The following is a 55,734-nucleotide window of genomic DNA, read 5'->3' as shown; positions in this document are numbered from 1 at the left end:
TCGGCGGCGTCGCCACCGGGCTGGCCTGCGCGGCCAGTACGCAGCGCCGGGCCTGAGCTCGCTCATTCCATGAAATACCTGGCGGGCTACCCGGCACCCTTGCTGGAGCAGGTCCGCCAGCTCATCGCCGAAGACAGGCTCGGCGCCCTCCTCGGCCAGCGCTACCCGGACGGCGTGCACGACATCCAGACCGACCGGGCGCTCTACGGCTACGTGAGCGAACTCAAGGGCGAATTCATGCGCAAGGCCGAGCCGCTGTCGAAGGTGATGTTCGACAACAAGCTGCACGTGATCCGCAACGCGCTGGGCACCCACACCACCGTGTCGCGTGTGCAGGGCGGCAAGCTCAAGGCCAAGCGGGAAATCCGGGTCGCGAGCCTGTTCAAGGAAGTGCCGCTGGCGTGGCTGAGGATGATTGTTGTGCACGAGTTGGCACATATGAAGGAACGTGAGCATGACAAGGCGTTCTATGCGCTGTGCAGGCACATGGAGCCGGACTATCATCGCCTCGAGTTCGATCTCCGGCTGTACCTGGAGCACTTGGGCATGGGAGGAAAGCGCTTGTGGGCGAATGCGGCAGCAGCCTCTTCACCCGGCCAGGGTTGACTTCGCGCAGCGAGTGTTCCAGTCCCCCGAGCTTCAGCCGCAAAGCCAACCCAACGCAGCCAGGCTCATGTCACATCCTCAACAACGATTCTTCGTCGCCGGCGTGAAGCAGTTCCTGCCTTCCTACTTCACCGGTCGGTCGGTGATCGAGATCGGCAGCCTCAATCTCAACGGTTCGGTTCGCGAGTTCTTCCAGGACTGCAGCTATCTCGGCCTCGATGTAGGGGAAGGCCCGGACGTCGACCTCGTCTGCCACGGTGAAAACCATGGCGGCGCCGCGAATGGCACGGACGTCGTCATCTCGTGCGAGGCCATGGAGCACAACCCACAGTGGAAGAAAACCTGGCTCAACATGCTGCGACTGGTGAAGGACGACGGCCTCGTCGTCATGACCTGCGCCACACCGGGACGGCGCCAGCATGGCACCGTGGAGTTCAACCCCTCCGACTCGCCGCTGACCATCGGCAAGAGCCAGAACTACTACCGGAATCTCGCGGCCTCCGATTTCACGGAACTGCTCCAGCACGACGCCTGGTTCTCGGTATGGGGCTTCTTCGAAGACCGCAGCAGCCACGACCTGTACTTCTTCGGCGTGGGCAAGGAGGCCGGTGACGAAACCCGCGCGCAGGCACTGCAGCTGCATGCCGCGCTGAAGGACCACTACCACAAGGTCAACGTGCTAGGCCACTACTGACGGCCCTTGCCCGTGCACTGCGCCCCATGACGACACTGCCCCGGCTCAACTTCACCTCGCTGTCCTCGCACGAAACCTGCGGCGACATCGTCGAAGCCTTCAGGCTGGCGGCGGAACGCCTCGGCTACCCGACCCGGTTCACCCACTGCTACATCGAGCCGGGTGAAATCAACATCCTGTTCTTCTTCTGGGATGTGCCATGGGAGCACATCGAGCAGCACCACCCCGACTGCATCGTCGTCAACTTCGAGCCGATGGTGCATGGCACCCATGCATGGAACGATCGCTATCTCGAAGTGCTCAAGCGCTGCTATCTCTGGGAATACAGCAAGACGAACTTCCAGCGGCATCGCCAGCTCGGCTACCGCAACGCGGACTATGTCGCGCTCGGCTGGGAGCCCGACGCCGCGGAAATCATGCCGCTGGAAGACATCCTCCCCGACGAGCAGCAGGACATCGACGTCGTTTTCTTCGGCTCGCTGACACGCCGGCGCATCGACATCCTCGAAGGACTGATGGCGCGCGGCCTGCGCGTCGAAGTCAACCGGGGGCGAGCCTGGACGCTGGAAGAGCGCAACGGCTTCATGCGGCGCGCGAAGATCGTGCTCAACCTCCACAACTGGGAAGAGTCGCGCATCGTCGAGGTGCCACGGCTGTCCATCCTGCTGCGGCATCGCAAGGCCGTGGTCTGCGAGTTGTACCCCGACAGCGAGATCGAGGCGTCGATCCGCAAGGCGGTGGTTGGAGCCCCCTACGAGAAGCTCATCGAGACGATCGAGCAGCTTCTTGCCGATGCACCCCGCCGGGCGAGACTCGAACGCGAAGGCCTGGCGATCTTCACCAGCGCGTTCGCAGCCCCTCTGGTGGGGCCGGCCATCGAGCGCTTCCTGAGCTGGCGCGCCCAGCAACCCGACCGCTTCGCCCTGCCGGCGACACCACCGCGTGTCACCCTCTGCCTGGCAGCCGGCGATTCGCTCGAAAGCCTGGAGCGCAGCCTTCGGACCTGGGCGGCCCAGACCGCGGTGGAGCTCCACCTGGTACTGGTCGCGCGCGCGGGCATCGCCGGCCTCGAGGCCGTGCTGGCGGGATCGGGCATCGCCAGTTCGCAGATGGTCGCCCTGCCCTTCGCGTTCGACCGAGCCACGGCCCGCAACCTTGCATTCGCGCATGCGCAAGGCGACTACGTCGTCTTCGCCGACGTCGACGACGTTCCAGCGCCGCAACGCCTGCAGCGCCAGGCCGCGCTGCTTCAGGCTTGCCCCGGCATCGACATCGTCGGCTCCTGGTGCGAGACGCAGGAGGGCCCTTTCGAGTTCTCCGAGCGGCATCAGGACATCCTCGTGGAGTTCTTCGGCCCGCGCCCCTTGCTACTGTCGGCCTGCATGTTGCGCCGCAGCTTCATGGAGCGCAGCGGCGTGCGCCACGATCCCGAGTTCACGGCGCACGACGACTTCCACATGCTTTGCAAGAGCGCAGCCGCCGGCGCGCGCTTTGCGGTGATCCCAGAGCTTCTTCACAAGCCGGCCACTCCGACCGGTTCCGCCGATGCGGCCCGCGCGGCCACGCTGGCATCGCGGGCGCGGGCGCTGGTTCTGGCCCATCTGCTGCCCCAATCGAGCGTCGAGCATGTGCAGGAGATCGCCAAGCTCTACGACCTCTACTGGCCGCCGGTGCTCGACTTCGCGGAGAAGCTGCTGCTGGTCCTCGCGCGCGCGAGCTTCAGGCCAGCCGCGGCACCGGAGCTGCAGCTGGTCGAGCATGAAACGCTGACGCGCGCATTGCGGCACGAGGCCTTGCGGCTGCTTCAGATCTTTTTCAACGCGGGGCTGGCGGACAAGGAATGGCTGGAGCGGCAGTTCGCGGTGCCCGAGATCGCCCAGTTCCTCGCGCCGGCGTCCAGCCAGTTGCCGGTACGGATCTTCAGGCTGGAACCAGCACCGGCGGCCGCCGAGCCGCAGGCCGCGAACGGCTGACCGGCCCGCTCAGCGCAGGCGCTGCGAGAGCGCATCCATCGAGGCCATGTAGGCCGACCGATAGGGCTCGTCCAGATTGATGAAGTGCACCAGCAGGGTCTCGTCGGAAGCCAGGTGCGGTGGCGTGTTGATGCTGAGGTTGTCGACGATGCCGTGCTCGTTCACCAGCCCCGCTCCGGACAGCACTTCGTTGGTGTAGTACTGATCGCCCTGGCTGCTGTAGACCGCCGACTTGTCGTCGACCTCGCCGATGCGCTGCCAGATACGCGCCAGCAGCTCGGCGTTGCCCCGGGTATTCAGGAAGCCCATCACGCCCGAGTTGAACGACCAGCCGCCTACGTCCTTGGCGAGCAGCAGCTCACGCCCATCGAGCAAGGCGTCGATCCGGCGACTCTGGTTGAGGAAGAGCACGTCGGCGTCAATCCAGATCACCCACTTGTGATGCGCGATGTGCTGCTGCAGCAGCCAGCTGCGCACCCACGATCCGCCGATGCCGGTGTCGACGGCTTCTGGAATCGCACGGTACACGTGGTACGCGTAGCCGTGCCGGTCGCAATAGCGCTTCACGTTGTGCTCGGACACCCGCGCGTAGCTGCCGACGTGGTGCGTGTAGAGCGTGACGAAAGCGATGTCAGCACCGGCGTTGTAGCTCGACACCCGCTCTTCCGACAGAGCAGGATAAGCCGCAGGCTGCAGCACGGGCTGGCCGTGGATCAGTGCATTGTTGACCTGCGCCACGAGCATGTCCTGCAGGTTCTGGTCGTGAAGCAATGCCTCGCGCCATCCACCCTCGGGCGCCAGGATGGGCAGCGGCCCGAGGTTGACGACGAAGATGCGCGCCAGGAACCACTGCGGAATGCGCCACGACACGTTGGCGTAGATGTCGCCGACCATGGCATTGCAGCCGAGCAGGCCAGCCGGACGCAGCCGTGCGGCTTCGTCGACGGCGCGATTCACCAGAGCGATGACATAGCCTGCGTCGTCCATCAGTCCGAGCAGCATGGCGCGGTTGGCTGCCGTATTGCGCAGCACCATCATGTTGGTCATCGCCGGACCGGGTCGGTCACCGCTGGGAGGCCCTTCGACGACCAGCGAATCCCGTCCCTGCAGCAGCACTTCGACGGCCACCGGGTGGAACACCACGGAGTCGCCGTCGAGGAACAGCAGCCAGTCGTTCTCCGGCAGCGCGCGCAGGTGGCGCAGGATCTGGCTGTATTTCGCGCTGTCGCGCAACGCGGGGTGACGGATGCGATCGGCCTCGATCCACTGGTGCGGGTATCCGAACAGCCGGCAATAGTGCGCGTGATTGCGCAGCACGGCCTCGTCCTTGCGCTGGAAGAAACTGAGGCACAGCGGCATCAGCGACTACTCCGTCAGGCGATCGCGCGAGAGGGTGCGCCTGGCGCTGCAATACGGCGCCGAGCCCGCAAGCGCAGCCCATGGCAGCGCCGCCGTATCGGGAAGCAAGGCCCTGCGGCGCGCTTCGCTGTCCAGGTTGCCCATCCAGCGCCCTGCATCCCGGGCCGCAGCGAAGCCCTGCAGCAATCCGTCGAGCGGCGCGCCGTCGCCGATGCTCTGGTTGCACAACAGCGCCATGTCGCATCCGGCCGCCAGCGCCGCCAGCGCCGCATCGGCAAAGCTGAGCAATTCGCCATCGATGTAGCGCCCAGCCTCCATGCTCAGGTCATCGCTGAAAACCGCTCCCTCGAAGCCGATCCGCTGCCGGAGGGTCTCCTTCAGCCATTTGGCGGAAAACCCCGCCGGCCGCTTGTCCACCTTCGGATAGATCACATGCGCCGGCATCACGGCCGCGAGCGAGCCCGACAGCCAGTCGTAGGGCTTCGCGTCGTCGGCCAGGATGGCCTTGAGGCCGCGCTTGTCCACCGGGATCTCGACGTGCGAGTCGGCGTGCACGAAACCGTGTCCCGGAAAGTGCTTGCCGCAGTTGCGCATGCCCATCTGCAGCATGCCGTGCATCACGCTCTTGGCCAGCAGCGCGACCACGCGCGGGTCGCGGTGGAAGCTGCGGGTGCCGATGACGCTGCTGCCGCCGTAGTCCAGGTCGAGCACCGGTGCGAAGCTGAAGTCGACGCCGCAGGCACGCAGCTCGCCGGCCAGCACCTGCCCGACGGCCGTGGCGGCCTGGGTGGCGCGCATGGCGTCGCGCATCCAGAGTTCGCCGAGCGCGCGCATCGTCGGCAGGTGGGTGAAGCCGTCGGTGCGGAAGCGCTGCACGCGGCCGCCCTCGTGATCGACGCAGATCAGCAGGTCGGGCCGGATCGACTTGATCTCGGCATTGAGCGCGGTCATCTGCGCGCGGTCCTGCCAGTTGCGGGCGAAGTGGATCACGCCGCCGACGAGCGGGTCGGCGAGGCGACGGCGGTCGGCGTCTGTCAGCGCCGTGCCGGCAACGTCGATGATCAGCGGCGCATGGGGGCGGTCTTCTGCAAGCCCGGCGGTCATATCTATATCTTCTCCACCACCACGAAGCTCGCGGCGTATTCGGTTTCGTCGGTCACGGTCACGTGGGCCGTGAGGCCCTGGTCCTCGAACCACTCCTTCAGGGCGCCGTGCAGCACGATGACCGGCTTGCCGCTGCGCAGGTTGGCGATCTCGCACAGGCGCCAGCTCATGGGCATGCGCATGCCCAGCCCGATCGCCTTGCTGAAGGCCTCTTTGGCGGAAAAACGGGTAGCGAGGTAGCTCAGGCCGCGCTTCGGCCAACGCGCGCTGCGGGCCTGCCAGACCTTGAACTCGGCATCGCTCAGCACCTTGCGGGCAAAGCGTTCGCCCTGGCGCTCGAAGGTCGCGGCGATGCGACGCAGGTCGCAGATGTCGGTGCCAATGCCGTAGATCATGCGGCGACGGCGCTCATTGTTGTTGCTGTTGCTGCTGCTGGCTCGCCTCACGGATGCAGCGCAGGTAGTCGCGCGTGGCGGCCGTGTAGCCGAGCTCGAGCGCGTCGGCGACGAAGGCGTGGCCGATGGAAACCTCCTGCACGCCCGGCACGGCGCGCAGGAAGGCCGTGAGGTTGTCGCGGCTCAGGTCGTGCCCGGCGTTGACGCCTAGGCCTGCCGCCATGGCCGCGCGCGCCGTTTCGGCATAGCGCGCGAGCACGGTCTGCTCGTTCGGGGTGCCGCGGGAGGCGGCGTAGCCTTCGGTGTAGAGCTCGACCCGGTCAGCGCCCACGGTCTTGACGGCGGCCATCATCTCGGGAATCGGGTCCATGAACAGGCTGACGCGCACGCCCAGCGCCTTGGCTTCGGCGATCAGCGGGCGCAGACGCTCGGCGTCGTCGGGGAAGGTCCAGCCATGGTCGCTGGTCGACTGGGTCTCGCTGTCGGGCACAAAGGTGGCCTGGTGCGGCTTGAGCGCGCGCACGAAGTCCATCAGGTTCTGGAAGGGGTTGCCCTCGATGTTGAATTCGATGCCCGGCCAGTCCTTGGCGAGCAGCGCGGAAAGATCGCTCACGTCGTGCGCGCGGATGTGGCGTGCGTCCGGCCGCGGATGCACCGTGATGCCGTGGGCACCGGCGGCCAGGCAGGCCTGGGCGGCCTTCACCACGCTCGGAATGCCCAGGTGGCGTGTATTGCGCACCAGCGCGACCTTGTTGAGGTTGACGGACAGCGAGGTGGCGGCGCTGGCGCCGGCTTGGCCCGGAGTGCTCATAGTGCTTGCAGGTCTCTCATCATTTGCCGCGTTCGCAGCGTGGACACGCCGCAATGGTAGTTGAGCAAGGCGCGCAGCTGGTTTCGCAGGGCACTGTTGCTGCCGGCGTTCATGGTGGCAATTTCACGCAAGGTGGCGGTAAATGGCGCGCGGTCGTCCAGCACGGCCTGCAGGGCCTGCCAGTCGGCGCCGGTCAGCGCGGCCTCGTCGTCGCCGGCCTCGCGCAGGCCGGCCTCGGGCACGAGGCTGTAGCGCAGCCCGCCGGCGAGCGGCTCCAGCGTCAGGGTCTGGACGTCGAGCGACGGCAGCAGGCCGACTTCGCGCAGCAGCAGCAGCTCGAAGGCGCGCAGCGCGGCCGCCTGGGCCGTGGCCTGCGCGCCGCCGTGCTCGCTCGCCAGCACCTGCACGACGCCGGCGTAGGCATCGAACAGCGCCTCGTGGGCGTCGTCGCGCGCCAGCAGGCGCAGCAGCAGCTCGTTGACGTAGTAGCCCGACAGCAGCGCCTCGCCGGTCGGCATCACGTGGCCGCCCATCCATTCGGCGCCCTTGAGCGTGCGGATTTCGGCGTCGCCGCCGTAGTTGAGTTGCAATGGCTGCAGCGGCAGCAGCACCGGGCGGAAGTTGGAACTGGGCCGCTTCGCCCCCTTGGCCACGAGCGCGATGCGCCCGTGGTGGCGGGTGAAGACTTCGAGGATCAGGCTCGACTCGCTCCAGTCGTAGCGATGGAGGACGTAAGCCGGCTCGTGCGAAACGCGGTGGGTGGCCATGTCAGTGAGCAGTCGAGCATCGAGGCTTCAGGCCGGCAAACGTCGCGGCACCGGCTTTGCCGGGCCGCTGGCGTTGCCCCCTGCAAGGGGGTTTGCGGCTACGCGAAGCGAGCAAGCCTGGGGGTTTGCCTGTTTATTCGTAGCCGAAGGAACGCACGCGCGCTTCGTCGTCGGCCCAGCCGGAGCGCACCTTCACCCACAGCTCGAGGAACACCTTGGCATCGGCCAGCTTCTCGAGCTCGACGCGGGTTTCCATGCCAATGCGCTTGATGCGCTCGCCCTTGTCTCCGATCACCATGGCCTTGTGGCCGTCGCGCTCGACCACGATGGTGGCGGCGATGCGCAGCAGGCGCTTCTGGCCCTTCTTCTGGGGCGGCTCCTCGTCGAACTTGTCGATGACGACGGTGGAGGTGTAGGGCAGTTCGTCGCCGGTCAGGCGGAACAGCTTCTCGCGCACCAGCTCGCCGGCGAGGAACTTCTCGCTGCGGTCGGTCAGCTCGTCCTCGTCGTAGAACCAGGGCTGCTCGGGCAGGTACTTTTCGCAGATGCCGAACAGGCGCTCGACGTCCTTCGGGTTCTTGGCCGACATCGGCACGTATTCGGCGAACTCGTGCTTCTCCTGCATGCTCTTCAGCCAGGGCGCGATGTCGCCCCGGCGGTGCACGTTGTCGAGCTTGTTGGCCAGCAGTACCGTCGGAATGCCCTTGCCGAGCAGCTTGAGCACGCGCTCGTCGGCCTGGGTGAAGCTGCCGGCCTCGACCACGAACAGGATCAGGTCCACGTCGCCGACCGCGCCCTGCACGGTCTTGTTGAGCGACTTGTTCAGCGCGTTGGCGTGCAGGGTCTGGAAGCCCGGCGTGTCGACGAACACGAACTGCGTGGCGCCCAGCGTGCGCATGCCGGTGATGCGGTGGCGCGTGGTCTGCGCCTTGCGCGAGGTGATGCTGATCTTCTGGCCGACCAGGGCGTTGAGCAGCGTCGACTTGCCCACGTTGGGCTTGCCGACGATGGCGATGAGGCCGCAGTGCTGGGGGCCTTGGTGGCCTTGGGAACCAGCGGCCCCCTCGCCGCCTTCGGCGTCTTCGGGTTCCGCTACGGGATTGATAGCATCGTTCATTCTGGATTTCACGCGCCGCCGCGTGCCTTGAGCCGGATCAACATGGCCGCCGCGGCAGCCTGCTCGCCGGCGCGGCGCGAGCCGCCGATGCCGCGTTCGCGAAAGCCCAGCTCGGGCACCTCGCACTCGACATCGAAAGTCTGCTTGTGCGCCGCGCCCAGTGTGGCGGCCACGCGGTACACCGGCAGCTTCATTTTGTGACCCTGCAGCCATTCCTGCAATTCGGTCTTCGGGTCCTTGGCCGCGGCTTCCATGCGCGGGTTGATCTCGACCGACTCGTAGAGCCGGTGCACCAGCGCCTGGGCGGCGGCGAAGCCCGCATCGAGATAAACGGCACCGATCAGTGCTTCCAGCGCATCGGCCAGGATCGACGGCCGGTTCGGCCCGCCCGAGCGCGCTTCGCCTTCGCCGAGCCGCAGCAGCGGCGACAGTGCCAGACCTACGGCCAGGCGATGCAGGGTGTCCTGTTTGACAAGGTTGGCCCGCACGCGCGAAAGGTCGCCCTCGGGCAGCGCCGACAGGCGCTGGTAGAGCAGGTGCGAGACCGCCAGGTTCAGCACCGAGTCGCCGAGGAATTCGAGGCGCTCGTTGTGGTCGGCCGAGAAGCTGCGGTGCGTGAGCGCGAGCTGCAGCAGCCGCGGGTCGGAGAAGGTGTGCTGCAGGCGCGCCTGCAACGCGGCCAGGCTGCCGTCCACCTTTTTGGGTGCCGTGTTCAGCGGGTTTCGCCCTTGTACTTGAGCGTGAGGTAGGCCGGGCCGAAGAGCGGGATCTCGCGCTCGTACGAGTACGAAACCACCACCTTGTCGCCGACCTTCTTGATTTCGAGGTCCTTGCCGCTGACCGACTTGAAGTCGTCGATGGCCTGGGCGCGATCGAAGATGGCGCGCACCTCGGGCACCGTGGTGCCCTCCTTGGCCTTGTTTGCGGCCTTGTCGATGGCCTGCCATTCGATCAGCGTCGGAATGACCTGTGCGATGACCACGCCCAGGCACCCGAGCACGGCCGCGACGAACACCAAGCCGATGAACGAAATGCCACGTTGCTGCGCAGCGCTGCTGCGAACGGACCGATGTGCTCTCATGCCCTCATACCCCTCGAACTGTGCTTGCGATGAACGCTTGTTTATTGAAACGGACCGATGCGTCCCAGGTCGCCGAAATTCATCCAGACGAAGAAGGCCCTGCCCACGATGTTCTTGTCCGGCACGAATCCCCAGAAACGCGAGTCGGCCGAATTATCGCGGTTGTCGCCCATCATGAAATAGTTGCCAGGCGGCACCTTGCAGACAACGCCTTCGACCGAGTAGCGGCAGTTTTCGCGGAACGGGAAGTCGCTGGCGCCGGGCACGAATGCCGGCGAGGCATCGTCGTTGAGGATCTTGTGCTGCTTGCCGCCCAAGTTCTCGTCGAACTGCTTGAGCAGGCGCATCGATTCGCCGTCGAGGTAGTCAGCGGCAGCCACCTTGGAAACCGGCTGGCCGTTGATCGTGAGCTTCTTGTTCAGGTAGGCGACCTCGTCGCCCGGAATGCCGACCACGCGCTTGATGTAGTCCATGCTCGGCTTGGGCGGGTAGCGGAACACCACCACGTCGCCGCGCGCCAGCGGCGTGCCTTCGGTGATCTTGGTGTTGATGACCGGCAGGCGCAGGCCGTAGGTGAACTTGTTGACCAGGATCAGGTCGCCGGTCAGCAGCGTGGGCATCATCGAGCCCGACGGGATCTTGAAGGGCTCGTAGAGGAACGAGCGCAGCAGGAACACCACCAGGATCACCGGGAACAGGCCGGCGGTCCAGTCGAGCCACCAGGGCTGCATCAGCAGCCGCTCGCTCGCCTTGGCGTCGACCGTGTCGACCTGGTTGATGCCCTGCCCCGCCAGGCGCGCATTGCGCTCGGCCAGCGAGGCTTCGAGCTTCGCGGCGGCCTGCTCGCGCCGGGGCAGGAAGTAGAAGCGCTCGGCCAGCCAGTAGAGGCCGGTGACCACCGTCGCCAGGAACAGCAGCAAGGCGAAGTTGCCCTCGATCACGTTGAAGTACCAGGCGCCGACGTAGGCGGCGAAGGCCGCGAGGACCAGGGAGGTGATGAATGCCATTTTTCGATCAGTCTTCGACTTGCAGGATCGCGAGGAAGGCCTCTTGCGGGACCTCGACGGAGCCGATCTGCTTCATTCTTTTCTTGCCCGCCTTCTGCTTCTCGAGCAGCTTCTTCTTGCGGGTGATGTCGCCGCCGTAGCACTTCGCCAGAACGTTCTTGCGAAGGGCCTTGATTGTCTCACGCGCAATGATGTTGGCCCCGATGGCCGCCTGGATCGCGACGTCGTACATCTGGCGCGAGATGATCTCGCGCATCTTCGAGACCACCGCGCGGCCGCGGAACTGCGACTGGCTGCGGTGCACGATGATCGACAGCGCGTCTACCTTGTCGCCGTTGAGCAGGATGTCGACCTTCACCACGTCGGAGGCGCGGTACTCCTTGAACTCATAGTCCATCGAGGCGTAGCCGCGGCTCACCGATTTGAGCTTGTCGAAGAAGTCGAGCACGATCTCGCCGAGCGGCATCTCGTAGGTCAGCATGACCTGGCGGCCGTGGTAGGCCATGTTGATCTGCACGCCGCGCTTCTGGTTGGCCAGCGTCATCACCGGGCCGACGTAGTCCTGAGGCATGTAGAGATGCACCGTGACGATCGGCTCGCGGATTTCGGCCATGCGGCCGATGTCGGGCATCTTGGACGGGTTCTCGACCATGATGACCTCGCCGTCGTTCTTGAGCACCTGGTAGACCACGCTCGGCGCGGTCGTGATCAGGTCCTGGTCGAACTCGCGCTCCAGGCGCTCCTGCACGATCTCCATGTGCAGCAGGCCGAGGAAGCCGCAGCGGAAGCCGAAGCCCAGCGCCTGGCTGACCTCGGGCTCGTAGTGCAGCGAGGCGTCGTTCAGCTTGAGCTTCTCGAGCGCGTCGCGCAGCGAGTCGTACTCGCTGGCCTCGGTCGGGTAGAGCCCGGCAAAGACCTGCGGCTGGATTTCCTTGAAGCCCGGCAGCGGCTCGGTGGCGGTGAAGGCCGCGCCGCCAGTGCCCCCTTTGATCAGCGTGACGGTGTCGCCCACCTTGGCCGCCTGCAACTCCTTGATGCCGGCGATGATGTAGCCCACCTCGCCTGCCTCGAGCGCTTCGCGCGGCTGGTTGGCGGGCGTGAACACGCCGAGGTTGTCGGCGTTGTAGCTCGCGCCGGTCGCCATCATCTTGATGCGGTCGCCCTTGGCGAGGCGGCCGTCGACCACGCGCACCAGCATCACCACGCCGACGTAGGCGTCGAACCAGCTGTCGATGATCATCGCGCGCAGCGCGCCCTCGGGATTGCCGCGCGGCGCCGGCACCTTCGCGACGATCGCCTCGAGGATCTCGTCGATGCCCATGCCGGTCTTCGCCGAGCATGGGATCGCATCGCTCGCGTCGATGCCGATCACGTCCTCGATCTCGGCCTTCGCCGTGTCGGGGTCGGCCTGCGGCAGGTCCATCTTGTTGAGCACCGGCACCACCTCGACGCCGAGGTCGAGCGCGGTGTAGCAGTTGGCCACCGTCTGCGCTTCGACGCCCTGCGATGCATCGACGACGAGCAGCGCGCCTTCGCATGCGGACAGCGAGCGGCTCACTTCATACGAGAAGTCGACGTGGCCCGGCGTGTCGATCAGATTGAGGTTGTAGACCTTGCCGTCGAGCGCCTTGTACTGCAGCGCAGCCGTCTGCGCCTTGATGGTTATCCCACGCTCTTTTTCGATGTCCATCGAGTCGAGGACCTGCGCTTCCATCTCGCGCTCCGCGAGGCCGCCGCAACGTTGGATCAAACGGTCTGCGAGCGTCGACTTGCCATGGTCGATGTGCGCAATGATCGAAAAATTTCTGATGTGATTCATCAACGGGAACGCTTAAGTACTTGAATTGGCTCGTACGCAGAGTGCTACAGGCAAGAAAAAAGGGCGCGTCTTCTGGAGACGCGCCCTGAACCAACAAGCAATGGCAACTGCAGTAGTTGGAGCTTCATTGTAGGCAAAAAGGGAAGCGCGTACATCCGGGAACGGGGTCCAAAAGGGTCGTTGCAGGTCCACAACATCAAAGATACAAACAGGTTATCCACAGGATCGGTGGAGCAGTTACTGAACAACTTGTGGGCGATCTGTGGAGCACCGGTGGACTGCCATCTGACATCCCGCATGGTGAAGGTCGGGGCATTCCTTATGCGCCGACCAGCCGCCGAGAGTGCCTTATTCTACCGAAAACCGTCCTTAGCCCTTTTGAAAGTTAGTGGACGCAAACCAAAATCAGTGTTTTCAGTCCGCCGGATTTTTTTGGAGGCCGGCGCCGGAACGTCGTAAACACCTCAAAAAAACGGCCCCAAACCCGACTACCGGGTGGGGCCACTTGACGCCAGAGCCGGTCAGCGTGTCTGCCGGATCAGCGCGTACTGCGCCCAGTCGCCACGGCGGAAGAGCACGCTGAGCGGCTTGCTCTTGTCGGACTTGGCAACGGCCGACTCGAACTCCCGCGCGTTCGATACATCGACATTGCCGACAGCCATGATGATGTCGCCCTCGCGCAGGCCCGCACGGGCCGCGGCGTCGCTGGCTGCATCGACCTTCACGCCGCCCTTCACCTTCAGCTCCTTCTTCTGCGCATCGGTGAGGTCGCTCACGGCCAGGCCCAGCGACTTGGCGGCGGCGGATGCCGGCGGCTTCTGCGCCGGCTCGTCGCGATCGCTCGCACGCTTGCTGGGCTTGTCGGGCTCGATCTCGGCGATGGTCACGCTGAGGTCGCGCGAGGCGCCGCGCCGGAACACGGTGAGCGTGCTCTTCGTGCCCGGCTTGGTGTTGCCCACCAGGCGCGGCAGGTCGCTCGGCTTCTCGATGGCCTTGCCGTCGAACTTGGTGATCACGTCGCCCGGCTCCACGCCGGCCTTCTCGCCCGGCGAGCCCGCCTCGACGCCGCGCACCAGCGCGCCCTGCGGCTTGCCCAGGCCGATGGCCTCGGCCACGTCCTTCGTGACCTGGTCGATCTGCACGCCGATGCGGCCACGCGAAACGCGGCCCGACGTGCGCAGCTGGTCGCTCACGCGGATCGCCTCGTCGATCGGAATCGAGAACGAGATGCCCATGAAGCCGCCCGAGCGCGAGTAGATCTGGCTGTTGATGCCGACCACCTCGCCGCGCATGTTGATGAGCGGGCCACCCGAATTGCCCGGGTTGATGGCCACGTCGGTCTGGATGAACGGCAGGTATTCGCCGGTGTCGCGCTGCTTGGCGCTCACGATGCCGGCGGTGACGGTGTTCTCGAGGCCGAAGGGCGAGCCGATGGCCATCACCCACTCGCCCACGCGCAGCCTGGAGATGTCGCCGACCTTCACCGCCGGCAGGCCGGTCGCCTCGATCTTCACGACGGCGACGTCGGTGCGCTTGTCGGCGCCGACGATCTTGGCCTTGAACTCGCGCTTGTCGGGCAACGTGACCAACACCTCGGAGGCGTCTTCGACCACGTGCGCATTGGTCATCACGTAGCCGTCGGGCGTGAGGATGAAGCCGGAGCCCACACCACGCGGACGCTCTTCTTCCTGCGGCTGCTGCGGACGGTTCTGGCGCGGCCCCTGTCGCGGCTGGCCCGGCAGCGGCTGGCCGAAGAAGCGGCGGAAGAACTCCTGCATTTCCTCGTCCATCTCGCCGTTGCCGCCGCGCTGCGCCACCTTCTCGACGGTGCGGATGTTGACGACGGAGGGACCGACCTGATCGACCAGATCGGTGAAGTCGGGCAGCGTGCGCGTCTGCGCGTGAACAGGCTCGACGGGAAGGAATGTGGCGCTGGCGGTCAGTGCGAGTGCGCATGCCAGCAGGCCGGAACGAAACTTGTGTCCCTCGACTTTGAAGATCATCGGCTTTCTTTCAAAAGAACAGAGCGGCGAAAAACAGGTCTATGAGTCTGCTGCGCGGGCTTGGTTCAGCGCAATTGGCGCTTCTCGGGCCCGTCAGCGCGTGCGCGCGAGGCTTTGTGCGAATGCGTTGAGCGTCTGCTGGGGCACTTCGCCGACCGCGGTCAGCCACCAGTCGCTGGCCGGCTCGGGCAAGCGGCGGCGGATCGCGTTGGTCGCGCCGATGGTCAGCACGCCGTCGCGGGGCGAGCGCGCGGGGTCGTAGCGTTCGATGAAGAGAGATACCGAGGCCAGGCCGTCGGAGAAGGTCCACTGGACGGTGGCGGCATCCTGCTGCTTTACCTTGCCGCCGTCGTCACCCGTCGTGGGACGACGGAAGAAGCTTCGGGGCTTGAATCCGGCCACGGGCGTGCGCAGGGTCCAGCCTTCATCCTGCGCGTTGCTGCGTTCGAGTTCGAGCTTCTCGACCCGGTATCCCGCGGTGTTGGACATCATCTGCGCGAGCGCCTGCGCCTTCACCGGCGCATCGAGCTGCAGTTCGGAAAAAGCCGACTGCTCCACCACGCGGGAGTCGCTGTCGACGGTCTGCAGTTTCACCACGAGGCCCGAGCGGCGCTCGCTCCAGATGCGATAGCCGAAGCGCAATCCGTCATGCGGCACCAGCTGCACCACGTCGGCATCGAAGCCGGCGACGCGGTCCTTGCCGATCGCGCGCACGTCGTAGAAATCGCCGATCGAGGAATCGGGCTTGTCCGGCAGATTCGGGAAGAGATCGAGGTTCTCGCGCTTCTCGACCTTCACCACCTTCGCCTCCGGCAGGAAGGTCATGACGTTGCGATTGCGCCGGAAGGTGGAGCGCGGCGGCCCCGTCAGGGCTTCGATGCGCTCGATCTGGTGTTCGCCGTCGCGCACATGCCAGATGCGCGCGCTCGAAAGGTCGCCGCCCGGCGCCGACACCACGAAGGTGCCCACGTAGTTGCGCTGGCGGGCGCCGGTGTGCATGCGCTGCAGCCACTCCGTGACGCTCATCGCGGGCGGCTCGTCCGTCTGCGCGGTTGCCGCACTCTTCGCATTCGCGGTGCCCGAGCGGGTCTGCGCGGTGGCAGCCTGCGCGAGGCAGAAGGCAGCAAATACAAGCACGAAGGCGCGTGCGGAGAACGGCATCGGAACGGTCATTACGGGCGGCTACGGGTGCTGCTCGCGCTCATCAGCGCGTCGGGCCCTCGAAAGTGGCGTTGCGCAGGAAGCCGGAGGGCATTTGCGAAGCGCCGCCGGCCTGCTGGTGCGCTTCGAGGAGTTGATCCAGGCGCGGGTCGCGCAGCATGACCTGCGGATTGCCGTTGCCCACGATCACGCGGGTCGGGGTCAGCGTGTTGCCGACGGCCTGGGGGGCGTTGACCGCGGCCGCGGCAAGCACCGAGTTCACGGCCGGTGCCGGCTGCTGTTGCTGCTGCACCGAAGCCAGTTGAGCACCGCCTTGCTGCGGCACGGCCGAGCCGTTGCCGACCAGGGTCCAGCTGATGGCGGCAACGGCCATCAGCGATGCGGCGCCGGCCACCAGCTTCCAGCGGAACACCGGCTCGTTGGCCGCTTCCGCCCTGCGCTGGAACGGCATGGTCGCGGCGACGGGCTCCGCCACCGGGGCCATCATCACCGGCTCTGCCGCCAGCCGCTGCTGGAAGCGCGCCAGGAAGGCCGAGGTATCGCTGCACGGCGAATGCGAACCCGAGCGCAGCACGTCGCCCACCACGTGGTAGGTCTGCCATGTCGCACGCGACTCGCCTTCGGCGCCGATCGCCTCGATGGCCTGAGCGAACGCCTCGCCCTGCAAATGACCATCCGCAAGTGCGGACACCTGTTCCCGAACCGTCATCGTCTGATTCATTTCATTCACCTGCTTACTACCAACGCTTGCCGGACTGGTTGTCCAGCAACGGCTTGACCCTGGCCGAAATGGCCTCGCGCGCCCGGAAAATCCGCGAACGCACCGTGCCGATAGGGCAATCCATGACCTCGGCAATCTCTTCGTAACTCATGCCCTCGATCTCACGCAGCGTGACCGCCTGCCGAAGTTCGGCAGGGAGCGCTTCCATGGCTGCCTCGACGGCGCCGGCGATTTCGTTCGCCGCCATGACCGATTCGGGGGTTTCGTCGCTGGTTGGTTCGTTTCCGGGACGGTAAGTTTCATCCTCATCCTCGGAAGAAGGCCTCAGAGCCGCCTCGGAGACGGTGGGATCGCGCTTCATGTCCACCAGCGCCTTCTTGGCGGTGTTGACGGCGATCCGGTAGAGCCAGGTATAGAACTGCGCCTCGCCGCGGAACTGGTGCAGGGCGCGGTAGGCGCGAATGAAGGTTTCCTGCGCGATGTCCTCGATCAGGTCGACATCGCGCACCATCCGCCCGATCAGGCGCTCGATGCGGCGCTGGTACTTGATGACCAGCAGCTCGAAGGCCTTCTGGTCACCTGCGACGGTGCGCTGGACCAGCTGGAAATCGACCTCGCCCGGACGCGCCGCCGCGGCGGGCGCGTCGTTCAGGCCGGAGTCCGGCGGCACGGGCGGGGAAGTGGTCATCGAAGAAGGTTCAGGGCGCGTCGGCCGGAGCTGTCGCGCGCCAGGGGTCGGCCGCAGGCGTGGCGGCCGGGGGGCGCGAATATACCGCGCGGCGCAGATCGCGCCAGCGCTCGGGCATGGCCCGCTGCTCGATCCAGATCCAGCGCCGGGCACGGCCCGGTTCGCTCAGGCGCAGCAGCATCAGCGACTGGAAGTCGAGCGCCACGGAGGCACGCGCGGCGTGCACGCCACGGGAGGCCTGATTGCCTGTCAGCGACCAGTAAAGGCCGTCGAAGTGCAGGACGCCCGCGCCTTCTTGCCGCAGGCCGAAACCCGCGGCAACGCCCGCGAACACGACACTGAGAACCAGCAGGAGATGACGCCATCCGATGCTATCGAAGAGATAGCAGGACGCACCCGCGCAAAGAGCCCCCAGCGCCCAGAGAACGACAAGAATCCGGGTTGCGCCACGCGAGCGCCCCACCGGATAGGTCACCGACGGCGCGCTGTGCATGACAGAGCGACGCTCAAGCGCGCTTGAACACCAGCGTGCCGTTGGTGCCGCCGAAGCCGAAGTTGTTCTTGACCGCGACATCGATCTTCAGATCGCGCGCCTCGTTGGCGCAGTAGTCGAGATCGCACTCCGGATCCTGGTTGAAGATGTTGATGGTCGGAGGGCTCTTCTGCTCGTGCAGCGCCATCACGGTGAACACCGATTCGATGCCGCCCGCTCCGCCCAGCAGGTGGCCGGTCATGGACTTGGTCGAATTGACGACCAGCTTCTTCGCGTGGTCGCCAAAAGCCAGCTTGACCGCATTGGTCTCGTTGACGTCGCCGATCTGCGTGGAAGTGCCGTGCGCGTTCAGGTATTGCACCTGGTCGGCGTTGACGCCCGCGTTCGACAGCGCCATGGCCATCGAGCGGCGGGGGCCGTCGACGTCGGGCGCGGTCATGTGATACGCGTCGCCCGTCAGGCCGAAGCCCGCGACCTCGGCGTAGATCTTGGCACCGCGCGCCTTGGCGTGTTCGTATTCTTCGAGCACCAGCACGCCGGCGCCCTCGCCCAGCACGAAGCCGTCGCGGTCCTTGTCCCACGGGCGCGAGGCCGTGGCCGGATCGTCGTTGCGGGTGCTCAGTGCGCGAGGCGCGGTGAAGCCGCCGATGCCGAGCGGGGAGATCGTCGATTCCGCGCCGCCGGCGATCATGACGTCGGCGTCGCCGTACTCGATCATGCGAGCCGAGGTGCCGATGGCATGCAGGCCGGTGGTGCAGGCGGTCACGACCGCGATGTTCGGGCCCTTGAAGCCGTACTTGATCGAGACGTGGCCCGAGATCATGTTGATGATCGAAGCCGGCACGAAGAACGGCGACACCCGGCGCGGGCCGCGGTTCATCAGCTCGCCGTGCGTTTCCTCGATCATCGGCAGGCCGCCGATGCCCGAGCCGATGTTGCAGCCGATGCGCACGGCCTGCTCATAGGAGAGCGCTTCGCCGGTCGGCAGTCCGCTGTCCTGCACCGCCTGGATGGCGGCGGCGAGCCCCAGATGAATGAAGCGGTCCATGTGACGCGCTTCCTTCTCCGAGATGTATTTGGTGATGTCGAAACCCTTGACCTCACCTGCGAACTTGCAGGCGAAGGCGCTTGCATCGAACGCGGTGATGTTCGCAATGCCCGACTTCCCGGCCAACAGGTTGGCCCAGGATTCGGCAACGGTGTTTCCGACAGGAGCGATGCAACCGAGTCCGGTAACGACGACGCGGCGTTTGGTCATGCCGGCAAACCTTTCTGAAAGCGCTGAACAGTTGCCTGCCGGCGCGTGCGGTTCAAGAAAAAGCCGCCGGCCGCAGTTGCAATGTTGTTGTCAGCTGGCCGATCAGGCCTTTTGATTCTTGGTGGCGTAGTCGACGGCGTTTTGCACCGTGGTGATCTTCTCGGCGTCTTCGTCGGGAATTTCGATGCCGAATTCGTCTTCGAGTGCCATCACGAGTTCGACCGTGTCGAGAGAGTCGGCGCCGAGGTCAGCCACGAAAGCCTTTTCGTTCGTCACCTGGGACTCTTCCACGCCGAGTTGCTCGGCGATGATTTTCTTGACACGTGCTTCGATATCGCTCATTTGGTTCCCTCTGAGGGTTGTAGGTAATCGGTGGATTTTAGCCGGGCGCATTGTGGCATTTGCCGTGCCCCCGGGACGGAGAAAACTTGCGCCTTGCGGCTACATGTGCATGCCGCCGTTGACGTGCAGCTCCTGCCCCGTGACGTAGGACGCCTGGGGCGATGCGAGGTACGCCACCGCGTGCGCGATGTCGGCCGGCTTGCCCAGGTGGCCCAGCGGGATCTGCTGGAGCAGCGCCTGTTGCTGGGCTTCGGGAAGGCTGGCCGTCATGTCGGTCTCGATGAAACCGGGGGCGACGCAGTTGACGGTGATGTTCCGGCTGCCCAGTTCGCGGGCCAGCGCACGGGTCATGCCCGCCACGCCCGCCTTGGCGGCCGCGTAGTTGGCCTGGCCGGCATTGCCGGAAGCGCCCACCACGCTGGTGATGCTGATGATGCGGCCGTAGCGCTGCTTCATCATCGGGCGGATCACCGCACGCGAGAGCGAGAAGACGGCCTTGAGATTGGTGTCGAGCACCGCATCCCAGTCGCTGTCCTTCATGCGCATGGCGAGCGTGTCGCGCGTGATGCCGGCGTTGTTCACCAGCACGTGGATGGCGCCGTATGCCTGCACGATCTCGTCGATCAGGGCCTCGACGGCAGCGCCGTCATTGACGTTCAGCGCGCGGCCGCGGCCGTCGTACGCGCTCAGCGCCGCGGTGATCTTGGCCGCGCCGTCATCGGTGGTACCGGTGCCCACGACCTTGAGGCCGCGCTGGGCCAGCTCCAGCGCGATCGCCGCGCCGATGCCGCGCGTCGCGCCGGTGACCAGGGCAACCTGCCCTTCGAATTTGGGAATGCTCATAAGAAAAGTATGGGGGCCTTGGCGCCGTCAGCCGGCGAGCGATTGTCGGGTGTCCGCGAGAGTTGCCGGGTCGTACACCGACGCGGCTTCCAGATCGGGGGCGATGCGCTTCACCATGCCGGCCAGCACCTTGCCGGGACCGCACTCGATGATGGCGGCTACACCGCGCAGTTTCAAGGCCTGCACGCTCTCGACCCAACGCACCGGGCCAGCGGCCTGGCGCACCAGGGCGTCGCGGATGCGGTCGGCGTCGGTTTCGACGGCGACGTCGATGTTGTTCAGCACAGGGATCTGCGGCGCAGCCAGCGTGACCGAAGCCAGCTTCTCGCGCAGCGCTTCCGCCGCGGGCTTCATCAGGCTCGAATGGAACGGCGCCGAAACCGGCAGCAGCAGCGCGCGCTTGGCGCCGTTTGCCTTCAGCAGCTCGCAGGCTTTGTCCACCGCAGCTTTGCTGCCGGCGATCACCGTCTGCACCGGGTCGTTGAAGTTCACCGCTTCAACGACTTCCGCACTGCCGGCGCCGAAGCTGGCCGTGGCTTCCGCACACCCAGCCACCACCTTGCCCGACTCCATGCCAAGCACGGCAGCCATCGCGCCGACGCCCACAGGCACGGCCTGCTGCATCGCCTGTGCACGGAAGCGCACCAGCGGCGCGGCCTGCGCCAGCGTCAGCACGCCCGAAGCAACCAGCGCCGAATACTCACCGAGCGAATGCCCCGCCACGACGGAAGGCTTCGCGCCACCCTCGGCCAGCCATGCGCGCCATGCGGCCACACCAGCCACCAGCATCACGGGCTGGGTGTTCGTGGTGAGCGCCAGCTCTTCCTTCGGGCCGTTCTTGATCAGGGCGCCGACATCTTCGCCGAGCGCCTCGGACGCCTCACGCAGCGTTTCGGCCACGGCCGGATGGTCGCCCCAGGCGTCGAGCATGCCGACAGCCTGCGAGCCCTGCCCCGGAAAGACAAATGCAAAGGATTTCATTGTTTACGCGTCGTCTCGCATTGCCGGCCCTTTCCGGGGCACCGCAACGCACTAGCTAACTACAGATTCAACAGCACCGCGCCCCAGGTGAAGCCGCCCCCCACGCCCTCGAGCATGAGCGTTTCGCCTTTCTTCACCTTGCCCGAGCGCACCGCTTCGTCGAGCGCCAGCGGAATCGAGGCGGCGGAAGTGTTGCCGTGCTCGTTGACCGTGACGATCAGCTTCTCGCGCGGAAGCCTCAGCTTCTTCGCGGTGCCCTCCATGATGCGGATGTTGGCCTGGTGCGGGATGAGCCAGTCGATGTCGGTGTCTACCTTGCCGGCCTTGGCCAGCGTGGCACGCGCCGCCTCTTCGAGCACGCGGACCGCGAGCTTGAAGACGGCCTGGCCGTCCATGTGCAGCAGCGGCGTGCCCAGCACGTTGCCGCCCGAAACGTGGCCCGGCACGCAAAGAATGCCGACGTGCTTGCCGTCGGCGTGCAGGTCGCTGGCCAGGATGCCGGGCTCCTCGCTGGCCTCGAGCACCACCGCGCCCGCGCCGTCGCCGAACAGTACGCAGGTGGTGCGGTCGTTGAAGTCGAGGATGCGGGAGAACACTTCGGCGCCCACCACCAGCGCGCAGCGCGCGGTGCCGGTGCGGATCATCGCGTCGGCGACGGTGAGCGCGTAGACGAAACCGCTGCAGACCGCCTGGACGTCGAACGCCGGGCAGCCGGCAATGCCGAGCTTGTTCTGGAGGATGGCTGCCGACGACGGGAACACCATGTCCGGCGTGGAAGTCGCGACGATGATCAGGTCGACGTCGCTGGCCTTGCGGCCGGCCGCCTCCAGCGCGTGCCGGGCCGCCTGGAGACCGAGGTCGCTGCTGGTGACATCCGGCGCGGCGAAATGCCGGGCGTGAATACCGGTGCGCTCGACGATCCACTGGTCGGAGGTCTCGATGCCTCGCGTAGCCAGATCCTTGGCGAGATCGTCATTGGTCACGCGGCGTGGAGGCAGGTAGCTGCCGGTGCCGGTAATGCGTGAATAAGGAGTCATCAAACGTGAAGGGCTGTCGCGTCGACCGGCGCCGCCGGTTCCTGCCGCGCGAGCAAAGGCGCGGCGTGGGCGATGCGGGCCCGCACGCGATCGAGCAGGTTGTTGCGAGCGGCATCATAAGCGCGATCCAGCGCATGACCGAAAGCCACCTCGTCAGCCGAGCCATGGCTCTTGAAAACCAGTCCGCGCAGGCCCAACAAGGCCGCACCGTTGTACCGACGATGATCCAAGCGACTTTTGAACGCTTTTAGAACCGGATAAGCAACAATTGCCGCAATTTTGGTGAAAAGGCTCCGCGAGAATTCGACGCGAATGAACTCGCCGATCATCGAAGCGACGCCTTCGCTGGCCTTGAGCGCCACATTTCCGACAAAACCGTCACAGACGACGATGTCGGTCGTGCCCTTGAAGATATCGTTGCCTTCCACGTTGCCGTAAAAGTTCAGATCCTTGGAATTGGCGGCCGTACGCAGCAGTTGGCTTGCCTTTTTGATCGTTTCACTGCCCTTGATGGCTTCCTCGCCAATATTGAGCAGGCCGACCGAAGGCGCCTCGTTGCCGGTCAGCGCCGATACCAGTGCAGAGCCGAGCACGGCAAACTGAAGCAGGTCTTCGGCGTCGCAATCGACGTTGGCGCCGAGGTCGAGCACCGTCGTTGCTCCGCCCTTGGCATTGGGGAGCTGCGGCGCGATGGCCGGGCGGTCGATGCCTTCCAGCGTCTTGAGCAGGTAGCGCGCGATCGCCATGAGGGCGCCGGTATTGCCGGCGGAAACGGCCGCCTGGGCGGCGCCGTCCTTGACCTGCTGGATCGCGACGCGCATCGAAGAATCCTTCTTCTTGCGCAGGGCGATTTCGATTGGATCGTCCATGCCCACGACTTCGCTCGCGGCGACGATACGGGCACGCGGATGATCAGCAAACCCGGCCAGCGCGGCCGGCGCGCCGACGAGCAGCAACGAGGCATCGCCGTGCCGCTCGAGGAACGCGCGGCAGGCCGCGAGCGTGACGCGCGGCCCATGATCACCCCCCATGCAATCCACGGCGAGCGTGATTGCGGAAGGCGCAGCGGTGTTTTCGGAAAAAGAAGGCGTAGCCATCAAAACAAAGGCCCGACGCTACGGCAAAAGTAGCTTCGGGCCTTGGCCTTGGGATGCGAGATCAGGCTTCGGACTTGTTCTTGAGAACCTGGCGGCCACGGTAGAAACCGTTCGGGCTGATGTGGTGGCGCAGGTGGGTTTCGCCGGTGGTCGGCTCCACGGCGATGCCGGGCACGACCAGTGCATTGTGGGAACGGTGCATGCCGCGCTTGGAAGGCGACTTCTTGTTTTGCTGGACGGCCATGATGGCTCCTGGACTGTTAGGTTGGTGATTGGATGCGGGCTCAAGCGGTGGCAATAAACGAAACCCGCAAAACCCGGCGGCATGTATGGAATGCCCCTGTCGTCGTTTCGTGTATCGCTGCTCACGGCGGCGCGCGCGAAGCCCATGATTATAGCCCAGCCTGAGGCAAAGGGCTACTTTCCCTCTTCCGGCTTGCGCGAACGCAACGCACCGAGCACGGCAAAGGGGTTCGGCTTGGCCTCTTCGGCGGCCTTGAAGTCCTCGTCGCTGGACGAAAGCCGCACCGGCGCGGGACAGATCTCATGGGCCGGCATGACGGGGATTTCCATCATAAGCTCGTCTTCGATGAGGGTATGGAGGTCGAAATCCCGGCTCACGACGAGCAAATCTTCCTCGGATTCCTCGTCTTCCGCCTCGGCGACCTCCTCGTTGGCGACGAAGCGGAACCAGCGGTCCACGGTAAGCGATGTATCTACCGGCGACAGGCAGCGCTGGCAAACCAGCGGCACGACGGCCTCGACCTCCAGATGGAGCCAGGGCACGGGCTTGCCATCCGCGCCGGGGCGGTCTTCGCCGTGGGCCGTCCAGTTCACCACCGCATCGGGAGCGGGAGCAGCCAGTTCGGCGACCAGGCGTGCGTATTTCGGAACCGGATCTGCGGCTTCCATCGTGGCGCCAGCGGCGGCGAAACCGGGCACATTGAGCCGTTCGGGGGCGAATTCTCTCTTCATCCACGCCAGTCTAGCGCGCCAGCCATCCGGCCGGCATGGGGCATGCCTGAGGGTTTTAGGCGGCTCACGCACAATCGTCGGCATGCAACGCACAGTGATCCTCGCTTCCACTTCGCGCTATCGCCGCGAATTGCTCACCCGCCTGCGCCTGCCCTTCGACGTGCACTCGCCGGAAGTGGACGAAACACCCTTGCCCGGCGAAACGCCGCACGACCTCGCCGTCCGCCTCGCGCTCGAAAAGGCCAATGCCGTGGCCGCCCGCTTCCCCGAAGCCGTGGTCATCGGCTCAGACCAGGTGGCCGATCTCGCCGGCGAAGCGCTGGGAAAGCCCGGCGACCACGCCAGGGCCACCGCCCAGCTGCGCCGCATGCGCGGCCAGACGCTGATCTTCCAGACCGCCGTGGCCGTCGTCTGCAAGGCCACGGGCTTCGTCCAGTGCGACATCGCCCCCGTGCGCGTGGTGTTCCGCGATCTCAGCGACGCCGCCATCGAGCGCTACCTGCAGGCCGAACAGCCCTACGACTGCGCCGGCAGCGCCAAAAGCGAGGGCCTGGGCATCGCGCTGCTGAACGCCATCGACAGCGACGACCCGACCGCGCTGGTCGGCCTGCCACTGATAAGAACCTGCCAGATGCTGCGCGCCGCGGGAGTCGACCTTCTATGACGCAGAAGGAAAAAGGCAAGCTCTACCTCGTCCCCGCGCCGCTCGATTTCGGCTGCGAGGCTCAAGCCCCGTTGCAGGATGCCCTGCCCTTGGGCACCCTGCAGACGGCCGCCGGCATCACGCACTGGATCTGCGAGAACGCGAAGTCCGCGCGCGCCTACCTGAAGCGCATCGATGCCGTCGCGGCGCTCGCCGCGCCCCTGCAGGCGCAGAACATCCAGGAACTGCCGCGCGAAGTGCACAAGAAGGGTGACCATGCCGGGCAATTCGACGCCCGCCCCCTGCTCGCCGCCGCGCTCGAAGGCCACGATGTCGGCCTGCTGAGCGAAGCCGGCATGCCGGCGGTGGCGGATCCGGGCTCGTCGGTGGCGCGCGCCGCGCACGACCTCGGCCTCGCCGTGGTGCCGCTGACCGGCCCCGTCTCCCTGCTGCTTGCGTTGGCCGCGAGCGGGCTCAACGGCCAGAACTTCGCCTTCGTCGGCTACCTGCCGCAGGACGCCGGCGAGCGCCAGGCCCGCATCCGCGAGCTCGAGGCGCTGGCGCTCAAGTCGGGGCAGACGCAGCTCTTCATCGAGACGCCCTATCGCAACGCCGCACTGCTGCAGGCGCTGACGCAGACGCTGCAGCACAACACCCGCCTCGCCGTGGCACGCGGCCTGACGCTCGCCAACGCCCACGTGCGCAGCGAGACGGTCAAGTCCTGGCGCGCGGCGAAGCCCCAGCCCACCACTGACGAACGCCTGCCCGCCGTGTTCGCGATCGGCCGCTGATGATGGTGGCCATTACCGCAGCCACGCGCTGGGCTTCGCGCGCGCAGTTCTTCGCAGCCGGCTTCATCTTCGCGACCTGGGGCGTGCACGTGCCCACGGTCAAGGCGCACTACGGCATCGACGAGGCCCAGCTCGGCCTGGCCATGCTCGCGGCCGGCGCCGGAGCCATGTTCGGACTGACCAGCGCGGGCCGCTGGATCGGCCGCAACGGCCCGCGGCGCATGGCCGGCATCTGCGGCGTCGTCTACGCGCTGCTGCTGGCAGGCCTGATCGCCATGCCGGGCTACGCGGCGCTGCTGGTGCTGCTGGCAGCCTTCGGCCTCGTGACGAGCGTGTTCGACGTGTCGATCAACACGGAGGCCGCCCAGCTCGAGCTGCATGGCGGCACGCCGCTGATGAGCGGCATGCACGGCATGTTCAGCCTCGGCGGCATGGCCGGTGCCGCGAGCGGCAGCGCCGCGCTGGCGGCCGGGCTCGGCGCGCAGGCGCACCTGCTGGTGGTTGCAGCCGGCATGACGGTGCTCGTCGCACTGGCCTCCACACGCATGCTGCCCCGACCCGCCACCAGCGGTGCGACCGAAGTCGACCACGGCTTCCTGCTGCCTCGCGGCACGCTCGCCGTGCTGGGCGTGCTCGCCGCGCTGGGCCTGATCGCCGAGGGCGCGATCTACGACTGGAGCGTGCTTTACATGCAGCAGGAAATCGGCAGCCCGCAACAGCAGGCCGCGCTGGCCTACGCGAGCTTCTCGGCGGCGATGGCGGCTGCGCGCTTCGGCGGCGACGCCCTGCGCGCGCGCTTCTCGCCGGCTGCGCTGCTGCTCGGCAGCGGCCTGCTGGCGGCGGCATCAATGACGCTGGTGCTCATCACCGATCTGCCCTGGCTGGCACTGGTCGGCTTCGCCGGCGTGGGGGTAGGTTTCGCGAACGTGGTGCCGATCCTGTTCTCGGCCTCCGCGAAGGTGCCCGGCATCGAGCCCGCGCGTGGCATCGCGTCGGTCTCGGCCGTGGCTTATCTCGGGTTCATGGCAGGCCCGGCGGTGATCGGCCTGCTGGCGCGCGCGACCTCGCTGACGGCGGCGCTCTACGTGGTGGTGGTCTTCGCCGCGGCGCTGGCGGCATCGGCGCGCTACACGGCCGGCGGCGAAGCCAGGTAAGAAACGATCAGCGCAGCGCCGGCGTGGCGTGCATCAGGCGCACGGTGGTCTCGGCCATCGCCGCGCCGAACTTCTTGGCCAGCTTCTCGGCCACGTTGTCGCGGCGGGTGTAGTCGATCACCTCTTCGGCCTTGATCACTTCGCGCGCCACGTAGTCGACATTGCCGAGCTGGTCGGCCAGGCCGTACTCGACGGCCTGCTCGCCGCTCCAGAAGAGGCCGCTGAACAGGCCCGGGGTGTCGAGCTTGAGGCGGTCGCCGCGGCCAGCCTTCACCACATTGATGAACTGCGTGTGGATCTGGTTGAGCATGGTCTGCGCATGCGCGCGCTGCGCGTCGCTCATCGGGCTGAACGGGTCGAGGAAGCCCTTGTTCTCGCCGGCCGTCAGCAGGCGGCGCTCGACGCCCACCTTCTCCATCACGCCGGTGAAGCCGAAGCCGTCCATCAGCACGCCGATGCTGCCGACGATGCTGGCCTTGTCGACGTAGATCTTGTCCGCCGCGGCGGCGATGTAGTAGGCCGCCGAGGCGCAGGTTTCCTCGACCACGGCATAGACCGGTTTCTTGTACTTGGCCTTCAGGCGCTTGATCTCGTCGTTGATGATGCCGGCCTGCACCGGGCTGCCGCCAGGGGAGTTGATCAGCAGGACCACGCCCTTGGCGCCCTCGTCCTCGAAGGCCGTCTTCATGGCCGCGACCACGAACTCGGCGCTCGCGTCGCCGCCGTTGGCGATCTCGCCCTTGATCTCGACGACGGCCGTGTGCGCCGAGGTCTTGGCCGTGCTCGGCGTGCTGCGCGAGAACGCGGCCCAGGCCAGGAAGACGAAGAAGGCCAGCCAGGCCAGTCGCGTGAAGGTCTTCCAGCGGCGCGCGGCCTTCTGTTCGTTCAGCGAGGCGAAGGCGAGCTTCTCGAGGGTTGCGCGCTCCCAACCGGGGCGCTGCGTGGGATCTTTGGCCATGTTCGTGGAAGGGGCCCGCTCAAAAGGTTCGAACCCCGAGGGTTCGGTTCGGTTCGGGTCGGTCATGTCGGTCAGAAAGTCAGGGGGTGAAGGTTCCAGTCAGTATGCCAGTGCACCACGCCGTCATGCTCGCTCAGCGCGATCTTCACGAGGCCGCCGCGGCACGGGCCGCCCGCGCATTCGCCGGTGTCGGGCCGATAGGCCGCGCCGTGCGTCGCGCACAGCAGCCACTGGCCGGTGTCGTCGAAGAAGCGGTCGGGCTGGAAGTCGAGCTCCATCGCGACGTGCGTGCAGCGATTGAGGAACGCATGCGGCCGGCCCTCGAAGCGTATCGCGAAGGCGCGGCAGGTCTCGCCGCCGTAGACCACGTCGAAGGGCACCGCCAGGCCGCCTTCGGCCAGGTCGCAGGCGTTGCACAGCGGAATGCGTTCTTGATCGCTCATGGCGGCATCTTCATACGGTTCAGGCGTTCTCGAGCAGCCAGGCCTGCAGATCCGCCACCGAGTGGACGACGTGCAGCGGCTTGAATTCGTCGAAGCTCGCGGGCTCGTGCGCGCCGTAGCTCACGCCCACGCTGGCACAGCCGGCGTTCTGCGCGAGCTGCAGGTCGTGCGTGGTGTCGCCGATCATCAGGGTGCGCTCGGGCGGCACGTCGAGTTCTTCCATCAGCTCCAGCAGCATGCGCGGGTGCGGCTTGCCGAAGGTCTCGTCGGCGGTGCGCGAGGCGTCGAAGCGGTCGCGCAGCGCCACCGACCTCAGCGCCTCGTTGAGGCCGCGGCGCGACTTGCCCGTGGCCACTGCCAGCCTGTGGCCGCGTTCGCGCAGCGCGTCGAGCATCTGCAGCACGCCGTCGAAGAGAACGATGTCGTCCTGGTGCTGCAGGTAGTGGTAGCGGTAGCGCGCGCCGAGTTCGGGGTATTTCTCCTTCGGCACATCGGGCGCCGCGCGCGCGAGCGCCTCGGCCAGGCCCAGGCCGATTACCCAGGTGGCGTCGTTCTCGCTAGGCTTGGCGCCGCCCACGTCGATCACCGCGGCCTGGATGCAGCGCACGATGAGGCGGGTGGAGTCGTAGAGCGTGCCGTCCCAGTCGAATGCAATCAGGTCGAAGCGCGGGGGTCTTTTTGAATCAGTCATGAACCGTGGGGGTGGGGTGTCGGGCCATCGCCTCGAGGGCAGCCGGGGGCATCAGCGAGAGCAGCTCGGGCGGCAGGCCGGCCTGCAGCGCAACGCGTTCGCCGCTGGCCGGGTGATTGAACTGCAGCCGCCACGCATGCAGGAACATGCGCCGCAGGCCCAGCTTGTGAAGGGCGCGCTGGCGATCGGCTTCGCCGTACTTGTCGTCGCCTGCGATCGGATGGCCGGCCGAGGCGAGATGAACGCGGATCTGGTGCGTGCGGCCGGTCTTGATCGTGACCGCCAGCAGCGACATCGGAGCCGACTCGCCCGGCAGCGAGAGCCTGGCCAGCACCCGCACCAGCGTGACGGCGCGCATGGCGTCCGGGTGGTCCTTGGCGACCACACGTACGCGGCGCTCGCCCGCGCCGGCCGAGCCGTCGGGCAACAGATACCTGGCGAGAGGCGCGTCGAGCACTTTTTTGCTGGCCGGCCAGTCGCCTTCGACCAGCGCCAGGTAGGTCTTACCGGTCTCGCGTTCGCGGAACTGGTCCTGCAGCGCGACCAGCGCGCTGCGCTTCTTGGCGACCAGCAGGATGCCGGAGGTCTCGCGGTCCAGCCGGTGCACCAGCTCCAGGAACTTGGCCCCGGGCCGCGCGGTGCGCAGCTGCTCGATCACGCCGAAGCTCACGCCGCTGCCGCCGTGGACGGCCACGCCGGCCGGCTTGTCGACGGCCAGGACGGCGTCGTCTTCCAGCAGGACGGGAAATTCGCGCGCTGGCGCTGGCGGGGCGGCGCCCTCCTCCGCGCGCTGCGAAATGCGGATCGGCGGCAGCCGCAGCACGTCGCCGGCTTCGATGCGAGTCTCGGCCTGCACCCTGCCCTTGTTGATGCGCACCTCTCCCGACCGGATGATCCGGTAGACGTGCGTCTTCGGAACGCCTTTCAGATGGCGGAAAAGGAAGTTGTCGAGCCGCTGCCCGGCGGATTCGGCATCGACCGTGAGGAATCTGATGGCCGAATGCGGCGCCCCGGGTTCTCCTGCGGCCTGCAGGCCTGCGGGATTTCGAGCAGCCGCGGGCCCTTGCTTCGCACCTATAATGTTTTTCACCAGCGCGGTCATGTAAGTGCTTGATTAGACAGAAGTTTAGTCCACTGCCATCAAATACCCAGGGCGGCGCAGGTAGGTCGATGCCGCTTTGGCGCCGAGCTGCAAACCCCGCGCAATCGCGCAAAGTGGCAGACCAGGCGCCCAAGTCAAGCCGACACCCACGAAACACCGATACGGAATACCCCAGCCTGCAGCTTCCAAGCTGCCGGCGGATCGAAGCGAGTCCCTTGTTGTGTTGATGCTGCTGATTCGAATGTGCCTGCACTGGCTTGCGCCGGTGGCTTCGGCCATTCAGCCGTCCGCAGCGCGCGCCATCATTGCGCAATCAGCTATTAAAAAGATAGCTACCCAACACCGAATCTGGCTCGCGCCCATCCACGCGCCCCCACCCCGGCTGTCTTCTTGAGCTAACGCTCGAGAAGCCTGCCCGCGCCTTGCGCGGCAGCGGCAGCATCCGGGGCCCAAGCGGCAATTCCCTGGTTTCGCGGGCGTCGTCCGTGCATCGTTGGCTCGTCAAGGGCCGGTAGAACGATACATATAAGGACAACGCATCATGAAGCGGATGCTGATCAATGCCACGCAGGCCGAAGAACGCCGCCTGGCCATCGTCGACGGGCAGAAACTGCTCGACTACGAAATCGAAATCGAAGGGCGCGAACAGCGCAAGGGCAACATCTACAAGGCGGTCGTCACGCGCGTCGAGCCCTCGCTCGAAGCCTGTTTCGTCGACTACGGCGAAGACCGCCACGGCTTCCTGCCGTTCAAGGAAATCTCCAAGCAGTACTTCGCCGAAGGCGTGTCGGCCAGCCAGGCCCGCATCCAGGACGCGATCCGCGAGGGCCAGGAACTGGTCGTGCAGGTCGAGAAGGAAGAGCGCGGCAACAAGGGCGCGGCCCTCACCACCTTCATCTCGCTGGCCGGCCGCTATGTCGTGCTGATGCCGAACAACCCCCGCGGCGGCGGCGTCTCGCGCCGCATCGAGGGCGACGACCGCGCCGAGCTCAAGGAGGCGATGGACCAGCTCGAGTACCCCAAGGGCATGAGCATCATCGCGCGCACCGCCGGCATCGGCCGTTCGGCGCCCGAACTCCAGTGGGACCTGAACTACCTGCTCAAGCTCTGGAGCGCCATCGACGGCGCCGCCAAGGGCGGCAAGGGCGCCTTCCTGATCTACCAGGAATCCTCGCTCGTCATCCGCGCCATCCGTGACTATTTCAATCACGACATCGGCGACATCCTGATCGACACCGACGACATCTACGACCAGGCACAGCAGTTCATGGCGCACGTCATGCCCGAGCATGCCTCGCGCGTGAAGCGCTACCGCGACGACGCGGCGCTGTTCAGCCGCTTCCAGATCGAGCACCAGATCGAGTCGGCCTACGCCCGCACTGTGCAGCTGCCCTCGGGCGGCGCCATCGTCATCGACCACACCGAGGCGCTGGTCTCGGTCGACGTGAACTCGGCGCGCGCCATCAAGGGCGGCGACATCGAGGAAACCGCCACCCGCACCAACCTCGAAGCCGCCGACGAAGTGGCCCGCCAGATGCGCCTGCGCGACCTGGGTGGCCTGATCGTCATCGACTTCATCGACATGGACGAGTCGAAGAACCGCCGCGAAGTCGAAAGCCGCCTGCGCGACGCGCTCCGGCAAGACCGCGCCCGCGTGCAGTTCGGCTCGATCAGCAAGTTCGGCCTGATGGAAATGAGCCGCCAGCGCCTGAAGCCGGCGCTGTCCGAAGGCTCGTCGATCCCCTGCCCCCGCTGCGGCGGCTCGGGCCACATCCGCGACACCGAATCGAGCGCGCTGCAGATCCTGCGCATCATTCAGGAAGAGTCGATGAAGGACAACACCGCCGCCGTGCACGTGCAGGTGCCGGTGGAAGTGGCCTCCTTCCTGCTGAACGAGAAGCGCACCGAGATCGCCAAGATCGAACTCAAGCAGCGCGTGAGCGTGCTGATGGTGCCCAACAAGACCCTCGAGACGCCCAACTACAAGCTCGAGCGCCTGAAGCACGACGACCCGCGCCTCGACCACATCGAGGCCAGCTACAAGATGGCCGACGAGATCGAGGACCCGACCTCGGTCACCCGCCGCTCGCAGGAGCCCACCAACAAGCAGACGCCCGTTATCAAGGGCGTGCTGCCCGACGCGCCGGCTCCGGTTGTGCCGCCCAAGCCCGAAGCCGTGCGCGCACCCGCCGCACCGGCGCCGGTCGCTCCGCCCGTGGTGAGCGCGCCCGTTCCGGCGCAGACCGGCTTCTTCGCCTGGATCAAGAACCTGTTCGGCGGCAAGCCCGAGCCGGTCGCGGCTCCCGCGCCGGCGCCGATCCCGGTCGAGGCACCGAAGCCCCGCCGCGACGGCCGCCCCGGCCGTGACGGCGAAGCTCGCAGCGGCGAACAGCGCCGTGGCGGCCGCAACGGTGAAGGCCGCGGTGAACGTGGCGAGCGAAGCGAGGGCCGTGGCGAGAACGGCGGACGCCAGGGCGGCCGCGACGGCGAACAGCGCCGCGGTGGCCGTGGCGGCGAACGCCGCGAAGGCCGCAACGGCGAACAGCGCAACGAGCAACGCAACGAAGGCGCCAACAACCAGCCGCGCGAACAACGCGAGCCGCGCGAAGCCCGTGAGGCACGCGCACCGCGCGACGGCGAACAGCGCCGCAACGGACGCGGCGAGCGCCGCGAAGGCGAAGGCCGCGAAGGTCGCAGCAGCGTGCTGCCGGCCGATGCGCTGGCGGGCACCGACCTCGAAGCCCAGCAACTGGCCGGCGCCGTTGCGGGCGACGAAGGCAACCCGGCCGAACGCGCACCGCGCGCCCGTGGCGAGCGTCGCGAACGTGGCGAGCGCAATGAGCGTGGCGAGCGTGGTGAACGCAATGGCGACCGCGAACGCAACGCAGCCGAGGCGGGCGAAGGCGAGCAGCGCCAGCCCCGCAACGGTCGCGATGAACAGCGCGGCCCCCGTGGCGACCGCAACGACGGCCGCCGTGAACGCCGCGGCAACGACGCAGCGCAAGCCGAAGCGGATGCACGCGGCGCCGAAGCCGCTGCAGCCGACGCCGAGCAAGGCAGCGAAGCCGCCATCAACGGCAATGGCGAGCAGGCACCGCGCCGCGACGGCGAAGAGCGCCGCGGCCGTTCGCGCGACCGCTACGGCCGCGACCGCCGCGAACGCGGCCCGCGCGAAGAAGCCGAAGCCGGCGCCGCAGTGGCTTCCGCCGAAGGCTTCTCACAGCAGGGGCAGCCACAGGAGCCCCAGCAGCAACTGCCGCTGGTGTCCGAGCGCGTCGAAGCAGTGGAAACCGTTGCCGTCGCAACGGAAGTCCGCGAGGCACCGCAGCAACAGCAGCCCCGTGCCGAGCGCCCCGCGCCGGTCGTCACGGTTGCTGAAGCAGCAGCCGAGCAGATCGTGATCGAAAGCGCTTCCGCCAAGGCACCCGCGGCCGCCAACGGCCGCGCGCTGCCCAAGGTCCAGCCCTTCGAACTGCCGCTGGCAGAACTCGCGCAGATCGCCGAAAGCTCGGGCCTGCAGTGGGTCAACTCGGACGCCGAGCGCATCGCCCAGGCGCGCGCCGCGATCGAAGCCGAGCCGAAGCCGGTGCACGTGCCGCGCGAGCGCCCGCCGCTGGTGGTGCTCGACGAAGGCCCGCTGGTGCTGGTCGAAACCCGCCGCGACCTCGGCTCGATGTCGCTGCCGTTCGAACAACAGCAGCAGCAACAACAGCAGTAAAGCCTGCTGGAAGCAAATGAAAAACGGCGCCACTGGCGCCGTTTTCATTCATGCCTTCTGCATCGCCTTCCCGGGCAGGGGCAGCTCGGGCATCTCCAGGATCAGCTGCCCGAAGCGGCAGGCGCATTCGGTCTTGCCGTTCTCGCTCCAGATCAGCGAGAAATCCACGCTCGGCAGCTGCGGCAATCCATAGCGGCCGTCGACGATCTTCATGCCCGGCTCCACGTCCTCGCGCGTGAGCACCGTCACCGCCAGCCCCGCGAGCACCGCCGCGCGAATGCCGTGCTGGCTCGCCGAGGTGAAGACCACATGCCAGTCGAGCGCCATCGCATCCAGCGCCTCGCTCGCCACCTCGCGGTTGACGCAGGGCTTGGGAAAGAAAGCCAGCGGCAGCGAGGCACCGGGCGCCGCCTCGAAGGTCTCGGCCGCCGCCCACACCAGCTGCGTGCGCCGCAGGCGCGTGCCCTCCTCGCAGCCGGGTGGCGACATCACCACCGCAAGATCCAGCTCGCCCGCGCGGACCATGGCGCGGAAGTCGAGGTGCATGCTCACGCTGACTTCCATGCGCGTGGCGGGAAAGGAGCGAGCGAACTGCGAAAGCAACGGAGGCAGCCGCTCGCCCATGAAGGTGTCCGGCGCGCCGAAGCGCACCACGCCAGCGATGGGCGAGGGCTGGAAGCGCCGCGTCATCGCGTCCAGCGTCTCGAGGATCTGCTGGGCATAGCGCAGGAAGTCTTCGCCGTCCTCGGTCACCGTGAGGCGGCGCGTCGTGCGATGCAACAGCGGCCGGCCCACCTGCTCTTCCAGCCGCCTGATCTGGTGGCTCACGGCCGACTGCGTCAGGTGCAGCCGCTGGGCGGCGCGCGTGAAGCCGCCGGTTTCCTTGACGGCCACGAAGGCGCGCAGCAGTGCGGGATCGAAGTCCATGGCAATGAATAAATGATGGCTTTTAATGGGTCTCAGGAAATTAAATCATTTCCATCATGAAGAGGCTTTACCCAGAATCGCCCGGACCTGTCGCCTTCAAGGACTTCCGAAAGATTCCGATGCCCCTTTCCCACACCGGCAAGAACCGCGTCGCACTGGCCGCGATCTGCCTCATTGCCCTGATGTTCGGCCTGGAGATCTCCAGCGTGCCCGTCATCCTTCCCACGCTCGAAAAGGCGCTGCATGGCGACTTCAGCGACATGCAGTGGATCATGAACGCCTACACCATCGCCTGCACCACGGTGCTGATGGCCGCCGGGACGCTGGCCGACCGCTACGGCCGCAAGCGCATCCTCGTCGTCAGCGTGGCGCTGTTCGGCCTGACCTCACTGGCCTGCGGGCTCGCGCAGAACGCGCCGGTGCTGATCGCCGCGCGCTTCCTGCAGGGCCTCAGCGGCGGCGCGATGCTGATCTGCCAACTCGCGGTGCTCTCGCACCAGTTCCAGCAGGGCAAGGAACGCAGCCGGGCCTTCGCCACCTGGGGTGTGGTGTTCGGCATGGGCCTGGGCTTCGGGCCGATCATCGGCGGCGCGATCGTGGCGCTGTCGAGCTGGGAATGGGTGTTCCTGGTCCACGCGCCGCTCGCGGCTGTGGCTCTGGCCCTGGTGCTCGGCAGCGTGGAGGAGTCGAGCGACCCCGACGCGCAACGGCTCGACCTGCCCGGCATCCTCACGCTCTCGCTCGCGGTGCTGGGGCTGACCTGCTTCATCACGCAGGGGCCCGGCCTCGGCTTCTCGAGCCCGCTGGCCATCGGCATCGCCGCCGCGTCGGCCGCGAGCTTCGCGCTCTTCCTGTGGGTGGAGAAGATCAACCCGCATCCGATGTTCGACTTCTCGGTCTTCAGGATCCGCGACTTCTCGGGCTCGATCATCGGCTCCATCGGCATGAATTTCAGCTTCTGGCCGTTCATGATCTACCTGCCCATCTTCTTCCAGGGCGCGCTGGGCTACGACGCCGTCGTGGCCGGCTCCGCGCTGCTGGCCTACACGCTGCCCACGCTGGTGCTGCCGCCGCTGGCCGAGCGGCTCTCGCTGCGCTACCGCCCGGGCGTGGTGATTCCGGCGGGCCTCTTCGTCATCGGCCTCGGCTTCATGGCCATGCGCTACGGCAGCGGCATGGCCCATGCGAGCTGGATGACGATGCTCCCCGGCTGCCTGCTCGCGGGTATCGGGCTCGGGCTGACCAACACGCCCGTCACCAACACCACCACCGGCTCGGTGCCCAGCGCGCGGGCGGGCATGGCTTCGGGCATGGACATGAGCGCGCGGCTGATCACGCTGGCCATCAACATCGCGCTGATGGGCTTCGTGCTGCTCGAGGGCGTCCATGCGCACCTGCGCGGCGCGCTTTCCACATCGCTCGATGCGCTGCAGCTGCGCGCGCTGGCGGAGAAAGTCGCGGCGGGCAGCTTCGCGTCGCTCGGCGAGAGCTTTCCCGCGCTGCCGCAGCTCGATCCGTCCGGAGCAACGGTGCATGCCGCGCTGGCGCACGGCTTCGGACTGGTGATGCTCTACGGAGGCGCCGGCGTATGGCTGCTGGCCGGCATCAGCTGGCTGGTATTCGGTAGCGGCAGCAAGAAGCCGTCGGTGCGGCCCGCGTGCCCCTAGCCCCTGTAGGCTGGCCTCAGGAGTTCTCGACCTGGGCCGCGCGCTTCCAGGCCTCGGCGGCCTGCTCGGCGTCGTCGCGGTCTTCCGCCAGCTGCGCCAGTGCGAGCCAGGCGCGGCGATAGAGCTCGGTGTCCTGCAGGCCCATGCCGGCCTGCATCAGCAGCTGCTGGGCCTTGCCCCAGAGCTGGCGCTTCATGCAGGCCATGCCCGCGAGGTACTGCAGGTTCGCGTCGCGCGGGTTGTTGCGCTGTGCGCTCTCGATGCGCGCGAGCCATTCGGCGTCCACCGAGTCGAGCCCCGCTTCGAGCGCGCGCGCCAGCTTGACGCGCAGCCCGTCGCCGAGCCCGCGCGGATTGGCCACCATGCGCTCCCAGGCCGGCAGCAGCCAGCCGCGCGCCAACGCCAGATCGCCGCGCAGCGCGACCATGCGCTGGGCCGCGTGGATCGCCACCTCGGGCATCTCGCGCTCACTGGCATCGAGCTCGGTCCAGGCGCGCAGCAGCTGGGCCGGATCGTGCGCGCCCGACAGCAGCTCGGTCGCGAGGCCGCGCACGATGCTTTGTGCGGCCGCATCCGAGAAAGCGCGGTGCTTGGCCAGCAGGCGCGCGGTTTCGAGTGCTTCGAGCGTGCGGCGATCCTGACGCGCGGCCTTCAGGCGCAGCCGCAGTGCGAGCGTGCGGCGCTGCGCGCCCTGCGGCAGTTCTTCGAGCCGCGCCAGTGCGGCTGCTGCATCGCGATCTTCGAGGGCCCAGCGCGCAGCGCGCAGCTGCACGCCTTCGCGCGTCTCGGGGCTGGCGAGCACGGTGCGATCCGCGCTTTCGTTGAGGGCCTGCTGCAGATGCGCGTCGCGCGCCGCCTTGTCCTGCAGCGCCTGGGCGCTTTCCGCGGCGAGCAGGTGCGAGAGCACGCGAACCTGCTGCGCCTGCGGCAGGCTGGCGCCGAGCGCGGCGAGCGTTTTCTCCTGCGTGAGCGCGGCCTGCGCGGCCTTTCGCGCGCGCGAGAAGCGGCCGGAGATCAGTTGCACCATCGCGTCGAGCAGGGCTGCGTGCAGCGTGCGCTCCTTCTGCTGCAGCCGCCACTGGCGCGCCTGCGTGGGCAGCGAGAACAGCGCCGCCAGCGCCCGCAACGCCGCATGCAGCAGCACGAAGGCCACCAGCAGGATCACGAGCACGAGGTTCAGCGAAAGATCGACACGCCACGGCGGCCAGAACACGGTGATCGTGCCCTGGTTGTTGCCTGCGAAGAGAGCGACTGCCGCCGCGACGGCGAAGAGGGCAAGAAGCCAGATTGCTGCGCGCATGGATGTCCGATCAGCGCCCTGCTGCGGCAGTCGCGAGCGCCGCCAGCGTGTCGTCGATGCGGACCGGCTCGGTCGTCTTCACCAGCGACTGCAACTGCTGCAGCAGCGTGGCGGCGGCCTGGGTGCGGCGCGATGCGGGGTCGAAGTAACGGTTGAGCGAGGCGGTCACCTGCGACAGCTCGCTGCGCGTGGCCTCCATCTGCCGCGACAGCAGCGACAGCCGCGCGTTGAGCAGCTTCAGCTTGAGGTTCTCGCGCAGGAAGTACGACTGCTCGGGCGCCAGCAGGATCGCCTCGGGGGTCTGGATGCGGCCCACGCGCACCAGCGAGCGGGCCTCGCCCTGCACGCTGAGGAGCACGCGGCGCCACCACGGCGCATCGGCGGGAATGGGCTCGGGCTGCCACGCATTGGTGCCGGTGCCGCGCACGGCCACCGCATTGAGCGTAGGCAGGTCGTCGACGTTGCGCATCAGCTCGTCGAGCTTCTGCAGCGCCTCGGCGCCGTCGTTGCTGGCGCTGCTGCGCAGGCGGTCGGCGTCGCGCTGCATGGCGCGCTGCAGGGGCGTGAGACGCGGCTGCGCGGCACGGGCGATGCGCGTGTCGCCGGCCTTCAGCGCGGCCAGCAGCGGCTCGACGCTGCCGGTGACCTGCGCCTGCTGCAGGGCAAGGCGCACGGCCGACTCGATGTCGACGACGAGGTTCTCGTCGCGCGAACGCGAGAGGCTCTGGATGAGCTCCTCGAGCTGCGAGCGCTGCAGCGCGACTTCGGCCACGCGCGTCTCGACCAGCGCCACGCGGGCCGATGCATCGCGCACCGTGTCGCTGGCCTGGCGGGCCAGCGTGCGTGCCTCCATCGACTGCGCAATGGCGTCGGCGCTCTGGCGCGCCAGCTGCTCCTTCATGCCGCCGACCTTCTGCCAGAGCGCGATGGACATCAGCAGCGCGGCAAGCGCCATCAGGGCCACGAGGCCGAAGCCGATGCGGGAGAGAAGCAGCGCGCCGGCGGCCTGCGCGGCAGGTGTCTGATGCGGTGCCAGCGGGGCTGGCACCGGCGCCGTGGCAGCGGATGGGGAAGGAGAAAGATCGTCTGTGGGGGACGCGGCGCTCATGCCAAGGATTCTATAGACGCGACCAGCGCATCCAGCAGGGGCGTGCATACACGCAACGCCCCGAAACCCGCGCCACGCGCGGCTTCGCCGATGCGCGCATGCGTGGCGACCGCGCTTGCGGCATGCCACTGCACGCCCGGCATCGCGCGCTGCAGATTGGCAATCGCCTCCGAGCTGCTGAAGAGCCAGATCGCCCGGCCTTCGGCGCCGTCCATGGCGAGCCGGTGTTGTACGACGTCCAGCGATGGCGGCAGCCTGCGATAGGCCACCACGGTGTCGCGATGGCCGCCCGCCGCATCGATCTCGTTGGCCAGCCAGTCGCGTCCCGCGGGCCGTCCGGCTTCGTCCCCGCCGCGCACGATCAGCACGCGAACGCCATTCGACACCTGCGCGTGGACGCGTTCCCACAGCGCCTCGGAGTCGAAGCGCGTGGCCTCGGGCGGCGGCGCGTCGATGGAATCGGACGGCACGCCCGCACGCAGCAAGGCGCGCTTCGTACCAGGGCCCGTGGCCCAGAAGCGGCAACCTGCCAGCGAATCGGCGGCACCTCTGTATTGGAAGAAATGCTCGACCGCCGTGGCGCTCACGAACATCAGCGCGGCATAGTCCGAGAGCTGCCGCCATGCCGCGCGCAGCGGCTCGATGTCGGTGGCGGGCTCGATCACGATGAGCGGTAGCGCCACCGCCTCGATCCCCGCTGTGCGCAGATCGCTGACCCATCGCGCGGCTTCGCGCGCCGGCCGCGTGACGATGACGGGACGGCCGGTCATACGATGACCACCGGTGTCAGTGGGCTCCGCCGGCACGCAGCAGCGCCGCGGCATGCGCGCCGAGCGCATCGGCCTGGGCGAAGTCGCCGGCGGATGCCAGCGCATGCACCTTCACCAGCGGCACCTTGCCTTCGGGGTCGCCCCAGGCGGCATCGATGCGCAGCGCGCCGTCGGCCTGCCAGCGAGCGTGGGCGGCCAGCGGCATGGAGCAGCTACCGCCCATTGCGCGGCTCACGGCGCGCTCGGCGGCGGTGGAGAGCCAGTCGCCTTGGTGGGCCAGCGGGCCCAGCAGTTCGATGAGATCCTTGCGGTCGGCGCGCACTTCGATGCCGAGCGCACCCTGCCCCGCGGCAGGCAGCATGGTGTCGGCGTCGAAGGCCACGCGGATGCGGCTTTCCAGCCCCAGCCGCTTGAGACCGGCCGCGGCCAGCACGATGGCGTCGTACTGCCCTTCGTCGAGCTTGCGCAGGCGGGTGTCGAGGTTGCCGCGCAGCGGTTCGATGCGCAGGTCGGGCCGCAGCGCGCGCAGCAGCGCCATGCGGCGCAGGCTGGATGTGCCGACGACGGCGCCCTGCGGCAGTGCGTCCAGCGATTCGTAGCGGGGGGAGACGAGCGCGTCGCGCGGGTCTTCGCGCTCGAGCACGCAGGCCAGCACGAAGCCTTCGGGCAGGTCCATCGGCACGTCCTTCAGCGAATGGACGGCAATGTCGGCGCGCCCTTCCTCGAGTGCGAGTTCGAGTTCCTTCACGAAGAGCCCCTTGCCGCCCACCTTGCTGAGCGTGCGGTCGAGGATCTGGTCGCCGGTGGTGGTCAGCCCCAGCAGGCTGACGGTGTGGCCTCTTTCTTGCAAAAGCGCCTGCACATGTTGGGCTTGCCACAGTGCCAGGCGGCTTTCGCGCGTGGCGATCACGATATTGCTCAAGACCGGCCTCAAAAGTACGTGTTCCAAACCGCGGGAATGCTAGCATGTTGCGCCGCAACAACGAAGACGGCACTCCATTCAAGAAGTCCAGGACAAACATCGAATGAAAGCCAGCAAGACACCTGCTCCGCCCAAGCGCCGCCAGGCCGAAGACCAGCCTCTGATCGAAGACATCCGGCTGTTGGGCCGGATCCTCGGCGACGTGATCCGGGAGCAGGAGGGAGAAGAGACATATGCACTGGTCGAGAAGATCCGCACTCTCTCCGTGGCTTTCCGCCGCGATGCGGACCAGGCAGCCGACCGGGCGCTGAAGAACCTGCTCAAGGGGCTGAGCGCCGCCGAGACGGTGCGCGTGATCCGCGCCTTCACCTACTTCAGCCACCTGGCCAATCTTGCCGAAGACCGCCACCAGATCCGCCGCCGCACCGAAACCGAGCGCGCCGGCGAGAGCGTCGAGGGCGACCTGCAGACCGCGCTCGCGCGCATCCGCAAGGCCGGCGTGAAGCCCGACGAGATCGTCGCCTCGCTGGCACACAGCTATGTCTCGCCAGTGCTTACCGCGCACCCCACCGAAGTGCAGCGCAAGAGCATCCTCGATGCCGAGCGCGCCATAGCGCAGCTGCTGACGGTGCGCGACGAGATCAGGCTGCGCCAGAACGCCTATGCGGCGGCCAAGGACGCGCTCACGCCCATCGAGTTCGCGGAGAACGAAACGCAGATGCGCATCCGCGTCACGCAGATCTGGCAGACGCGCATCCTGCGTTTTTCCAAGCTCACCGTGGCCGACGAGATCGAGAACGCGCTGAGCTACTACGAAGCAACCTTCCTGCGCGAGATCCCGCGCGTGTACGCCGACCTCGAGAAGGCGCTGGCCCAGGGCGGCCAGGTGCCGTCTGTGGCGCCCTTCCTGCGCATGGGCCAGTGGATCGGCGGCGACCGCGACGGCAACCCGAACGTCACGGCCGAGACGCTCGAATACGCGCTGAGCCGCCAGTGCGAGCTGGCGCTTCGCTACTACCTCACCGAGGTCCACTACCTCGGCGGCGAGCTGTCGCTGTCGGCCACGCTGGTCGACGTGTCGGTGGAAATGCAGGCGCTGGCCGAGCGCTCGCCCGACACCAGCGAGCACCGCAAGGACGAGCCCTATCGCCGCGCCCTCACCGGCGTGTATGCGCGCCTGGCGGCCACGCTGCGCGAGCTGACCGGCGGAGAGGCCGCGCGGCACGCCGTCGCGCCGCAGAACCCCTACAAGAGCGCCGAGGAGTTCCTGGCCGACCTGCGCACCATCGCCGAATCGCTGGAGGAAAAGCACGGCAGCGTGCTCGCCGCGCCGCGCCTGCTGCCGCTGATCCGCGCGGTGGAGGTGTTCGGCTTCCACCTGGCAACCGTCGACCTGCGCCAGAGTTCCGACAAGCACGAGGCCGTGATCGCCGAGCTGCTGGCCACCGCGCGCATCGAGCCTTCGTATGCGTCGCTGGCCGAGGAGGCCAAGCAGACGCTGCTGCTGAAGCTGCTCGACGACGCCCGGCCGCTGCGCGTGCCCGATGCCGACTACTCGCCGCTCGCCAGGAGCGAGCTGGCCATCTTCTCGGCCGCGCGCACCGCGCGTGCGCGCTACGGCACCGCCGCCATCCGCCACTACATCATCAGCCACACCGAAACGGTGAGCGACCTGCTCGAAGCCCTGCTGCTGCAGAAGGAAGCGGGCCTGCTGCGCGGCGCGATGGACGGCAAGGCCACCTGCGACCTGATCGTGGTGCCGCTGTTCGAGACCATCGAGGACCTGCGCAACGCCGCGCCCATCGTGCGCGCCTTCTATGCGCTGCCGAACATCCAGGCGCTCATCGAACGCTCGGGCGCCGAGCAGGACGTGATGCTCGGCTACTCCGACAGCAACAAGGACGGCGGCATCTTCACCAGCAACTGGGAGCTGTACCGCGCGGGCATCGCGCTGGTGTCGCTCTTCGACGAGCTCAACAAGAAGAAGGCCAACCCGATCCGCCTGCGCATGTTCCACGGCCGCGGCGGCACGGTGGGGCGCGGCGGCGGCCCGAGCTACCAGGCCATCCTTGCGCAGCCGCCGGGCACGGTGCGCGGACAGATCAGGCTGACCGAGCAGGGCGAAGTCATCGGCTCCAAATACGCCAACCGCGAGATCGGCCGACGCAACCTCGAGACGCTGGTGGCCGCCACGCTCGAAGCCACGCTGCTGCCGCAGGGCAAGTCGGCGCCCGCCAATTTCCTCTCGGCCGCGAGCGAACTCTCGGCCGCGAGCATGGCGGCCTACCGCAAGCTGGTATACGAAACCCCGGGCTTCGGCGACTACTTCTTCGGCTCCACGCCGATCCGCGAGATCGCCGAGCTCAACATCGGCTCGCGCCCCGCGTCGCGCAACCCCAGCCACAAGATCGACGACCTGCGCGCGGTGCCGTGGAGCTTCAGCTGGGGCCAGTGCCGCCTCACCATTCCGGGCTGGTTCGGCTTCGGCTCGGGCGTGGAGCAGTTCCTGGCCGCCGCCGGCAACGCGGCGGGCCGCAAGGAGCGCCAGGCGCTGCTGCAGCGCATGTACGCGCAGTGGCCCTTCTTCCGCACGCTGCTGTCGAACATGGACATGGTGCTCGCCAAGAGCGACCTCGCGCTGGCCTCGCGCTACGCCGAGCTGGTGACCGACCGCAAGCTGCGGCAGAAGGTGTTCTCGATGATCGACGCCGAATGGCACCGCACCTCCGATGCGCTCACGCTCATCACCGGCGCGAAGCAGCGGCTCGAAGGCAACGCCGAGATGCAGCGCTCGGTGCGCCACCGCTTCCCGTACATCGACCCGCTGCACCATCTGCAGGTCGAGCTGATGCGGCGCTACCGCGCGGGCGACGGCGGCGAGCGGCTGCAGCGCGGCATCCACATCTCGATCAACGGGGTGGCGGCGGGCCTGCGCAACACGGGCTGACGCCACCGCGCGAGCCGGGACGGGCCCTTCGGGGCCCGTCGTCGTTTGCAGCGCGCATAGACTCGCAGCCCTATCCACCGAAAGAGAACGCCATGAAAGGCTCCTGCCTCTGCGGCACCGTCCGGTACGAAGCCGCGCGCCTCGCCGGCCCCATCGTCCACTGCCACTGCGCGACCTGCCGCAAGGCGCACAGCGCCGCGTTCACCACGACCGGTCGCGTCGACCGCGCAGACTTCCGATGGACCGCGGGCGAGGAAGCCATCGGCTCCTTCGAATCGACGCCCGGCAAGCTGCGCCACTTCTGCACCCGCTGCGGCACGCACCTCGTGGCCGAGTGGGTGGACAAGCCGCAGGTCATCCTGCGCCTGGGCTCGCTCGACGACGACCCGGGCCAGCGCCCCGCCTCGCACATCTGGACTTCGCACGAGGTGCCGTGGCTCGACCACACGACGGCAATTCCCTCCTTCCCCGAAGCTCCGCCGGCAAAGGCCTGAACGCATGAGCACGAAGATCGGCTTTCGCCGCAGGCTCATCGTCGCCATCCTGCTGTGCGTGGCGGTGGGCGGCGCGGTGGTGCGGCACTACGCGGCGCCGGGCTCGACCACGCGCGATATCGCGACGCTGCTGATGGTGCTGTGGGTGCCGATCATCGGCAACGTGATCGCATGGCTGATCGGCAAGTGGCCGCGCCGTGCGCCTGCCGCAGCACCGCCGGGCTTCGATGCGCTGGGTGCGTTCACACCCGGTGCGCTCGCGGAGATCACTTTCCGCAAGCCCGCCCTGCCCTCGCAGGACACGCCCATCGCGCCGGGCGAATACCGCTGCGCGCTGGTGCTCGGCAAGGAAGGCTTCTCGGCGCGCTGGATGGTGCCGGCGGGCGATGCGCTGGAGCGCGGCAAGCCCGCCGCGCTCGAAGTCGAGTTCCTCTCGCCCGTCGTCGCGCTGCCCCGCTTCCAGCCCGGTACAACCTTTCGCGTACTGATCGGCGATTCCTTCGTCGCCGATGGCCGAATACTGCAATTGCGACCCGCGCTCAGCTAGGCCGCTGCAGAGGCCCCATGGATGGCGATAGCCATTAAAAGGGCCCATTGTTCATCCCCGGGAAACTGTCTGCTGCCGCGCGGCACCTTTGTCGCAAGCGCGACGGCTCGCACACTCCATGCCTCTTCAACGGCATCGGTGCGCGCCGCCGCCGACGCTCCAAAGGACAGCTTCCCATCATGATGAATTCACCCAGCAGCAACCCGTGCATCGACGAACTCGGAGCACCGGTGCAGGCCGCGGCAGCACACGTTCCGGCCTCGCGCTCCGCATGGCTCGCCGTCGGCTCCATCGCCGTCGGCACCTTCGCGATGGTCTCGACGGAGTTCATGCCCATCGGCCTTCTCACCGACATCGCGCGCGGCCTCAACGTGTCCGACGGCACGGCCGGACTCATGGTCACCATGCCCGGCGTGCTCGCCGCCTTCGCGGGGCCGGCGCTTATCGTCGCTTCGGGCAAGCTCGACCGCCGCACGGTGCTGATCGCGCTCACCACCTTGCTGATCGCATCGAACCTGCTCGCGGCCTTCGCGCCCAACTTCGCCACCATGCTGGTGGCACGCCTGCTGCTCGGCCTGTGCGTGGGCGGCTTCTGGACTTTCGCTCCCGCCGCCGCCACGCAGCTGGTGCCGCATGCCTCGCAGGCTCGCGCCATGTCGATCGTGCTGGCCGGCGTGTCGGCCGCCACCGTGCTCGGCGTGCCGGCCGGCTCCTTCCTCGGCACGCTGTTCGGCTGGCGTGCATCGTTCGCCGTGACGGGCGCGCTCGCGGCCGCCGTGCTGGTGGTGCAGCTGTGGTTGCTGCCTTCGATCCCGCCGGTGCGCGCCATCGGCGCGCGCGACCTGCTCACGCCGCTCACGCGCCGCATGGCGCAGGTCGGCCTGCTCGCGGTGCTGTTCTTCATCGCCGGCCACTTCGCGGCCTACACCTACCTGAAGCCGCTGCTGCAGCAGGTGTTCGGCCTCGCGCCCAACTCGGTGTCGACGCTGCTGCTGGTGTACGGCGCGGTGGGCTTCATCGGCACCTTCCTCGGCGGCAGCCTGGTGGCGCGCAGCGTGCGCGGCACCACCCTGCTGGCGGCGCTGATGCTGGCCACCGCCCTGCTGCTGACGACGGTGATCGGCTCCGGCTTCGTGCCCGGCGCGGTGGTGGTCGTGATCTGGGGCGTGGCCTTCGGCCTGATCCCGGTCGCGCTCACCGGCTGGATGATGGAAGCCGTGCCCGACGCACCCGAGGCCGGCCAGGCGCTGCTTGTGAGCGGCTTCCAGGTGGCGATCGCCTCCGGCGCGCTGATCGGCGGCGTGACGGTCGACAGCTTCGGCATCTCCAGCGCGATGGTGCTCAGCGGCGTGCTGGTGCTGATCGCGGCGCTGATCGTCGGCACGCTGGGCCGCGCGCGCGGCGGTGCCTCGCTGGCCGCCGTGCCCGAGTAAGCACAAGCGGCAACTCCGCAATCGTTCAGCGGCGGCCGGGCTTCCCGGCCGCCACGATCGCATCCAGCACCACGCGCAAGGCTTTGCCGACGGGCTTGTCGCGCCGAACCACGATGGCCAGCGCACGGTGCATGCGAGGGTTCAGCCGGCTGGCCTTCAGCTCCGGGTGCGCGCCGCGCCCCGTCATCGCCATGCCGGGCACGATGGCGTAGCCCAGCCCCGCGGCCACCATCTCCTTCATCGCCTCCACGCTGCCCAGCTCCATCACCGGCTGCGGCTGCAGGCCCTCGGCGGCGAACCAGCGGTCGACCAGCTTGCGCGTGTTGGCCGCGGGCTCGAACAGCACCAGCGGCAGGCCGGCCAGATCGCCCGGCGCGACCTTCGACTTCAGCGGTGCGAGGTCCTGCCGGCCGATGGCGACGAACTCGTCGTCGAGCACCGGCATCACCGCCAGCGAGCGCCCGGCCACGGGCAGCGTGACCAGCGCGAGATCGAGGCTGTTTTCTTCCACCTTGCGCGCCTGGTCTTCTGTGTTGCCGGTGCTGACCACCACGCCGAGTTCGGGGAAGCGTTCGCGCAGTCCGCGCAGCACAGAAGGCAGGAAATGCAGGCAGGCCGTCGCGCCCGTGCCCAGCCGTACGCGGCCCGCGATGCCGCTGGCGTGATCGGCGAGCGCGTCGATGGCGTTCTCCACTGCGGTCTCGATGTTCTGCGCGTGGCGCAGCAACTCCATGCCCGCCGGCGTGGCGTGCGCGCGCTTGCCGACGCGCTCCACCAGGCGCACCGCCAGCCGGCGTTCGAGCTGGCGGATCTGAAGACTCACAGCCGGCTGGGAGAGGCCCAGCCTGTCGGCGGCGGCCGAGAAGCTGCCGGCTTCGATGACGAGCGCGAAGGAACGAAGCTGGTCGAGGTTGAGCGATTTATCCAAAGTTTTTCTCATGCCTTGCATAGGCTGGCGAAGCTTCACTTATCGATGAGGCATCGTCAAGATCGGGGCCATGTCATCGCCATCCCCTGTTCCGCTCGCTTCCGCCACGGTCGAAATCCTCGACGCCATGCCGCATCACATGGCCGCCGTGCAGTCCATCTACAGCCACTACGTGCTGCACGACCTGTGCTCCTTCGAGGAGGAAGTGCCGTCCGTCGACCAGATGCAGCAGCGCCGCGCCGACGTGCTCGCGCGCGGCATGCCCTACCTGGTGGCGATGCTCGACGGCGAGGTCGCCGGCTATGCCTACGCCACCGCCTACCGTGCCCGCTCGGCCTACCGGCACTCGGTGGAAGACTCGGTCTACGTCGCGCAGGGCATGCACGGCCACGGCATCGGCAAGGCGCTGCTGCGCGAGGTGGTCCGGCGCTGCACCGAAGCCGGCTTCACGCAGATGGTCGCCTGCGTGGGCAACAGCGCCAACGCGGGCTCGCTGCGGCTGCATGAAAGCCTGGGCTTCGCGCAGGTCGGCGTGCTGCGCGACATCGGCTTCAAGTTCGGGCGCTGGGTCGACACCGTGCTGATGCAGCGCGCCCTGCGCTGAGGCTGCGTCGTCATGTCGGGCAACACCGCCGGCCCCGCGCGCGGCTGGCTGGCGCTGCTGTGCGCGAGCCGGCTGCTGCAGTCGATGATCGTCACCGCCTACTCCGGCGTGCTGCCCTTCGCGATGGCCGACTGGCACATGACGGCCGCGCAGGCCGGCTCGATCCAGAGCGCCTGGCACGTGGGCTACATGAGCTCGCTGTTCGCCGTGGGCCTGCTGGCCGACCGCTACGGGCCGCAGCGCATCTTCTTCACGGGCAGCGCGGTGAGTGCGGCGGCTGCGCTCGCCTTTGCGCTCTTCGCACGCGACCATCTCTCGGCCATGCTGCTCTACGGCCTGGCCGGACTGTGCGCGGGCGCCTCGTACACGCCGGGCCTGCAGCTGCTGGCGCACAACACCGAGCCCGCCGTGCGCGGGCGCGCGATGGGGCTCTTCATCGGATCGTCGTCGATGGGCTACGCACTCTCGCTCGCGGTGGCGGCGGCGTTCAGCCATCTGCATCAGTGGCGGCTGGGGCCGCTGGCCGCTGCGGTCTGCACGTTGGCTGGCGCGGTGCTCACGGCGCAGGCGCTGCGCCGCATGCGGCTGCCCTCGCCCCCCGCGCCCGGTGCGATCCGCGAAGGCACCCTGCACGCCCTGGCAGCCACGGTGCGCGACAAGCCCGCGATGGCCGGCAACTGGGCCTACGCCTTCCACTGCTGGGAACTGATGGCGCTCTGGGCATGGCTGCCGGCGTACCTGGTCGCCTCTTCGGGCGTGGCCTCGTCGTGGCAAGGCGCCGGCATCGCGCTGGCGGCACTGGCCCATCTGGTGAGCGTGTTCGGCAGCATCGCGGGCGGCGCGGCTTCCGACAGGCTGGGCCGCGCGCGGGTGATGATGATCGCCACCGTCGCGAGCCTTTGCATGTCCTTCGCCTTCGGCTGGATGTGGAGCTGGCCGCTGTGGCTGCTGGCGGCGGCAGCGGCCGTCTACAACCTGCTGGCCATCGCGGACTCGTCGGTCTACTCGACCGCGCTGGCCGACGTGGTGGCGCCGCACCGGCTGGGCGTGGCCTTCTCGGTGCGCTCGGTGATGGGCTTCGGCGCGGGCGCGCTCAGCCCCTGGGTGTTCGGCCTCGCGCTGGACTGGGGGCAAGGCAGCTTCGGCATCGGCAGCACGCATGCGTGGGTGGCGGCATGGAGTTCAGCCGGGCTGGGCGCGCTGCTGGGGCCGCTGATGATCGCGCGCTTCTCGCGGCTGCATCGGGCGCATGTCGCCGCCCGATAAGGGGCCTTTTCGCTTGGGTTTTAAAATAAAACCGAACGGCAGTGTTGCCCGAACCTGCCTCGCTTCGGAAAGAAACCCATGGCCCAAAGAAAGAGCCTCAAGGCCGACGCATGCCCGATGGCACGCGCGCTCGACATCGTCGGCGACCAATGGTCGCTGCTCGTGATCCGCGATGCCTTCGACGGCATGAAGCGCTTCGGCGAATTCCAGCAGAGCCTGGGCGTCGCCAGGAACATCCTGTCGGACCGGTTGAAGAACCTGGTGCAGGAAGGCGTGCTCGAGCTCGTACCCGCCTCCGACGGAACTGCCTACCAGGAATACGTGCTCACGCCCAAGGGCAAGGGCCTGTTCCCCGTGGTGGTCGGCCTGCGGCACTGGGGCGAGGCGCACCTGTACGCGAAGGGCGAGCCGCACTCGGTGCTCGTCGAGCGCGACAGCGGCAAGCCGGTGCCGAAGATCGAGCTGCGAACGCGCGATGGAAAGCCGCTCGATCCGGACGCGACCTTCGTGAAGAAGCTTCCCGCGACCGCCCGGGCTGCGAAGTCGCGAAGCGCGACCTCATAGCGCGGCGCGCGCGGGCTACTCGCCCAGCAGCTCCCCGATCGGCTGCAGGTCCTCCACCCGGTCGCAGATCGACTTGATCACCATCGTGATCGGAATGCCCAGCAGCAGGCCCCAGATGCCCCAGAGCCAGCCCCAGAAGATCACGCCCACGAACACCGCAACCGGGTTCATGCGGCTGGTGCGGCTGGTGAGCCAGGGCATCAGCAGGTTGCCGATGACGGTGTGGATGCCCAGCGACATGCCGGCCACCACGATGCCCATCTGCAGGCTGTTGAACTGCAGGAAGGCCACCAGCCCCGCGGCCGCCAGCACGATCACCGAACCGATGTAGGGAATGAGGTTGGTGACGGCCGCGATGATTCCCCACACGGCCGCGTTCTCCATGCCGACGGCCCAGAACGCGAGGCCCGTGGCCACGCCGACGATGGCGCTCACCAGGATCTGCACGAGCAGGTAGCGCTCGATGTTGCGCGTGATGTCGTCCAGCACGTGCACCGTCACCTTCTTCTTCTGCAGGCTCGAGCCGGTGATCTTGATGAGCTTGCGCCTGAAGGTGTCGCCCGAGCACAGCGCGAAGTAGGTCAGGAAGGCCACCAGCGTGAACTGCCCCATTGCGCTGAGCAGTCCGACGGTGCCGCTGAGCAGGTAGTCGCGCACGTTGAAGCTGGGCCGTTCGATGATGACGCGCGCCACGCCCTTGCGCGAAGCGACGCGGGCCGAGTTCTCCTCGGCCGCCTTCTCGAGCTGCGCCGCCGCCTGCTGCACGTTGTCCAGCGGCGTGGCGCTGGCGCCCCGGTCGCGGCGCATGGCCTGGCCCAGCTTCTGCGCGGCCACGGGCAGCGAGTCGAGCAGCTGCGTGGCGCTGCCCGAGAGCGAATAGCCGGTATAGCCCAGGCCGCCGAAGAGGCCCATGAGGATCAGCCCCGCACCGATCCAGCGCGGCAGCTTCCAGCGATGCAGCAGCTCGACCAGCGGCGACAGCGCATAGGTCAGCAGCAGGCTCAGCATCAGCGGAATGAAGACGGCCTGCCCCCACTGCAGCGCGAACACGCTGGCCAGTACCGCGAGCACCACCAGCGAGGCGCTGCGCACGTCGACGGGCATGTGCAGCAGCAGGCGCTCGCGCGCCGGGGCGGGCGGCTCGGGGGCGGGTGCAGGCGGTTCAGGTTCCGGCCCGGGGGCCGGCTCGGCCGCCACCGGCTGCGGAGGTTCGGCAACCGGCTCGGTCGGCGGCGCAGCTTCCGCCGCCATGGGCTTGTCGTCGCTCATCGCGTTTCCTTCAGCACCTCGCGCACCGCCGCAAGCTGCCGGCGCGACACGGCCACGGGCTCGGGAATGGAATCCAGCCGCAGGGCCCAGCCCTCGGCGTCCTCGCCGTCGTCGTATTTCTCCAGCGCGCGTATCGCCGAGCGCGCGACCAGCGCGTTGCGGTGCACGCGCAGGAAGCGCTGCGGATAGCGCTCCTCGAACTCGTTGAGCGAGCCGTCGAGGATGTGGCTGCGCGTGGCGGTGCGCACCGTGAGGTACTTGTATTCGGACTTGAGGTAGAGCACCTCCGACAGCGGCACCCGCTCCGCACGGCCCCGGTCCTGGATCAGCACCGTCTCGGGCGCGGCCTGAGCCTGCTGCAGCGCGCGGCGCTCCTTCAGGAAGCGCTCGACCTTCTGCAGCGCCTGCTGCAGCCGCTCGGCGCGCACGGGCTTGGTGAGGTAGTCGACGGCCTCGAGGTCGAAGGCCGTCACCGCATGGGCGGCGTGGGCGGTCACGAACACCACGGCAGGCGCGTTGGAGCGGCTGCGCAGCGCGCGCGCCACCTCGATGCCGTCGACGCCGGGCATGTGCACGTCGAGCAGCACCAGGTCGAGCGCCAGCGTGCCCAGCTGCTGCAGCGCCTCGGCGCCCTGCGAGGCTTCGGCCACCACTTCGGCGCCTGGCGAGGTGCAGTCGCGCAGCAGCGTGCGCATGCGCGAGCGCGCCAGGGCTTCGTCGTCGACGATGAGTGTCTTGAGGGTCATGATTCGGCGGGAATGGCTATGCGTACTCTGTAGCTTTTCTGGTCCATCCCGGCGCTGAACTGCATCTGCATGTCGTGCAGCAGCCGCAGCCGGTCGCGCACATTGGCCAGCGCGATGCCGTGGCCGCGCGGCAGCGGCTCGTCGGCCCAGCGCAGCGGCGGAAGGCTGTTGACCACTTCGATCACCACCATGCTGCCGCGCCGCTCGGTGCGGATGCGCAGCCTGGCGCCCTCCGGGCTGGGCTCCACGCCGTGCTTGATGGCGTTCTCGACCAGCGGCTGCAGCAGCAGCGGCGGCAGGCGCGCGTTGCTGGCGGCGGCGTCCAGGTCCCAGCGGATGCGCAGGCGGTCGCCGAAGCGCACCTGCTCGATGGCGAGGTAGCGCTCGGCCAGCGCGATCTCGTCGGCCAGCGTGCCCGATTCGCCGGGGTCGGCCAACGCCTGGCGGAACAGCTCGGCCAGGTCCTCGAGCATGGTCTCGGCCTTGGCCGGCTCCTCGCGCACCAGTGCGATGGCGCTGTTGAGGGTGTTGAAAAGAAAGTGCGGGCGGATGCGCGACTGCAGCTCCTCCAGCCGCGCCGTGGTGGCTGCCGGCGTCTGGCCCCGGGCGCGCAGCACCATCGCCGCCATCACCAGCCCCGCGAACAGGGCACCCGTGAGCGCGCTGGCGAGCCATGGCGCGCTGGCCAGCACGCCCGTCAGGCGCAGCAGGCCGCAGCCGTAGGTTGCCGACAGCGCGCCGAGCAGCGCGCCGGCCGTGTACTGCCAGTGCTTCGGCAGCCGCCGCAGCGGCTTCTTGAGGCCGCAGGCGCTCACCAGCCACAGCAGCGTGGCGGGCAGCGCCCCGCCGGTGATGGTGGCGGTCTGCACCAGCCATTCGCCGGGCGTGGACACCACGAAAAGGGCTGCGATGGCCACCACCGCCTCGACGAACACCACCGTGCGCAGCACCACGCCGATCTGGCAGGCGTCGAAGATCGACGGGCCGCCGCGCGCGGACGACGCGGCCGCGCGCGCCCTTTCCGACGACGGCGGGGGCGTGGGTGAAGAGCTGGCCGATAAAATCGCCGGGTTGCGCATCGCAGACATCTGATCCATCGGGTAACCAACCCATTATTGCCTCCAGGACGGCTCCCATGACCCAAAACCAACTCGACAAGAAATCCGAAGCCTGGTCGGCACTTTTCTCCGAACCGATGAGCGACCTCGTGAAGCGCTACACCTCCAGCGTCTTCTTCGACAAGCGCCTGTGGCAGGCCGACATCCAGGGCTCGCTGGCGCATGCCGGCATGCTGGCAGCACAGGGCATCATCAGCGTGCAGGACCACGCCGCCATCGAACGCGGGATGGCGCAGATCCGTTCCGAGATCGAATCCGGCGCCTTCGAGTGGAAGCTCGACCTGGAAGACGTGCACCTGAACATCGAGGCGCGCCTGACCCAGCTGGTCGGCGACGCCGGCAAGCGCCTGCATACCGGCCGCAGCCGCAACGACCAGGTCGCCACCGACGTGCGCCTGTGGCTGCGCGGCGAGATCGACCTGATCGGCGACCTGCTGGTCGAGCTGCAGAAGGCGCTGGTGGACATCGCCGAGAAGAACGTCGACGTCATCCTGCCGGGCTTCACCCACCTGCAGGTGGCGCAGCCGGTGAGCTTCGGCCACCACATGCTTGCCTACGTGGAAATGTTCAGCCGCGACGCGGAGCGCATGAGCGAGGTCCGCAGGCGCGTCAACCGCCTGCCGCTGGGCGCCGCCGCGCTGGCCGGCACCAGCTACCCGCTGGACCGCGAGCTGGTCGCCAGGACCCTGGGCATGGACGGCGTCTGCCAGAACAGCCTGGACGCGGTGAGCGACCGCGACTTCGCCATCGAATTTACCTCCGCCGCCAGCCTGTGCATGGTGCACGTGAGCCGCATGAGCGAGGAACTGATCCTGTGGATGAGCCAGAACTTCGGCTTCATCCAGATCGCCGACCGCTTCACCACCGGCTCGTCGATCATGCCGCAGAAGAAGAACCCCGACGTGCCCGAGCTGGCGCGCGGCAAGACCGGTCGCGTGGTCGGCCACCTGATGGCGCTCATCACGCTCATGAAGGGCCAGCCGCTGGCCTACAACAAGGACAACCAGGAAGACAAGGAGCCGCTGTTCGACACGGTCGACACGCTCAAGGACACCCTGCGCATCTTCGCCGAGATGATCGGCGGCATCACCGTGAAGCCCGAGGCCATGGAAGCCGCCACCCTGCGCGGCTACGCCACCGCCACCGACCTGGCCGACTACCTCGTGAAGAAGGGCCTGCCCTTCCGCGACGCGCACGAGACCGTGGCCCACGCCGTGAAGGCCGCCACCTCGCACCAGGTCGACCTGGCCGAGCTGCCGCTGGCCGTGCTGCAGCAGTTCAACCCGGGCATCGAGAAGGACGTGTACGACGTGCTGAGCCTGCGCGGCTCGCTGAACGCGCGCAACATCCTGGGCGGCACTGCGCCGGCGCAGGTGAAGGCGCAAGTCGCCCGCCACCGCGCCCGCCTCGGCTGAGCGCGGCCGCAACTGCAGCAGCGGCCGCGCCGTGTTCTACGCCATCCCGCTCGAGAACAAACCGAGCTGGCGCAATCCGCCGTGGATGACGGTGCTGCTGATCCTCGTGAACATGATCGTGTTCTGGGGACCGCAGCGCAGTGAAGAGAAGGGGCAGGAGCGCGCCGCCGCCTATTACGTGAAGAGCGCGCTGCCCGCGCTGGAGCTGCCGCCCTTCGTCGAGTGGCTAGAGAAGACCGATCCCGGGCGCGGCAAGCTGGCCCGCCGCATGCTGCGGCACGAAGAGGCCTATCCGCAGCTGCTCGAAGGCCTGCAGAACGACCGCAAGTTCCTGCAGAAGCTGCGCGCCGACGAGATCATCAAGCCCGACAACCCGCAGTACGACGAGTGGAAGCGCGCCCGCCAGCAGTACGAGTCGATGCTGCCCGCGCCCTTCACCGAGCGATGGGCGCAGAGCTACGCGACGGATGCCGAATTCAGGCCCTGGACCTGGATCACCAACGCCTTCCTGCACGGCAGCACCGGCCACCTGCTGGGCAACATGCTGTTCCTGTTCCTCTTCGGCTTCTCGGTCGAGCTGGCGCTGGGGCGCGGCACCTACCTCGCGCTCTACCTGCTGGGCGCGGTCGGCGCCTCGGTGCTGGCCGGCTGGGCCTATGCCGGCGGCACCTACGGGCTGGGCGCCTCGGGTGCCGTCTCGGCGCTGATGGGCATGTACGCGGTGATGTACCGCCTGCGGCGCATCCGCTTCTTCTACCAGCTGTTCTTCTATTTCAACTACGTCACCGCGCCGGCCCTGTTGCTGCTGCCGGCCTGGATCGCCAACGAGCTGATGCAGCACTGGCTGGGCGGCCAGGGCATCGCCTACATGGCCCACCTCGGCGGCCTGCTGACCGGTGCCGCGTTGATGTACGGCGCGATGCTGCTGGGCCGGGTGAAGACGCCCGAGACCGTCAAGTCGGAGATGGTGAACGATGACGACCGCTTCGACGAGCACGTGGCCGCGGCCCGCAAGTACGGCGCCGCGATGAAGTTCGACCGCGCCTGCGCCGAATGGCGCGCCGCCGCCGCCCTGCGCCCCGGCGACGCCGAGACGCTGCGCGCCTGGTTCAACACGGCGCGGCTGCAGCCCGCGAGCGACGACTTCCACCAGGCCGCGCGCCGCATCTTCCGCCTGCCCGCCACCGACGAGGACACGCTGGCGCTGCAGCACGCGAGCTTCCAGACCTACCTCGACCAGGCCCGCCCCGGCGTGCGGCTCAAGCCCGAGGACATGGCCCGGCTCGCGCGCCGCTTCGCCCGCATCCGCCAGTTCGACGACGCCGACCGGCTCTGCCGCATCCTGCTGAAAACGGCGCCCGACCATCCCGAGCTGGCCGACACGCTCTCGACCTGCGCCAACGGCCTGCTGCACGCGGGCCTGCGCGACAAGGCGATGGGCCTGCTGCCGCATCTGCTGCGGCTCGCGCCCAACGACATGGTGACGCGGGCGCTGCAGAACGCCTGAGGGCGCCTGCCGCTATGCCGTCTGCGCCGGCGGCGCCGCCGGCCGCAGCAGCCAGCGCACTTCCTGCGTCTGCTCGCTGTCGGGGTAGCGCGCTTCCATCGTCGTCAGGATGGGCTGCGCCATGTCGGCGCGGCCAAGCCCCTGCACCAGCGCGCGCGCCGCGAGCTCATAGGCCTGCGGAATGGCCTCGTGCCCGCGGAAGCGCTTGTCGAACCCCGACAGCAGCGCCAGCGTGGAGTGGGCGTCGCCGTTGCGCCATTCGGCGCGCGCCATGGCGATGACCATGGCCGGATCGTCGAGCGCGAAGGCCTTGTCGCGCTCCTTGCAGGCCTTGAACACCTTCAGCGCCTCGGAGGCCAGGTCGCGCCGC

The 55,734-nt window shown here is 67.8% G+C and carries 55 protein-coding genes (2 of these 55 cut by a window edge); 18 read left to right on the top strand and 37 right to left on the bottom strand.

The window, feature by feature from the left end; translation table 11 throughout:
- From EJP67_RS15785 to EJP67_RS15770, 4 genes are all read left to right on the top strand, one after another.
- Positions 1–56 carry the final stretch of an Hsp70 family protein gene (locus EJP67_RS15785; RefSeq protein ID WP_126022662.1) on the top strand. The gene continues 1,216 nt to the left of window position 1, outside the view, so 56 of the gene's 1,272 nt are visible here — the last part of the coding sequence; the start codon falls outside the window, past its left edge; the stop codon is at positions 54–56.
- A 13-nt stretch (positions 57–69) separates the two neighbouring features.
- Positions 70–606 (top strand): YgjP-like metallopeptidase domain-containing protein, encoded by a 537-nt coding sequence (locus EJP67_RS15780; protein WP_126022661.1) that lies wholly within the window; start codon positions 70–72, stop codon positions 604–606.
- 67 nt (positions 607–673) lie between these two features.
- On the top strand, positions 674–1,300 hold the full coding sequence (locus tag EJP67_RS15775) for a class I SAM-dependent methyltransferase (protein WP_126022660.1): 627 nt from the start codon (positions 674–676) through the stop codon (positions 1,298–1,300).
- Positions 1,301–1,326: 26 nt separating this feature from the next.
- Positions 1,327–3,273, top strand: a complete 1,947-nt coding sequence (locus EJP67_RS15770) for a glycosyltransferase family A protein (protein ID WP_126022659.1) — start codon at positions 1,327–1,329, stop codon at positions 3,271–3,273.
- A gap of 9 nt (positions 3,274–3,282) precedes the next feature.
- On the opposite strand, the gene EJP67_RS15765 is transcribed toward EJP67_RS15770, so the two are convergent.
- The 23 genes from EJP67_RS15765 to EJP67_RS15655 all read right to left on the bottom strand — a co-directional run bounded on the left by EJP67_RS15765 (position 3,283) and on the right by EJP67_RS15655 (position 24,332).
- On the bottom strand, positions 3,283–4,632 hold the full coding sequence (locus EJP67_RS15765) for a glycosyltransferase family protein (protein WP_126022658.1): 1,350 nt from the start codon (positions 4,630–4,632) through the stop codon (positions 3,283–3,285).
- Positions 4,633–4,638: 6 nt separating this feature from the next.
- Positions 4,639–5,736 (bottom strand): beta-N-acetylhexosaminidase, encoded by a 1,098-nt coding sequence (nagZ, locus tag EJP67_RS15760; RefSeq protein WP_126022657.1) that lies wholly within the window; start codon positions 5,734–5,736, stop codon positions 4,639–4,641.
- A gap of 2 nt (positions 5,737–5,738) precedes the next feature.
- A complete protein-coding gene (gene acpS, locus EJP67_RS15755; protein WP_126022656.1) occupies positions 5,739–6,131 on the bottom strand; it encodes a holo-ACP synthase in 393 nt (130 codons plus the stop codon).
- A gap of 13 nt (positions 6,132–6,144) precedes the next feature.
- Positions 6,145–6,942, bottom strand: coding sequence for a pyridoxine 5'-phosphate synthase (locus EJP67_RS15750; RefSeq protein ID WP_126022655.1), 798 nt, complete (start codon positions 6,940–6,942; stop codon positions 6,145–6,147).
- Complete coding sequence (gene recO, locus EJP67_RS15745) at positions 6,939–7,709, bottom strand: DNA repair protein RecO (protein WP_126022654.1); 771 nt, start codon at positions 7,707–7,709, stop codon at positions 6,939–6,941. Before recO ends, EJP67_RS15750 begins: the two co-directional genes overlap by 4 nt.
- Positions 7,710–7,842: 133 nt before the next feature.
- Entirely contained in the window at positions 7,843–8,826 is a 984-nt protein-coding gene (gene era / locus EJP67_RS15740; RefSeq protein ID WP_126022653.1) for a GTPase Era, read from the bottom strand.
- An 8-nt stretch (positions 8,827–8,834) separates the two neighbouring features.
- Positions 8,835–9,521, bottom strand: a complete 687-nt coding sequence (gene rnc, locus EJP67_RS15735; RefSeq protein WP_126022652.1) for a ribonuclease III — start codon at positions 9,519–9,521, stop codon at positions 8,835–8,837.
- 17 nt (positions 9,522–9,538) lie between these two features.
- Positions 9,539–9,907 (bottom strand): DUF4845 domain-containing protein, encoded by a 369-nt coding sequence (locus tag EJP67_RS15730; RefSeq protein WP_126022651.1) that lies wholly within the window; start codon positions 9,905–9,907, stop codon positions 9,539–9,541.
- Positions 9,908–9,948: 41 nt separating this feature from the next.
- A complete protein-coding gene (lepB, locus tag EJP67_RS15725) occupies positions 9,949–10,914 on the bottom strand; it encodes a signal peptidase I (protein ID WP_126022650.1) in 966 nt (321 codons plus the stop codon).
- Between the two features lie 7 nt (positions 10,915–10,921).
- Positions 10,922–12,733 (bottom strand): translation elongation factor 4, encoded by a 1,812-nt coding sequence (gene lepA / locus EJP67_RS15720; protein ID WP_126022649.1) that lies wholly within the window; start codon positions 12,731–12,733, stop codon positions 10,922–10,924.
- 521 nt (positions 12,734–13,254) lie between these two features.
- A complete protein-coding gene (locus EJP67_RS15715; protein ID WP_126022648.1) occupies positions 13,255–14,736 on the bottom strand; it encodes a DegQ family serine endoprotease in 1,482 nt (493 codons plus the stop codon).
- Positions 14,737–14,829: 93 nt separating this feature from the next.
- Positions 14,830–15,909 carry a MucB/RseB C-terminal domain-containing protein gene (locus EJP67_RS15710; protein WP_126022647.1) on the bottom strand — a complete coding sequence of 360 codons (1,080 nt, stop codon included), beginning with the start codon at positions 15,907–15,909 and terminating at the stop codon, positions 14,830–14,832.
- 31 nt (positions 15,910–15,940) lie between these two features.
- Positions 15,941–16,618 carry a sigma-E factor negative regulatory protein gene (locus tag EJP67_RS15705; RefSeq protein WP_126022646.1) on the bottom strand — a complete coding sequence of 226 codons (678 nt, stop codon included), beginning with the start codon at positions 16,616–16,618 and terminating at the stop codon, positions 15,941–15,943.
- A gap of 16 nt (positions 16,619–16,634) precedes the next feature.
- A complete protein-coding gene (gene rpoE / locus EJP67_RS15700; protein WP_126022645.1) occupies positions 16,635–17,306 on the bottom strand; it encodes an RNA polymerase sigma factor RpoE in 672 nt (223 codons plus the stop codon).
- Between the two features lie 10 nt (positions 17,307–17,316).
- Complete coding sequence (locus EJP67_RS15695; RefSeq protein ID WP_126022644.1) at positions 17,317–17,799, bottom strand: hypothetical protein; 483 nt, start codon at positions 17,797–17,799, stop codon at positions 17,317–17,319.
- Positions 17,800–17,812: 13 nt separating this feature from the next.
- Positions 17,813–19,057, bottom strand: coding sequence for a beta-ketoacyl-ACP synthase II (gene fabF / locus EJP67_RS15690; protein ID WP_126022643.1), 1,245 nt, complete (start codon positions 19,055–19,057; stop codon positions 17,813–17,815).
- Positions 19,058–19,159: 102 nt separating this feature from the next.
- Positions 19,160–19,399: an acyl carrier protein gene (gene acpP / locus EJP67_RS15685; protein ID WP_007830471.1), complete on the bottom strand. Its 240-nt coding sequence runs from the start codon at positions 19,397–19,399 to the stop codon at positions 19,160–19,162.
- Positions 19,400–19,498: 99 nt separating this feature from the next.
- A complete protein-coding gene (gene fabG / locus EJP67_RS15680) occupies positions 19,499–20,242 on the bottom strand; it encodes a 3-oxoacyl-ACP reductase FabG (RefSeq protein ID WP_126022642.1) in 744 nt (247 codons plus the stop codon).
- A 27-nt stretch (positions 20,243–20,269) separates the two neighbouring features.
- Complete coding sequence (gene fabD / locus EJP67_RS15675) at positions 20,270–21,223, bottom strand: ACP S-malonyltransferase (protein ID WP_126022641.1); 954 nt, start codon at positions 21,221–21,223, stop codon at positions 20,270–20,272.
- Between the two features lie 59 nt (positions 21,224–21,282).
- Complete coding sequence (locus EJP67_RS15670; RefSeq protein WP_126022640.1) at positions 21,283–22,260, bottom strand: beta-ketoacyl-ACP synthase III; 978 nt, start codon at positions 22,258–22,260, stop codon at positions 21,283–21,285.
- The gene (plsX, locus tag EJP67_RS15665) at positions 22,260–23,357 is read right to left on the bottom strand and encodes a phosphate acyltransferase PlsX (protein WP_126022639.1); all 1,098 of its coding nucleotides are present in this window, start codon (positions 23,355–23,357) and stop codon (positions 22,260–22,262) included. The genes EJP67_RS15670 and plsX overlap by 1 nt, the downstream gene beginning before the upstream one ends.
- A gap of 61 nt (positions 23,358–23,418) precedes the next feature.
- Entirely contained in the window at positions 23,419–23,601 is a 183-nt protein-coding gene (gene rpmF / locus EJP67_RS15660; protein WP_007830466.1) for a 50S ribosomal protein L32, read from the bottom strand.
- Positions 23,602–23,774: 173 nt separating this feature from the next.
- Positions 23,775–24,332 (bottom strand): YceD family protein, encoded by a 558-nt coding sequence (locus tag EJP67_RS15655; RefSeq protein WP_126022638.1) that lies wholly within the window; start codon positions 24,330–24,332, stop codon positions 23,775–23,777.
- 82 nt (positions 24,333–24,414) lie between these two features.
- On the opposite strand from EJP67_RS15655, the gene EJP67_RS15650 reads away from it, so the two are divergent.
- From EJP67_RS15650 to EJP67_RS15640, 3 genes are read left to right on the top strand one after another with little or no spacing between them, the layout of a single operon-like run.
- Positions 24,415–24,996, top strand: a complete 582-nt coding sequence (locus EJP67_RS15650) for a Maf family nucleotide pyrophosphatase (RefSeq protein ID WP_126022637.1) — start codon at positions 24,415–24,417, stop codon at positions 24,994–24,996.
- Positions 24,993–25,766: an SAM-dependent methyltransferase gene (locus EJP67_RS15645; RefSeq protein ID WP_126022636.1), complete on the top strand. Its 774-nt coding sequence runs from the start codon at positions 24,993–24,995 to the stop codon at positions 25,764–25,766. The genes EJP67_RS15650 and EJP67_RS15645 overlap by 4 nt, the downstream gene beginning before the upstream one ends.
- A 2-nt stretch (positions 25,767–25,768) precedes the next feature.
- Entirely contained in the window at positions 25,769–26,920 is a 1,152-nt protein-coding gene (locus EJP67_RS15640) for an MFS transporter (RefSeq protein WP_126022929.1), read from the top strand.
- 7 nt (positions 26,921–26,927) lie between these two features.
- Here the strand turns inward: EJP67_RS15640 and EJP67_RS15635 are convergent, their stop codons facing one another.
- From EJP67_RS15635 to EJP67_RS15620, 4 genes are read right to left on the bottom strand one after another with little or no spacing between them, the layout of a single operon-like run.
- A complete protein-coding gene (locus tag EJP67_RS15635; protein ID WP_126022635.1) occupies positions 26,928–27,944 on the bottom strand; it encodes a S49 family peptidase in 1,017 nt (338 codons plus the stop codon).
- 5 nt (positions 27,945–27,949) lie between these two features.
- Positions 27,950–28,321 carry a Rieske (2Fe-2S) protein gene (locus tag EJP67_RS15630; RefSeq protein WP_126022634.1) on the bottom strand — a complete coding sequence of 124 codons (372 nt, stop codon included), beginning with the start codon at positions 28,319–28,321 and terminating at the stop codon, positions 27,950–27,952.
- Between the two features lie 19 nt (positions 28,322–28,340).
- Positions 28,341–29,012 carry an HAD family hydrolase gene (locus EJP67_RS15625; protein WP_126022633.1) on the bottom strand — a complete coding sequence of 224 codons (672 nt, stop codon included), beginning with the start codon at positions 29,010–29,012 and terminating at the stop codon, positions 28,341–28,343.
- Positions 29,005–30,102, bottom strand: a complete 1,098-nt coding sequence (locus tag EJP67_RS15620; RefSeq protein WP_126022632.1) for an RluA family pseudouridine synthase — start codon at positions 30,100–30,102, stop codon at positions 29,005–29,007. Before EJP67_RS15620 ends, EJP67_RS15625 begins: the two co-directional genes overlap by 8 nt.
- 553 nt (positions 30,103–30,655) lie before the next feature.
- Here EJP67_RS15620 and EJP67_RS15615 point away from each other — a divergent pair.
- Positions 30,656–33,832 (top strand): Rne/Rng family ribonuclease, encoded by a 3,177-nt coding sequence (locus EJP67_RS15615; protein ID WP_126022631.1) that lies wholly within the window; start codon positions 30,656–30,658, stop codon positions 33,830–33,832.
- Between the two features lie 48 nt (positions 33,833–33,880).
- Here the strand turns inward: EJP67_RS15615 and EJP67_RS15610 are convergent, their stop codons facing one another.
- A complete protein-coding gene (locus EJP67_RS15610; RefSeq protein WP_126022630.1) occupies positions 33,881–34,759 on the bottom strand; it encodes a LysR family transcriptional regulator in 879 nt (292 codons plus the stop codon).
- A 119-nt stretch (positions 34,760–34,878) separates the two neighbouring features.
- Here EJP67_RS15610 and EJP67_RS15605 point away from each other — a divergent pair, with 119 nt between their 5' ends.
- Positions 34,879–36,426: an MFS transporter gene (locus EJP67_RS15605; RefSeq protein ID WP_126022629.1), complete on the top strand. Its 1,548-nt coding sequence runs from the start codon at positions 34,879–34,881 to the stop codon at positions 36,424–36,426.
- 16 nt (positions 36,427–36,442) lie between these two features.
- Here the strand turns inward: EJP67_RS15605 and EJP67_RS15600 are convergent, their stop codons facing one another.
- Genes EJP67_RS15600 through hemC form a run of 4 tightly spaced genes read right to left on the bottom strand, consistent with a single transcriptional unit; the run spans position 36,443 to position 40,526 of the window.
- Positions 36,443–37,726: a heme biosynthesis protein HemY gene (locus EJP67_RS15600; protein WP_126022628.1), complete on the bottom strand. Its 1,284-nt coding sequence runs from the start codon at positions 37,724–37,726 to the stop codon at positions 36,443–36,445.
- Positions 37,727–37,736: 10 nt separating this feature from the next.
- Positions 37,737–38,834 (bottom strand): uroporphyrinogen-III C-methyltransferase, encoded by a 1,098-nt coding sequence (locus tag EJP67_RS15595; protein WP_126022627.1) that lies wholly within the window; start codon positions 38,832–38,834, stop codon positions 37,737–37,739.
- Positions 38,831–39,604 carry a uroporphyrinogen-III synthase gene (locus EJP67_RS15590; protein ID WP_126022626.1) on the bottom strand — a complete coding sequence of 258 codons (774 nt, stop codon included), beginning with the start codon at positions 39,602–39,604 and terminating at the stop codon, positions 38,831–38,833. Before EJP67_RS15590 ends, EJP67_RS15595 begins: the two co-directional genes overlap by 4 nt.
- A 16-nt stretch (positions 39,605–39,620) precedes the next feature.
- On the bottom strand, positions 39,621–40,526 hold the full coding sequence (gene hemC, locus EJP67_RS15585; RefSeq protein WP_240650674.1) for a hydroxymethylbilane synthase: 906 nt from the start codon (positions 40,524–40,526) through the stop codon (positions 39,621–39,623).
- Between the two features lie 103 nt (positions 40,527–40,629).
- On the opposite strand from hemC, the gene ppc reads away from it, so the two are divergent.
- The 4 genes from ppc (at position 40,630) to EJP67_RS15565 (ending at position 45,947) form a co-directional block, all read left to right on the top strand.
- A complete protein-coding gene (gene ppc, locus EJP67_RS15580) occupies positions 40,630–43,473 on the top strand; it encodes a phosphoenolpyruvate carboxylase (RefSeq protein ID WP_126022624.1) in 2,844 nt (947 codons plus the stop codon).
- A 92-nt stretch (positions 43,474–43,565) separates the two neighbouring features.
- Positions 43,566–43,967 (top strand): GFA family protein, encoded by a 402-nt coding sequence (locus tag EJP67_RS15575; RefSeq protein WP_126022623.1) that lies wholly within the window; start codon positions 43,566–43,568, stop codon positions 43,965–43,967.
- Between the two features lie 4 nt (positions 43,968–43,971).
- Complete coding sequence (locus tag EJP67_RS15570; protein WP_126022622.1) at positions 43,972–44,514, top strand: hypothetical protein; 543 nt, start codon at positions 43,972–43,974, stop codon at positions 44,512–44,514.
- 179 nt (positions 44,515–44,693) lie between these two features.
- Positions 44,694–45,947 carry an MFS transporter gene (locus tag EJP67_RS15565; protein WP_126022621.1) on the top strand — a complete coding sequence of 418 codons (1,254 nt, stop codon included), beginning with the start codon at positions 44,694–44,696 and terminating at the stop codon, positions 45,945–45,947.
- Between the two features lie 25 nt (positions 45,948–45,972).
- On the opposite strand, the gene EJP67_RS15560 is transcribed toward EJP67_RS15565, so the two are convergent.
- Complete coding sequence (locus EJP67_RS15560) at positions 45,973–46,896, bottom strand: LysR family transcriptional regulator (protein WP_126022620.1); 924 nt, start codon at positions 46,894–46,896, stop codon at positions 45,973–45,975.
- 49 nt (positions 46,897–46,945) lie between these two features.
- On the opposite strand from EJP67_RS15560, the gene EJP67_RS15555 reads away from it, so the two are divergent.
- From EJP67_RS15555 to EJP67_RS15545, 3 genes are all read left to right on the top strand, one after another.
- Positions 46,946–47,479, top strand: a complete 534-nt coding sequence (locus EJP67_RS15555) for a GNAT family N-acetyltransferase (RefSeq protein ID WP_126022619.1) — start codon at positions 46,946–46,948, stop codon at positions 47,477–47,479.
- A 12-nt stretch (positions 47,480–47,491) separates the two neighbouring features.
- On the top strand, positions 47,492–48,745 hold the full coding sequence (locus tag EJP67_RS15550) for an MFS transporter (RefSeq protein WP_126022618.1): 1,254 nt from the start codon (positions 47,492–47,494) through the stop codon (positions 48,743–48,745).
- Between the two features lie 78 nt (positions 48,746–48,823).
- Positions 48,824–49,309: a winged helix-turn-helix transcriptional regulator gene (locus EJP67_RS15545; RefSeq protein WP_126022617.1), complete on the top strand. Its 486-nt coding sequence runs from the start codon at positions 48,824–48,826 to the stop codon at positions 49,307–49,309.
- A gap of 15 nt (positions 49,310–49,324) precedes the next feature.
- Here the strand turns inward: EJP67_RS15545 and EJP67_RS15540 are convergent, their stop codons facing one another.
- From EJP67_RS15540 to EJP67_RS15530, 3 genes are read right to left on the bottom strand one after another with little or no spacing between them, the layout of a single operon-like run.
- The gene (locus EJP67_RS15540; RefSeq protein ID WP_126022616.1) at positions 49,325–50,578 is read right to left on the bottom strand and encodes an AI-2E family transporter; all 1,254 of its coding nucleotides are present in this window, start codon (positions 50,576–50,578) and stop codon (positions 49,325–49,327) included.
- Positions 50,575–51,324, bottom strand: coding sequence for a LytR/AlgR family response regulator transcription factor (locus EJP67_RS15535; RefSeq protein ID WP_126022615.1), 750 nt, complete (start codon positions 51,322–51,324; stop codon positions 50,575–50,577). The genes EJP67_RS15540 and EJP67_RS15535 overlap by 4 nt, the downstream gene beginning before the upstream one ends.
- Positions 51,321–52,403, bottom strand: coding sequence for a sensor histidine kinase (locus EJP67_RS15530; RefSeq protein WP_126022928.1), 1,083 nt, complete (start codon positions 52,401–52,403; stop codon positions 51,321–51,323). The genes EJP67_RS15535 and EJP67_RS15530 overlap by 4 nt, the downstream gene beginning before the upstream one ends.
- Positions 52,404–52,459: 56 nt before the next feature.
- Here EJP67_RS15530 and argH point away from each other — a divergent pair, with 56 nt between their 5' ends.
- A complete protein-coding gene (gene argH / locus EJP67_RS15525; RefSeq protein WP_126022614.1) occupies positions 52,460–53,857 on the top strand; it encodes an argininosuccinate lyase in 1,398 nt (465 codons plus the stop codon).
- A 31-nt stretch (positions 53,858–53,888) separates the two neighbouring features.
- Positions 53,889–55,364, top strand: a complete 1,476-nt coding sequence (locus tag EJP67_RS15520) for a rhomboid family intramembrane serine protease (RefSeq protein ID WP_126022613.1) — start codon at positions 53,889–53,891, stop codon at positions 55,362–55,364.
- A gap of 12 nt (positions 55,365–55,376) precedes the next feature.
- On the opposite strand, the gene EJP67_RS15515 is transcribed toward EJP67_RS15520, so the two are convergent.
- On the bottom strand, positions 55,377–55,734 hold the 3' portion of the coding sequence (locus EJP67_RS15515) for a hypothetical protein (protein WP_126022612.1). It continues 965 nt past the right edge of the window; only the last 358 of its 1,323 coding nucleotides appear in the window; its start codon lies off the right edge, out of view; its stop codon occupies positions 55,377–55,379.

The organism is Variovorax guangxiensis, from assembly GCF_003952165.1.
Classification (GTDB): domain Bacteria; phylum Pseudomonadota; class Gammaproteobacteria; order Burkholderiales; family Burkholderiaceae_C; genus Variovorax; species Variovorax guangxiensis.
Note: the sequence above shows the minus strand (reverse complement) of the source record. Positions and strands in the feature narration are given on the sequence as shown.

Coding starts and splice junctions, on each gene's coding strand:
- EJP67_RS15780 (WP_126022661.1), top strand. CDS start 70: ATGAAATACCTGGCGGGCTACCCGGCACCCTTGCTGGAGCAGGTCCGC.
- EJP67_RS15775 (WP_126022660.1), top strand. CDS start 674: ATGTCACATCCTCAACAACGATTCTTCGTCGCCGGCGTGAAGCAGTTC.
- EJP67_RS15770 (WP_126022659.1), top strand. CDS start 1,327: ATGACGACACTGCCCCGGCTCAACTTCACCTCGCTGTCCTCGCACGAA.
- EJP67_RS15765 (WP_126022658.1), bottom strand. CDS start 4,632: ATGCCGCTGTGCCTCAGTTTCTTCCAGCGCAAGGACGAGGCCGTGCTG.
- nagZ (WP_126022657.1), bottom strand. CDS start 5,736: ATGACCGCCGGGCTTGCAGAAGACCGCCCCCATGCGCCGCTGATCATC.
- acpS (WP_126022656.1), bottom strand. CDS start 6,131: ATGATCTACGGCATTGGCACCGACATCTGCGACCTGCGTCGCATCGCC.
- EJP67_RS15750 (WP_126022655.1), bottom strand. CDS start 6,942: ATGAGCACTCCGGGCCAAGCCGGCGCCAGCGCCGCCACCTCGCTGTCC.
- recO (WP_126022654.1), bottom strand. CDS start 7,709: ATGGCCACCCACCGCGTTTCGCACGAGCCGGCTTACGTCCTCCATCGC.
- era (WP_126022653.1), bottom strand. CDS start 8,826: ATGAACGATGCTATCAATCCCGTAGCGGAACCCGAAGACGCCGAAGGC.
- EJP67_RS15730 (WP_126022651.1), bottom strand. CDS start 9,907: ATGAGAGCACATCGGTCCGTTCGCAGCAGCGCTGCGCAGCAACGTGGC.
- lepB (WP_126022650.1), bottom strand. CDS start 10,914: ATGGCATTCATCACCTCCCTGGTCCTCGCGGCCTTCGCCGCCTACGTC.
- lepA (WP_126022649.1), bottom strand. CDS start 12,733: ATGAATCACATCAGAAATTTTTCGATCATTGCGCACATCGACCATGGC.
- EJP67_RS15715 (WP_126022648.1), bottom strand. CDS start 14,736: ATGATCTTCAAAGTCGAGGGACACAAGTTTCGTTCCGGCCTGCTGGCA.
- EJP67_RS15710 (WP_126022647.1), bottom strand. CDS start 15,909: ATGACCGTTCCGATGCCGTTCTCCGCACGCGCCTTCGTGCTTGTATTT.
- EJP67_RS15705 (WP_126022646.1), bottom strand. CDS start 16,618: ATGAATCAGACGATGACGGTTCGGGAACAGGTGTCCGCACTTGCGGAT.
- rpoE (WP_126022645.1), bottom strand. CDS start 17,306: ATGACCACTTCCCCGCCCGTGCCGCCGGACTCCGGCCTGAACGACGCG.
- EJP67_RS15695 (WP_126022644.1), bottom strand. CDS start 17,799: ATGCACAGCGCGCCGTCGGTGACCTATCCGGTGGGGCGCTCGCGTGGC.
- fabF (WP_126022643.1), bottom strand. CDS start 19,057: ATGACCAAACGCCGCGTCGTCGTTACCGGACTCGGTTGCATCGCTCCT.
- acpP (WP_007830471.1), bottom strand. CDS start 19,399: ATGAGCGATATCGAAGCACGTGTCAAGAAAATCATCGCCGAGCAACTC.
- fabG (WP_126022642.1), bottom strand. CDS start 20,242: ATGAGCATTCCCAAATTCGAAGGGCAGGTTGCCCTGGTCACCGGCGCG.
- fabD (WP_126022641.1), bottom strand. CDS start 21,223: ATGAAATCCTTTGCATTTGTCTTTCCGGGGCAGGGCTCGCAGGCTGTC.
- EJP67_RS15670 (WP_126022640.1), bottom strand. CDS start 22,260: ATGACTCCTTATTCACGCATTACCGGCACCGGCAGCTACCTGCCTCCA.
- plsX (WP_126022639.1), bottom strand. CDS start 23,357: ATGGCTACGCCTTCTTTTTCCGAAAACACCGCTGCGCCTTCCGCAATC.
- rpmF (WP_007830466.1), bottom strand. CDS start 23,601: ATGGCCGTCCAGCAAAACAAGAAGTCGCCTTCCAAGCGCGGCATGCAC.
- EJP67_RS15655 (WP_126022638.1), bottom strand. CDS start 24,332: ATGAAGAGAGAATTCGCCCCCGAACGGCTCAATGTGCCCGGTTTCGCC.
- EJP67_RS15650 (WP_126022637.1), top strand. CDS start 24,415: ATGCAACGCACAGTGATCCTCGCTTCCACTTCGCGCTATCGCCGCGAA.
- EJP67_RS15645 (WP_126022636.1), top strand. CDS start 24,993: ATGACGCAGAAGGAAAAAGGCAAGCTCTACCTCGTCCCCGCGCCGCTC.
- EJP67_RS15640 (WP_126022929.1), top strand. CDS start 25,769: ATGGTGGCCATTACCGCAGCCACGCGCTGGGCTTCGCGCGCGCAGTTC.
- EJP67_RS15635 (WP_126022635.1), bottom strand. CDS start 27,944: ATGACCGACCCGAACCGAACCGAACCCTCGGGGTTCGAACCTTTTGAG.
- EJP67_RS15630 (WP_126022634.1), bottom strand. CDS start 28,321: ATGAGCGATCAAGAACGCATTCCGCTGTGCAACGCCTGCGACCTGGCC.
- EJP67_RS15625 (WP_126022633.1), bottom strand. CDS start 29,012: ATGACTGATTCAAAAAGACCCCCGCGCTTCGACCTGATTGCATTCGAC.
- EJP67_RS15615 (WP_126022631.1), top strand. CDS start 30,656: ATGAAGCGGATGCTGATCAATGCCACGCAGGCCGAAGAACGCCGCCTG.
- EJP67_RS15610 (WP_126022630.1), bottom strand. CDS start 34,759: ATGGACTTCGATCCCGCACTGCTGCGCGCCTTCGTGGCCGTCAAGGAA.
- EJP67_RS15605 (WP_126022629.1), top strand. CDS start 34,879: ATGCCCCTTTCCCACACCGGCAAGAACCGCGTCGCACTGGCCGCGATC.
- EJP67_RS15600 (WP_126022628.1), bottom strand. CDS start 37,726: ATGCGCGCAGCAATCTGGCTTCTTGCCCTCTTCGCCGTCGCGGCGGCA.
- EJP67_RS15595 (WP_126022627.1), bottom strand. CDS start 38,834: ATGAGCGCCGCGTCCCCCACAGACGATCTTTCTCCTTCCCCATCCGCT.
- EJP67_RS15590 (WP_126022626.1), bottom strand. CDS start 39,604: ATGACCGGCCGTCCCGTCATCGTCACGCGGCCGGCGCGCGAAGCCGCG.
- ppc (WP_126022624.1), top strand. CDS start 40,630: ATGAAAGCCAGCAAGACACCTGCTCCGCCCAAGCGCCGCCAGGCCGAA.
- EJP67_RS15575 (WP_126022623.1), top strand. CDS start 43,566: ATGAAAGGCTCCTGCCTCTGCGGCACCGTCCGGTACGAAGCCGCGCGC.
- EJP67_RS15570 (WP_126022622.1), top strand. CDS start 43,972: ATGAGCACGAAGATCGGCTTTCGCCGCAGGCTCATCGTCGCCATCCTG.
- EJP67_RS15565 (WP_126022621.1), top strand. CDS start 44,694: ATGATGAATTCACCCAGCAGCAACCCGTGCATCGACGAACTCGGAGCA.
- EJP67_RS15560 (WP_126022620.1), bottom strand. CDS start 46,896: ATGCAAGGCATGAGAAAAACTTTGGATAAATCGCTCAACCTCGACCAG.
- EJP67_RS15555 (WP_126022619.1), top strand. CDS start 46,946: ATGTCATCGCCATCCCCTGTTCCGCTCGCTTCCGCCACGGTCGAAATC.
- EJP67_RS15550 (WP_126022618.1), top strand. CDS start 47,492: ATGTCGGGCAACACCGCCGGCCCCGCGCGCGGCTGGCTGGCGCTGCTG.
- EJP67_RS15545 (WP_126022617.1), top strand. CDS start 48,824: ATGGCCCAAAGAAAGAGCCTCAAGGCCGACGCATGCCCGATGGCACGC.
- EJP67_RS15540 (WP_126022616.1), bottom strand. CDS start 50,578: ATGAGCGACGACAAGCCCATGGCGGCGGAAGCTGCGCCGCCGACCGAG.
- EJP67_RS15535 (WP_126022615.1), bottom strand. CDS start 51,324: ATGACCCTCAAGACACTCATCGTCGACGACGAAGCCCTGGCGCGCTCG.
- EJP67_RS15530 (WP_126022928.1), bottom strand. CDS start 52,403: ATGCGCAACCCGGCGATTTTATCGGCCAGCTCTTCACCCACGCCCCCG.
- argH (WP_126022614.1), top strand. CDS start 52,460: ATGACCCAAAACCAACTCGACAAGAAATCCGAAGCCTGGTCGGCACTT.